This window comes from Curtobacterium poinsettiae (assembly GCF_047226435.1).
Classification (GTDB): Bacteria; Actinomycetota; Actinomycetes; order Actinomycetales; family Microbacteriaceae; genus Curtobacterium; species Curtobacterium poinsettiae.
The window spans coordinates 1363517-1418304 of the sequence record NZ_CP178434.1 but is presented as its reverse complement, the minus strand read 5'-3'; the positions used below and the strand labels follow the sequence as shown (position 1 = coordinate 1418304).

Genomic DNA, 54788 nt, shown 5'->3' with positions numbered 1-54788 from the left:
CTAGAGTGTCGGCATGGAGAAGGCCCGGGTCGACAGCTGGATCTGGGCCGTCCGGATCACGAAGACCCGGTCGGCCGCGACCGCCGCGTGCAAGGCCGGTCACGTCCGGGTGAACGGGGAACGCGCGAAGCCCGCGCAGCCGATCGGTCCCGGCGACGAGGTGCGGGTGCGGCAGAACGGCTTCGACCGGATCGTCATGGTGACGGGCATCATCCTGAAGCGCACGAGCGCCCCCGAGGCCGCGAAGCACTTCGAGGACAAGACCCCGCCGCGGCTGTCGAAGGAAGAGGCCGGGTTCGTCCCGATGCGGGAGCGCGGTGCCGGACGGCCGAGCAAGCGGGAGCGCCGCGACCTCGAGAAGCTCCGCGGCTACTGACGCTTCCCGGACCCGGACCCGGGCACGTAGACATCGACCACGATCTCGAACGTGTCGGACTCGACCTCGATCCGTTCTCCGGTCCACGGAGCCTCGAGGTGCCCGTCGTCGTCCGGGTCCGATCCGCCCAGCGCACGACCGGACGGGACGCGGTGGACGGGGATGCGGGTGCCGTCCTCGGCGATGACGAACAGGTCGGCCACCCGACCACGGAACTGCGTGATGCCGAACGGGTCGTCGTGGTGCCGGGACTCGGCGAACCGCGGCGTCCTGCCGTACGCGGAGAAGGCCGCCGTGGTCTCCCGTTCGTACGCGGGCCCGCAGCAGTCGTGCTCCCACCCGCCGACCACGACGACGACCTCTTCGCGCATGCCGTGATCGTACGACGCGTCGGACGGTGACGGTCGGAACCCGGGGTCGGGGCCAGCGGTCGGGGGTCAGACGAAGCGGACGGTCTGCTGCAGACGGTCGCGGATCTCGAACACGTCGACCGAACCGACCGGCGACCAGACGCCGTTCAGCACCTGGGGCAGCGCGCTCCGGCGGACGACGAGCGCCGTGGGCTTCTTCGGGGAGCCGACGAGCTGCACGTCCTCGGTGACGGCGGTGTCCGGCACGACGAGCAGCCGGCCGGAGAACCGCACCCGGGTCTGCTTCTGCACGGCACGGGCGGCGCGGACGAGTTCCTTGACGGGTCGCTCCCCCGGTGCGAGCGTCTCGCCGACGATCTCGCCGTGCTCGACGTGGACCGGCGCACCCCAGTCGATGGACTCGACGGCCCAGAGTCCGCTCGGGGTCAGGACGGCGTGGTCGAGCTTGCCCTCGGCCCCGGCGTCGAGGTCGTGCCACACCGTGACGCCGATCCCCATGTCGGAGACGATCAGGGCGGTCGCCTCTTCGGCCAGGGCCTCGGCGAGCAGCCGCCGGATGTGGCGGGGCGCGGAGCGGATGAGGGTGGGGTCGTACGGGTCCTCGATGGGGTCGCCGAGACCGACCCACTCGCGCTCGGCCTGCAGGAAGACCTCGCGTGACCGACCGCCGGGGTGTCCGTGGGACCGGGCCCGGGGGCGTGTGTCGCGACGCGCTGCCGGGGGCGCGTAGGCGTCGCGACCGGTGTCACCCCTGCCGGCGGTCGCCCCGGACGGACCGGACGCGCCGTACGCGCGGGACCCGATGTCGTACGCGCGCCGGGCCGCCGGCGTGCCGATGCGCTCCCATGCGAGCTGGACCTGGCGGAAGCGCTGGGCGTCGCCGCCGAGGTCGGGGTGCGTCTCGCGGGCCGCCCGCCGGTAGGCGCGGCGGAGCGCTTCGTCGTCAGCCGTCGCGGGGACGCCGAGGACTTCGTAGGGGGTGGCGTCGGCCGGGCTGTCCGTCATGGCCCTGCGACATTACCGGAGGCAGTGTCGGAGTCCGCCGCATGGTTGCTGGGTACGGTCTGGGCCCGTGCCGCTGGTCCTGCACCAACGCGCCAGCGGCGGATCGGCCGTGCCGGTGGTCACGCGACGGCGGCGGTGATGGCTGCTGCGTGCTGCTCCAGGTAGGCGACGTCGGCGCGGTACAGGTCGGCGTGGCCGTGCTGCAGGTCGCTGACGAACTTCGGGTTGCCGGCCGCGGCTTCGTGCTCGATCGTCGTGACGAGGGCGACCAGGGACGCGATCATCGTCTCGGCGAGGACCCCGCGGGAGCGGTCGTCGAGGGCGTAGGCGCGGCAGAACTCCGCGGCCCGAGCGAGCCGCTCGTCGAGGTCGGGGGTGGTCGAGCCCTCGACCGCACCGGTGGTGAACGGTGCGAACCGGTAGACGGCACTCGCGACGTCCCAGACGCGGGGGCCGGGGTGCGCGGTGTCGAAGTCGATCAGGCCGACGGCGGCGATGCCGTCGTAGACGCAGTTGTACGGGGCGAAGTCGCCGTGCACGATCGTCTCGACCGGGGCCCGGTCGGCTTGGGACCAGAGGTCGTCCTCGGCGCTGCGCGGGAAGCTGGCGGCGGCGTCGTGGAACTGGCGGAGCAGGCGGGCGCTGGTCACGAGGGCGGCCTCGCTGGCGATGTCTTCCGTCCAGGGGTACTCCCCCGCGACGCCGGGGACGAACGAGACCGTCTCGAGGGTGTCACCGAGGGCGATCGGTTCCGGCGCGGCGACGAACCCCTGCTCGTGCAGGTGGGCGAGCAGCCGGTGCACCGTGGGTGTCCACAGCCCTGCGGGGCGGTGGACTCGGTCGTCGGCCCTGGTGATGCGCTCCAAGGGGAACCTCCTGCTGTTGCGTCTCCGTTGACGGAGGGCCAGCGTACCGGCAAGCGAGCGACGGGCGCTCCGTCGACATCCGGAACACGGCGCGTCGGTCCCCGCGGCCGAGCTGGCCTCAGAGCTGGTCGCGCAACCAGGACGGCCCGTGGACGGTCGCGCCGAGGGCCTCGACGCGGTCACGGAGCTCGCGGTCGGCCGTCACGACGACGACCGGCCCGTCACCGGCCCGGACCGCTGCCCGGGCGGACTCGACGATTGCGTCGTCGCCGGAGGCAGGGGCACGGACGACGTCGACAGCACCGGTGGCGGCGCCGGTGCTGGTGGCCGTGCCAAGGCCGGTGCCAGTGCCGGTGCCAGTGCCAGTGCCGTTGTCTGGGTCCGCGGGCTCCGCGGAGCCAGCGGCACGGGCCTCGCCCTCGAGCACCACGGTCCACCGGGGCCACCACCGTGCGAACGGCAGGTCGAGCAAGGTCGCGGACACCCCGCCCGCGGCGAGCGCCGACACCTGTGCCAGCAGCCGTGACGCGGCACCGGCTCGGTCCTTCCACCACCCGTCGGGCACGCTGCCGACGACGTTCGCCGCGTCGACGACGACGTGCGGGGTGGTCGCGACCGTGGCGCGGAGCGCCGGCCACGACCTGCCGAACCCGGGGTGCAGGGGCAGGTCGTCGACCTGGTCGATCGGGATCCACGACAGCGCGAGGCTCTCGCGGTCGGCGATGACGGGTTCGAAGGGTCGGGAGGCGCGCCCCACGACGGTCGTGTAGGTCCAGAACCCCAGGTCGAGCAGCGCCGTGTGGCGCAGGGCGATCGCGTCGTCGGGGACGCCGGCTTCTTCGGCGGACTCGCGGAGGGCGGCGGTCACGGCTGCTTCGCCCTGGTGCCGTGCGCCGCCGGGGATGCCCCAGGTGCCGCCGTGGTGGCTCCACTCGACGCGGTGCTGCAGGAGCACGCGGCCGGCGCCGTCGTCGACGAGCAGGCCGGCGGCGCCGAAGCGTCCCCACGCCTTGGTGCCGTCGGGGCCGACCGCCCAGGCGTCACCGGGGTCGCGGGGGCCGGGTGGGGGCCCGGGAGGCGTTGCGTCTGGCACGGGTCCAACCCTGGCACACGGTGCCCGGAGCGGGCCTCGAAGTGGTCACCGGGCGTCGTGTACGGTGTCGCTCGAGACACGGGGTGCCGCATCCAGCGGCTGAGATCACACCCGTCGAACCTGCTCGAGCTCGTACTCGCGAAGGGATCGTCCATGGAAACCGCTGCGCCCTCCCCTGCCTGGGCCCACCGAACCGCCGAACTGCTCGAGGCCGTGCGTGCCCGGGCCCCGCTGGTGCAGTGCATCACGAACACCGTCGTGCAGAACGTCACGGCGAACGTGCTGCTCGCACTCGGGGCCTCGCCCGCGATGGTCGACGTGGCGACCGAGGCGGGGCCGTTCGCCCGGGTCGCGGACGCCCTGCTGGTGAACACCGGCACTCCGCACGCCGAACCGCGGGTCGCCGCGCTCGAGGCCGTGCACGCCGCCCGGGACGCGGGCACTCCGTGGGTCCTCGACCCGGTGGCGGTCGGCTCGCTGCCGGTGCGCACCGCCCTGGCGCGGGACCTGCTCGCGTTGCACCCGACGGTGCTGCGGGGCAACGCCTCCGAGGTGCTCGCCCTGCTCGGCGACTCGGCCGGTGGCCGCGGGGTCGACAGCACCGTGGGCACGGAGGACGCCCGGGTCGCGTCCGTCACTGCTTCGGACGGGAGGCTCGTGGCCGCGGTGGCCGTGTCGGGGGCGGTCGACCTGCTGGTCGCGCCGGGCATCGGTGTGGTCCGGGTGGCGAACGGGACCGACCTGCTCACGCGGATCACCGGTGGCGGGTGTGCGCTCGGCGCGGTCGTCGCCGCGTTCACGTCGGTCGCGCCGGAGGACGCGGGTGCCGCTGCCGTCGCTGCCACCGCCGTGCACACGATCGCCGCGGAGCTCGCGGCACGGGACGCCGGTGGGCCGGGGACCTTCCAGCCGCTGTTCCTCGACCGGTTGGCGTCGCTGACCCCGGAGGATGTCGTCCGCGAGGCCCGGATCACGGTCGAGACGGCTCCTGCGGTCGACACCCGGGCGGTGTCGGCATGAGCGGGCTGCAGTCCGCCGGGTTCGGCGTCTACCTGGTGACCGACGGCGCCCTGGCCGACCGGCACGGCATCGGGGTGCTCGGGGTCGTCCGCGCCGCCGTGCACGCCGGGGTCCGGATCGTGCAGGTGCGGGACAAGGACGCCTCGGCGCGTGACCTGTTGGCGCTCACCGCCGCGGTCGCAGACGCCGTCGGGGACCGTGCGACCGTGGTCGTCGACGACCGGCTCGACGTGGCCCTCGCCGCTCGGCACGCCGGACACCGGGTCGCGGGCGTGCACCTCGGCCAGTCCGACGTCCCCGTGGCCGTCGCCCGCGCCCTGCTCGGAGCGGACGCCCACGTGGGCCTCACGGCGAACACGCTCGCGCACCTGGCCGTCGTCGAGCGGCTCCCCCGCGGCACCGTCGACCTGCTCGGTGTCGGGGTCGTGCACCCCACGGCGACGAAGGCCGACCACCCGCCGGCCCTCGGCCACGACGGGTTCGCCCGGCTGGCCGCCGCGACCGACGTGCCGTGCGTGGCGATCGGTGGGGTGACCCTCGACGACGTCGTGCCGCTCCGGGCAGCCGGTGCCGCGGGCGTCGCGATCGTGTCGGGCATCTGCGCCGCGGCCGACCCGGGGTCCGCGGCGGCGGCGTACGTGGCCGCCTGGGGCCCTGGAACCGGCCACGGGGCGGAGGCGGGGCGGCTCGCAGAAGGTGTACCGGTCCTCCCAGTCTTCACGCGGCGCGGGGCGGACGCATGAGCGTCCCGCGGGTGCTGAGCATCGCCGGGACCGACCCGACGGGCGGGGCCGGGATGCAGGCGGACCTCAAGGCGATCGCCGCACATGACGGGTACGGCATGGGCGTCGTGACGGCGCTCGTCGCGCAGAACACGCACGGGGTGCGGTCGGTGCACGTGCCGGACGTCGGGTTCCTGCGGGAGCAGCTCGACGCGGTGTCGGACGACGTGGTGGTCGACGCGGTGAAGATCGGGATGCTCGGCACCGTCGACGTCGTGCGGGTCGTGACGGACTGGCTGCGGGAGCACCGGCCGCCGGTGGTCGTCGTCGACCCGGTGATGGTGGCGACGAGCGGGGACCGGCTGCTCGACGAGGACGCGGCCGCAGCCGTGGGGGCGCTGTTCGCGCTCGCCGACCTGGTGACCCCGAACCGGGCCGAGCTGGCGGTGCTGGCGGAGCTGGCCGGGTCCGGTGCGGCTGGTCCTGGTGCGGCTTCGTCGGCGGCTTCGTCGGCGTCGTCGCTGGATGCCGCGCGTGCCGTGGCGGCGCGGTGGGACGTCCTCGTGCTGGCGAAGGGGGGCCACGACGAGGGACCGACGTCGGACGACGTGCTCGTGGCGCCGGACGGCACCGTGCGGGTGTTCACGGGTCCCCGGGTCGCGACGACGAACACGCACGGCACCGGGTGCTCGCTGTCCAGTGCGATCGCGACGCTCGCCGCGCGGCACGGCGACTGGGAACTCGCGCTCGGGGTGGCGAAGGAGTGGCTGACGGCGGCGCTCCGCGGAGCCGACGCCCTGTCGGTGGGCAGCGGCAACGGTCCGATCGACCACGGCGCGCTGACTCGAGCCGCCCTGCCGGCGCTGTCGTACACGGACGTGTGGTGGGCGGACGCGGCGACGGTGCTGCAGGAGACGATCGACTGCGCGTTCCTGGTGGGGCTCCGGGACGGGACGCTCGAGCCGGAGGTGTTCGCCAGGTACCTGGCGCAGGACGTCCACTACCTGCGGGCGTACGAACGGCACCTGGCGGCGCTCGGGGTCGGTGCTACTGCTGCCGGTGCTGCTGCGTTCTGGGCAGCGGCTGCGCAGGGGTGTGCCGACGAGGCGCGCGACCTGCACCACCGTCGGCTGGCCGGCTCGCACGCCGACGATCCCGTGCACCCCACGTGCGCCGGGTACCTCGCGCACCTGCAGGAGGCCGCCGACGCCGGCTCTCAGGCGGTGCTGGCCGCCGCGGTGCTGCCGTGCTTCCGGGTCTACGCCTGGGTCGGCTCGCAGCTCGGCGTCGCGCAGGACGGGCACGCCTTCGCCGACTGGATCACGGCGTACGGGGACCCGGGGTTCGCGGCGTCGAGCGCCGAGGCGACCCGGCTCGTCGAGGAACTCGCCCGTGCGGCGACGCCCGACGAGCGGGGGCGGATGGCGCGGGCGTTCCGGCGGTCGACAGCATGGGAGCTCGCCTTCTTCCGGATGCCGACGGCCGCACACGACGCCTGGGTCTCGCGCTGACGGACGGTCCTCGGGCGACTTCCCCGAGGACACGCCTCGGGGCCGGGTCTCGGGTGGGACTAGCGGGCGACCGGGGGCAGCCGCACCAGCTCGACGGACAGCACGGCACCGCTGACCGTGCCGCGCATCCACGTGTGGTCGGGCTGGCGACGGCGGTCGGTCGGCGAGCCCGGGTTCAGCAGGCGCATCCCCGACGGCGCCACGGTGTCCCACGGGATGTGCGAATGGCCGAAGACGAGCACGTCGGTGTCGGGGTACTCGGCGTCCATCCGGCGTTCCCGGCCGGTCGACGCGCCGGTCTCGTGCACCAGGGCGAACCGCAGGTCCTCGACCCCGAAGCGGGCGACGAGCGGCAGGCGGTCGTCGAACTCCGGGCCGTCGTTGTTGCCCCGCACACCCTCGAACCGTCGGGACCGCGCCTGCACGGCGTCGAGGGTGGCGAGGTCGATCCAGTCCCCCGCGTGCACCACCAGGTCGGCGGCGTCGATGTCGTCCCACAGCCCGGACGGCAGGTCCTTCGCGCGCTTCGGCAGGTGGGTGTCGGACAGCAGGACGAACGACGTCGTCACGGCTCGGTGGGTGCTGGCATCGGGAGCCCGGCCTCGTCCGCGGCACCGAGGCGCTCCAGCAGCCCGGCGAGGAGCGCGATGTCGTCGTCCGACCAGTCGGCGAGCCGTTCGTCGAGCGCGTCGCGGTGCAGCTGCACGGACCGCTCGAGCGCCGCGCGGCCGGCGTCGGTCACCTCGAGGGGCTTCGCGTTGCCGCTGCCACCGTCGGTCGTCCGCACCAGCCCGGTCGCCAGGAGCCCGGACAGCTGCCGCGAGATCGTCGAACGGTTCAGCCGCAGGTACCGGGCGATGTCGATGGCCATGCAACCCGGGTGCTGCACCACGAAGTCGACGAGGGACTGGTCGACGACGCTCAGCACCTGGTCCGAGCCCCGGGCACGGATGCTCGCCCGACGGGTGATGCGGGCCAGCTCGGTGTACGCCCTGCTGATGTCGCTGTTCCGGACCTTGGAGCTCGGGTGGTCCATGGTGGCTCCAGCCTGTCGGTGCCGGCGCCGGCCGGCGGTCTTCTCGTCCGGTCACCATACCGGCGGGTCGGCCTGGAGTGCGGTCAGTGACCGGCGGCCGCGGCCTGCAGCGCCGGGATGTCCAGCTTGACCATCTGCATCATGGCCTCGAAGACCCGAGCGTTGGCATCGGGGTCACCCGATCCGCTCATCAGCTCCCCCAGCATCGACGGGGTCACCTGCCACGCCAGACCCCAGCGGTCGGTGAGCCATCCGCACGCCATCGGGCTCCCGCCGTCGGCGAGCAGGGCGTCCCACAGGCGGTCGAGCTCGTCCTGGGTGTCCACGTCGACCTGGAACGAGACCGCGTCGGTGTGCGGGTGGCCGGGACCGCCGTTCATCGCGCGGTACGGGGTGCCGAGCAGGGTGAACTCGACGACGAGGGCGCGGCCGTCCGGCATCCGGCTGACGCTGTCGACGCGGCTGTCGGGGAACAGTCCGACGTAGTACTCGGCGGCTTGTTCGGCCTGGTCGTCGTACCACAGGAACGGTGTGATGGCGGGCACGGGGAGCCCCTTCGTTCGGTGCTCAGTCCGCGGCGCTGCGACTGAGCAGGTCGGCCTTCTCAGGGTGGTCGTCGAACCACTTGCCGACGAACCAGCACATCGGGACGATGCGCTTCGTGGTCGTCGACTCGACGTCGGCGACCGCGTACTCGACGAGCTGCGCCGCGTAGCCGTGGCCGCGGTGCTTCGGGACCGTGTACGTGTGCGGGAACGCCACGGCGTCACCGTTCACCCGGTAGTCGAGCACGCTCACGAGCTCGCCGCCGACGTACATCGCGTAGCGGTCCTGATCGGTCTCGTCGCGGAACTCGTGGTCCATGCCCGCCATCATGCTCCGAGCGGGCGCGTCGTGCCGTCAGGGGAATGGGCGGCGTCCGGCAGACGTTGCCCGGACACATGACAACCATCGGAATCATCGGCGCCGGCAACATCGGATCCCAGCTCGCACGACTCGCGGTACGGAACGGCCACCAGGTCGTCATCGCGAACTCCCGCGGCCCGGAGACCCTGACCGACCTGGTCACGGAACTCGGCGACTCGGCACGCGCGGCGACCCGCGACGAAGCAGCTGCAGCGGGCGAGATCGTCGTCGTGACGGTCCCCCTCGCCGCGATCGAGACGATCCCCGTCGAACCCCTGGACGGCAAGGTCGTCATCGACACGAACAACTACTACTGGGAGCGCGACGGCCACATCCCCGCACTCGACGACCAGTCCACCACCACCGCGGAGATGCTGCAGGACCACCTGCCCGGTGCCCTGGTCGTCAAGGCGTTCAACCACATCGCCGCCGACGACCTGACCGGCCACGCGACGCCCGCCGGCACCCCGGACCGCCGTGCCCTCGTCATCGCCGGCGACGACGACACCGCCAAGCAGACCGTCACCGAACTCATCGACGCGTTCGGCTTCGACGTCGTCGACGCCGGGCCCCTCGCCGAGGGCTGGCGCATCCAGCGGGACACCCCCGGCTACGGCCCGCGGCTGACCGTCGCCGAGATGCGCGACGCCCTGGCCGCCGCCACCCGCTAGTCCCGCTGTTCCACGGCTCGGCGCAGCAGCATCACCACCGCCGCCGCGCAGCCGCCGTTTCGCGCTGAGCGACACCCCACGGGCCCCACCGCCCGTGAGCGGTCGCTCAGCGCGAAACACCCAGCGCTAGGTACCCAGCGCGAAACACCCAGCGCGACCCGACCGCGCCCGCTCAGGCCCGGTCGAAGATCGTCGTCATGTCGGCGATGTCGTCCTCGGTCGGCGTCCAGGTGGTCCCCGCCTCGACGTTCTGCGTGATCTGCTCCGGCTTCGTCGCCCCCGCGATGACGCTCGACAGCCCCGGCTGCGCCAGGAGCCACGCGAACGTCGCCTGCAGCATCGTGACGCCACGGTCGTCGCAGAACCGCTGGTAGTCGTCGAGGACCTCCCACGGTGCGGCCTCGAGCAGCTGCGGCTTCGAGGTCGTCAGCCGCCCGTCGGCCGGGCCGCCCGCCTTCGTGTACTTGCCGGTGAGCAGCCCGTTGTACAGCGGGAAGAACGGCAGGAACCCGAGCGCGTACGCCCGCACGGCCGGCAGGACCTCGGCCTCGGCGGCCCGGGCGAGCGGGCTGTACTCGTTCTGCGCGGACACGAACGCCGTGGTACCGGCGATCGACGCCGTGAGCTCCGCCTCGGCGATCTGCCACCCCGCGAAGTTCGAGTGGCCGACGTACCGGATCTTGCCCTCGCGGACCAGGTCGTCGAGGACCGACAGGGTCTCCTCGATCGGCGTCACGTCGTCGGGCCGGTGCATCTGGTACAGGTCGATCCAGTCCGTCCCGAGGCGCCGGAGCGACGACTCGACGGCGAGCCGCACGTACCGGCGGGATCCGCGGACGCCCCAGTCCGGACCGTTCGCGCCCTGCATGTCCATGCCGAACTTCGTGGCGAGGACGATCTCGTCGCGCCGACCGCGGATCGAGCGTCCGAGCATCTCCTCGGACATGCCCGGCACGCCGCCGTAGATGTCGGCGGTGTCGAAGAGCGTCACCCCGGCGTCGAGGGCCGCGGACACGACGGCGTCGGTGCCTTCCTGCGACTCGGACGCGGTGCCCCGCCGCCCGAAGTTGTTGCAGCCGAGGCCGACGGTGGAGACGACGAGCCCGGAGGGGCCCAGTGGACGGTGTTCGATTCCGGTCATGCCCCGAACGTACCGGCGACCCCGAACCGGGGCTGCGACCCCCGCAGCGGTTGCCGCTACGACTGAGCACGGATCAGTCGACGGAGAGGAGCGCCGCAGTGGCAGCGCATCGCATGCCCGAATCGGACCGTCCCGGTCGGCCCGTCCCGGCCTGGGTGACCGCGCCGCCCGTCGACGAGGTCGCCCCCGAGCGGGTCGCCGCCGCCGGTCACGTGAACGCCTCCGGCCGGGAGGCCCGCCCCACCCCCGCCTCGTCGCGCGCCGCCCACGCGGCGCCGGTCCGACCGACCACGGTCACCGGGTCGGCCCGATCGGCTCCCGGACGCCCCGACGCTTCGCCCACCAGCAGGCCGCCGCACGGTCGGCCGACCCCGCCCCCGCACAGGTGCTCGGCCCCGCTCCCGCCCGGTCGTTCGACACCGTGCTGCACGCCGCGGCGTCCCCCGCCGACGCGACCACGGTCGTGACCGCGCCGACCCCGGTGCCGCGGTGTGGTGGCGGGGGCGATGCGTGCCTCCCGACCGAGCTGCTGGAACAGCCCGTGCCCGGAGCCGCCGCACCGGAGCCGCGCCGTGCACTCGGCGCGACCGCCGGGGCGGGGCTCGGTGCCGTCGCCGGCATCGCGACGATCGGTCTGGCCGCCTGGTGGTTCACCGCGCCGTCGACCGTGCACGGCGTCGGCGTAGTGCTCGGACTGCTCGCGCTGGTGGTCTCAATCGTGGCGCTGCGCGACCGGACAGCCACGTGGCAGCGGCCGGTCGCGCTGCTCGGCGCCGTGCTCGGTGGTGTCGGCACCGTCGTGCTGCTGTGGGCGGTCGCCGCGGCGCTGCTGCCGCTCGCGGGGGTGACACTGTCGGACGTCACCGGAACCGGCGTGACCCCGACGCTCGCCCCGTAGCGCCGCGACCGCTCAGACGCCGGCGTCTCGGTGCGACGCCCCGGGGACGTCGAGACGCCCCCGAAAGCCGCGGCGTATCGATGACTCTGCGGCGTCGATGGAACACGCCGGCGTCTCGCAGCACGCACCGGGGGCGACACACCGGCGTCTGAGCGCTGGCGGACGCAGGTCGCAACCGCTCAGACGGCGCGGACGACCCCGCGCGACAGGATCGCGTTCGTCAGGGCGTCGATCGGCTCCCGCTGCACCGTCGGGTTCGCGATGAGGACGTAGTCGACCGCGGGCAGGTCGGGCAGCCCGAGCCGCTGCGACACCTTCACCAGGTCCGCCGGGATGAGCGAGTGCGGGAACACCGCGACGCCGATGCCCGCGCGCACCGCGGCCAGCACCCCGTTCACGTCGCGGGTGTTGCAGGTGATCCGCCAGGTGCGGCCGGCGGCCTCGAGCGCGTCGATCGCCATCTGCCGGCTGATGCTCGGCGCCTGGTACGCGATGAGCGGCACGGGTTCGCCGGGTTCCAGGGCGATGCCGTCCTGCGCCATCCACACCATCTGGTCGGTGGCGACCCGGGTACCCTCGGCCGACTCCCCCGCCGTCTGCTTGATGAACACCAGGTCGAGCTGACCGGCGTGCACCCGCCGGAGCAGCGGCGACGACTGGTTCACCGTGAGCTCGAGGTTGACCTGCGGGTGCAGCCGCCGGAAGTCCCGCAGGATCCGGGGCAGCTGGGTGATGGCGAGGTCGTCCGCAGCGCCGAACCGGAGTCGTCCGCGGGTTGCCGCGCCGGAGAAGTAGGCGTCGGCGGTGGCGTGTGCGGCGAGGATCGTCCGCGCGAACCCCGCCATCGCGTCCCCGTTGTCGGTGAGCGCGACGCCACGGGTGTCCCGGGCGACCAGGGTGCGTGCCACCGCGGTCTCCAGACGCCGGACGTGCTGCGACACCGTCGGCTGGCTGATGCCGAGCCGGGTGCCGGCCTGCGTGAAGCTGCCGGTCTCCGCCACGGCAAGGAACGTCTGCAACAGGACCGGATCGAGCACAGGGCACCTCGTTCGTTCGCGCGGGCGTTCGAGCTGTCGTTCGAGCAGCCACCCATGCGGGCGTTCGCGCGGTCATTCGACATCGCAATGGACTGATAGCCACCATAGGGGTATCGAATGGCTCGGCACCACGTAGTTTCGTTGGGGTACCAGATCCACACCGACGTCCGGAGAACCCCGCACCGTGAGCGCGTCACCGACGACCCTCCCCCCGCCCACCGAACCGCTCCCGATCCAGGCCACGCGACCGCCGTGGCGCCACACGCTCATCGCCCTGTCCGTGCCGAACTTCCGGCTGTTCACGGCGACGAACCTGGTCGCGATGACCGCCGGCTGGATGCAGCGCATCGCCCAGGACTGGCTCGTGCTGCAGCTGACCGGCTCGGTCGCGCAGGTCGGCATCACGGTCGCCTGCCAGTTCGCGCCGATGCTGCTGTTCGGCCTGCTCGGCGGCGTGCTGGTCGACCGGTTCTCGAAGCGCGCGCTCATGATGATCACGCAGGGCGTCTTCGCCGTGCTGTCCGCTCTGCTCGCCGTGCTGACGCTCGCCGGCGTCGTCGAGGCGTGGCACATCTGGGTGATCGCGTTCCTGGTGGGCATGGTCACCGTGATCGACAACCCGGCCCGGCAGGTGTTCGTCACCGAGATCGTCGGGCACAAGCACCTGCGGAACGCCATCAGCGTGAACTCGTCGGTGTTCCAGCTCGGCGGCATGATCGGTCCGGCCCTGTCGGGGGCTCTGCTCGTCGCGGTCGGTGCCGGCTGGTCGTTCGGCGTGAACGCGATCGCCTGTGTCGCCGTCGTCGTGACGCTCGGGTTCCTGAAGGTCTCCGAACTGCACCGCACGCCCCCGGCACCGCGGGGCAAGGGGCAGCTCGTGGAGGGCCTCCGCTACGCCGTCAACAAGCCGACGATCATCGTGCCGGTGATCCTCGTGGCGTTCTTCTCGGTGTTCGCGTTGACGATGCCGGTGCTGCTGTCCGCCTTCGCGTCACAGGTGTACGACGTCGGCGCCGGTGGCTACGGGGTGTTCAACTCCGCCGTCGCGATCGGCGCCCTGGTCGGCGCGCTGCTGTCCACCCGGCGGGCGGTCGTGCGGCTCCGCACCATCGTCGGCGGGGTGTTCTGGACGGGCGTGCTGCTCGTCGTGTCGGGGTCGATCCCCGCGATCGCGCCGTTCACCGTCGCGCTCGTGGCCGTGGGGATGTCGCAGCTGCTGTTCCAGACCGCGTCGAACTCGCTCGTGCAGCTGTCGTCGAACGTGGCGATCCGCGGCCGGGTGATGTCGCTCTACGTCCTGGTGCTGCTCGGTGGACAGGCGATCGGCGGCCCGCTGATGGGCCAGGTCGTCGACCGCTTCGGTGCGCACGTGGGGATGATGGTCGCCGGTGGCGTGCCGGCTGCGGCCGCCGCGGTGATCGCGCTCGTGCTCGCCCGCCGAGGGGGCCTGCACCTGGCGGTGCGGATGCGACACCACCTGCCGGTGCCGGCGATCGTCGCGCACTGACGCGGGACTTCGCGGTGACCACCCGCCGGCCGGGAGGCCCGTGGCGGCCCCGCCCCGCGCCTCCCGTCCGCCCCTTGGTCGCGCCAGGCCGTACGCAAAACACCGGTGTCCACGCTCGACGCCGCGGAATCCCGCGGTGTGTTGCGCGAACACCGGTGTCCCGCGAGGGGCAGTGCCTCAGTAGGCGACGCCGAAGCGCGTCTGGTGGTGCGCCGGGGTGACGATCTCGTCGACGAACGCGATCGCGTAGTCGGCGCCGGAGATGTCCGAGTTGCCCGCGGCGTCGGCGAGCAGGACCTCGTCCGAGGCGCGGTAGGTGCCGCGGCGCTCGCCCGGGTTGTAGCTGCCGAAGGCCGCGGCGGGGCTCACGTAGAACCAGTCGACCTGGGTGTCCGAAGCGCGGAGGGCGTCGAGGATCTGCGCGTGGCTCTTCGCCTCGCCCTTGAAGGCGTCCGGGAAGCCGTCGGTGTCGAAGAGGCGGGGGCCGTCCTCGGACACGCGCATCGAGCCGGCACCGCCGACGATGCCGAGCCGCGCGCCAGCCGCGGCGGCGGCGTCGACGAAGTGCTGGAACTTGTCCTTCAGCTCGCTGCCGTCGGCCTGCACGGCGTGGAGCGAGACGACGACGACGTCGGCACCCTTGGTGACCTCGGACACGAAGTCGGCGTCGAACGCGTCGCCCTGCGCCAGGGTGAGGCCCTCGGCCGGCTCGAGCTTGCTCGTGTCGCGGGCGACCGCGGTGACGGTGAGGCCGCGGGAGAGGGCCTCGTGGGTGATGGCGGAGCCGGCGTAGCCGGTGCCTCCGAAGACGACGATGTTGGTCATGGTGTTCCCTTCGTGGACGTGCTGGGCGTCGGTGACGTTGACAGTCACCGTACAAGAGTTACTCTCTTTGAGTAAGTAGGCACCTGGCGGTGCGTTTCGGAGGACACCATGTCAGCACTCGAGTACAGCCCCTACGCGGCGGACTGCCCCAGTCGGCAGCTGCTCGACCGCATCGGCGACCGCTGGAGCGTGCTGACGATCGGCGTCCTCGCCGACGGTCCCGCACGGTACTCGGCGGTGGCGGCCCGGGTGCAGGGGGTCTCGCAGAAGATGCTCACCCAGACCCTGCGGGCACTCGAACGCGACGGCATGGTCACGCGCACGGTGTTCCCCGAGATCCCGCCGCACGTGGAGTACGAGCTGACCGAACTCGGACGGTCCCTGCGCACGGTCCTCGTGCCGCTGGAGGACTGGGCGACCTCGCACATGCCCGACGTCGCGGTGGCGCGCGAGGGGTACGACGCGCGCTGAGCTCCGGCGCGCAGCGCTCCGGCGCACTCGGAATCCCCGACGGTGACGAGTGGTTGCCTGGGGACATGCGATCGATCGTCTACACGAAGCCCGGTGCCAGCAGCGTCCTCGAACTCGTCGAGCGGGAGATCCCGGAACCCGGCGCGGGAGAGGTCCGCGTCCGCGTCGTCGTCTCCGGCGTCAACCCGACCGACTGGAAGGCCCGCGCCGGCGGCACCTACGGCGACGGCCTGCCCTTCGCCGAGATCACGCCGAACCAGGACGGCGCCGGTGTGGTCGACGCCGTGGGCCCCGGTGTCGAGGGACTGGCCGTCGGTGACCGCGTCTGGCTGTTCATGGCGGCGGCGTCACGGCCGACCGGCACCGCGCAGGAGTACACCGTCGTCCCCGAGTCCCGCGTGGTCCCACTGCCCGACGGCATCTCGTTCGACGTCGGCGCCGCGCTCGGGGTCCCCGCGATGACGGCGCACCGAGCCCTCACCACCCACGAGGACGGCCCCGCCCGACTCGGCCCCGGTGCCCTGGACGGCTTCACCGTGCTCGTCGCCGGCGGTGCCGGCGCCGTGGGGCACGCCGCGATCCAGCTCGCCCGCTGGGCCGGAGCGACCGTCATCACGACGATCAGCTCGGACGCGAAGGCAGCGCTGGCGACGGCGGCCGGCGCGCACCACATCGTCAACTACCGCGAGGAGGACGCCGCCGAGCGCATCCGGTCGATCGCGCCCGACGGCGTCGACATCGTCGTCGAGGTCTCGATCCCGCAGAACGCCACACTCGTCGCCGACGTGCTGGCGAACCACGGCGTCGTGTCGATCTACGCGAACAACGGCGGGGACGAGGCGAGCCTGCCGATCCGGCCGAACATGACCGTGAACGCCCGCTACCAGTTCCTGCTGCTCTACACGATCGGTGACGAGGCGCTGTCCGCTGCGGCCGAGGACGTCACCGAGGCGCTGCACGACGGCGTACTGCCGGTCGGCGAGGACGCCGGACTGCCGCTCACCCGGTTCGCGCTCGAGGAGACCGCCCGGGCGCACGACGCGGTCGAGCAGGACACGGTCGGCAAGGTGCTCATCGACGTGACCGAGGCGCCGTAGCCGCGACACCGGATCCCACTCCGGGTCCGGCTCCGGCTCGGCGGACGACGAACGGCTCCCACGCATGCGTGGGAGCCGTTCGTGGTGGACGGTGCGGGAGGGGTCAGCGCCCCAGACGCGCAGCGATGGCAGCGGTGACCCGGATCCGGGCTGCTGCGCGCTCGCGCTCGATGTTGGCGGCGATGACGTCGAGGTCTTCGTAGTCGGCGTCGGTGGTGGTGTCGTTCCAGTTCGGTGAGGAGATCCGGGCACGCCCGAACGACGGCGGAGCAGGGTTCACGGTCGTCATGGGGGCATCGTACGTCGAGCGTCCGACAGAGCGTGTGAGCATCACGGGCCTTTCCTTGGATTGCGGTCGCGCTCGGGGAACGAGTAGGTCAGCGAGAACGCGACGGCCATGAACGACGCCATCATCGCGATGTTCTTGGCGTCGAGTTCGGTGAAGGCGTCGGGCACCGGGGAGTCGACGGTGAGCATGCCGAACGAGTACTGGTCGGACCGGATCACCACCGACACGTACGAGGAGTACCGCGGTTCGAAGCCCGGCACGTCCTGGTCGACGTCGACGTCGGCGGAGCGGTCGCCGACGATCCGGGGTGATCCCCCGACCAACACCCACTCGAGGTTGCGGTCGCCGTAGGGCGTGCCCGCGCGGAAGACACCGGCGGTGTCGCCGGCGCCGGCGTGACCGATCGGCTCGAGCGCCCGCAGATCGGTGGACAGCTGGTAGACGTTGGCGCGGACGTCGGGCACCTTCGGCAGCAGGTAGAACGCCAGGGCCACGGCGACGCGGTCGGCGACGACGGAGAGTTCGCCGTGGCGCTCGGACCGGCGCAGTTCGGTGAACCGGACGAGCCGGGTGGCGATCTGACCGAACGCGTACCGGACGGCCGTCGACTGCTCGAGCTCCGCCGCGGTGGCGTTGTCCTCGGCCACCGAGCGCGCGGCGTCGCTGCGCCGGGTCCGGACCACCTGCACCGTCACCGCGGCGACGAGCACGACGAGCCCGAACGCGACGAGCGAGAGTCGGACCGCCGGGGCGACGAACAGGTTGGGCAGCTGGAACGCGGCGGTGGGCGCAGCAGCCACCACGATCGGCCACACGACCGTGCCGACCCGTCCTGAACGCTGATGCCCCATGACCACGACGCTAGGTCACGCCACCGACTCGGTCGGAGTTGTCCACAGGTCGGTTCTCCACAGGATCCGACGGCCTCCACCAGCCCGTCGCACGCAGCTGGTAAGCAGGACCCATGACCGACGTCAGCACGCCCGTTCCCGGATCCAGAGCCCTCGTCCTCGGTGGCGGAGGTGTCGCCGGCATCGCCTGGGAAGTCGGCGTCCTCGTCGCCCTGCAGGAAGCCGGCGTCGACCTCGACGCCGCCGACCTGGTCGTCGGCACGAGCGCCGGCAGCGTCGTCGGCGCCTTCGTCCGGAACGGTGCCGTCCAGCAGGCCCACGACCAGCAGCACAGCCCGGCCCCGACGACCTACGAAGAGCCGGCACCGATCGACGTCGAAGCCGTGCAGCAGCACATCGGCGCAGCACTACAGGGCGCGACCGACGAACAGGACGCCCGCGCTCGACTCGGCCAGGCCGCCCAGCAGGTCGTCGGCGGGCAGAGCGACGACGAGCGCATCGTGACCTTCGGCGAGACGCTCCCGTCCACCGAGTGGCCGGAGAAGCCCCTCGCCGTCACCGCGGTCGACGCCACCGACGGCACCTTCCGCCTGCTGACCGCAGCGGACGGCGTCCCGCTCCCCCGCGCGGTCGCCGCCAGCTGCTCGGTGCCCTTCGTGTGGACCCCCGTCAGCATCGACGGCCGCCCCTACGTCGACGGCGGTGTCCGCTCCGGCACCAACGCCGATGCCGCCGCCGGGTACGAGCGGGTCCTCGTCATCGCCTGCGGACCCGAAGGGCCGTCTCCGTGCGGACCCTGGCTCGACGTCGCGGTCGAGGCCCTGCGCGCCGGTGGCTCGTCGGTCGAGGTCGTCGTGGCCGACAGCGCGTCCCAGCAGGCCTTCGGCACGAACTCGCTCTCGCTCGCCACCCAGGCGCCGTCGGCCGAGGCCGGCCACGCCCAGGGCACCGCGGTCGCCGAGCAGATCGCCGCCTTCTGGGCCGAGGACCTGGCGAGCGTGCACGCATGAGCGCCCCGTTCTCCGACCTCGACCAGTACATCGCGCTCCCCCGCGTCGACGGCATCGACGTCAGTCCGGACGGCACTCGCGTCGCCCTGACGGTCAGTGCACTCGATCCGGACGGCACCGGTTCCCGCCGGTCCATCTGGCAGGTGCCCACGTCGTCGACCGACGACAGCCGGTCCGCTGCGCGCCCGGTCCGCCTCACCCGTTCCGCCAAGGGCGAGGGCGGCATCGCCTTCACCCGCACCGGCGACCTGCTCTTCGTCTCCGCCCGGCCAGACGCGGACGCCAGCGACCTCGAGGCGGCACAGCTCTGGGTGCTGCCCGCCGCGGGTGGCGAGGCCCGCCCGCTCACCCGTCTCGCCGGGGGTGTCGGTGGCGTCCTGGCCACCGCGTCGTCGTCGGACGTCGTCGCGCTGACCGCCGACCTGCTGCCGGGGGCCGGTTCCGACCCGTCGACGGTGCTCGAGGCCGACGCCGGGCTCCGGAATACCCGCAAGGACAAGCACGTCCGCGCGATCCTGCACGAGACCTACCCGGTGCGGTACTGGGACCACGACCTTGGTCCGGCCCAGACCCATGTCCTGACGCTCGACACGGCCGGCGGCGCGGACGAAGTCGCTCAGCCCGTGGACCGCACGCCGTCCCCCGGCCGCTCCCTCGACCACGTCAGCGGAGCGCTCACCCCCGACGGATCGGTCCTGCTTGCAGCCGTGGGTGTCCGGGAGGCCCGTGGACACCGCTCGACGCTCGTCACCATCGACCTGTCCAGCGGCCACCGCACGGTGCTGTTCGACGACGTCGACGTCGACCACGAGATGCCGGCGCTCAGCCACGACGGTCGGGCGATCGCCTGGGTCCGCACCGTCCGCTCCACCCCCGCCGGTGCGAACCAGCAGGAGGTCTGGACGGCCGGCATCGACGGCTCCGACGCCCGCCGCATCGCGACCGACTGGGACCGTTGGCCAAGCGAGCTCGTGTTCGAGCACGGCGACGGGGCGCTCCTGGCGGTCGCCGACCAGGACGGCCGCGCGCCGGTCTTCCGCATCCCGCTCGACGGCGGCGCCGTCGAGCAGCTGACGCACGACGACTGGGCGTACTCGAGCCTGCGCGTGGCGGAGGCGACGGGCGTGGTCGTGGCACTCCGGGCCTCCTGGGCGGCGCCGCTGCACCCCGTGCGGATCGCGACGGACGGTACGGTGACCGCGCTGGCGACGCCGGCGCCCCTGCCGGACGTGCCCGCCCACCTGGAAGAGGTCGAGACGACCGCTGCCGACGGTGCCCGTGTGCGCGGCTGGCTGGTCGTACCCGAAGGCGACGGGCCGCACCCGCTCGTCCTGTGGATCCACGGTGGGCCGCTCAACTCCTGGAACCAGTGGTCGTGGCGGTGGAACCCGATGCTGCTCGCGGCACGCGGGTACGCCGTGCTGCTGCCGGACCCCGCGCTGTCCACCGGTTACGGGCTCGACTTCGTGAACCGCGGCTGGAACGCCTGGGGGCAGGCGCCGTACACCGACCTGATGGCGATCACCGACGTGGTCGAGGCCCGAGCCGACATCGACGCCTCCCGCACCGCGGCGATGGGCGGGTCGTTCGGCGGGTACATGGCGAACTGGGTCGCCGGGCACACCGACCGGTTCCGGGCGATCGTCACCCACGCCAGCCTGTGGGCGCTCGACCAGTTCAACGGCACGACGGACTCGTCGCAGTACTGGTCGTCGATCTTCGACGCCGACGGGATCGCGGCGAACGACCCGCACCGGTTCGTGGGCGACATCACGTCACCGATGCTCGTCATCCACGGCGACAAGGACTACCGGGTGCCGATCGGCGAGGGGCTGCGGCTGTGGTCCGAGCTCGCGGAGCACCACGCGGCGCCGGACGGCTCGATGCCGCACCGGTTCCTGTACTTCCCGGACGAGAACCACTGGGTGCTCTCCCCGCAGCACGCCGTGGTCTGGTACGAGACGGTGTTCGCGTTCCTCGGGCAGCACGTGCTCGACCAGGAGTGGGAGCGACCCGAGCTGCTCGGCTGAGCGACACGTCCGGACCGAAGGAGCAGCCGCCGACGATCCCTGCCCGCGCCGCGACCACGGCTCAGAGGGCTTCGAGCACGTCGAGCGCCCGCTCGACCCCGTGCTCTGCCCGCATCCGTCGACCCACGTCGGCGGCACGGTCGCGGCGGGTCAGGGCATCGCGCATCGCGGGTTCGAGCGTGCCCGCCGACACGCGACGCAGCGGAACCGGAGCGGCGGCCACGCCCTGTTGGTGCAGCTGAGCGGCCCAGAACGGCTGGTCCGCGGTGACGGGCACGACGACCGCGGGCACGCCGGCGCGGGCAACGGCGTGCGCGGTACCGGCCCCGCCGTGGTGCAGGGCGAGCGTCGCGCCCGGCAGCACCGCGTCGAACGGCGTCGACCCCACCGCCAGCACGTCGGGGCCACGGAGCTCAGCCGGCAGCGCGAGGCCGCCCGCCCCGGTGACGAGCAGCACCCGGAGGCCGTGGGAACGGGCAGCCGTGACGATCGCAGACCCTCGAGCCGCTGCGTCCCGCGCCGTCCCCGTCGCCATGGACCCGAGCGAGGCGACGATGAAGCGACCGGCCCGCAGGAAGTCGCCGACCTCGGGGTCGAGTGACGCCGACGGTGTCGCCTCGTACCAGGCCCCCGTCTGGTGCACCCGCTCGGGCCAGTCGTCGGGCCGCGGGAGCAACGCGGGACTCACAGCCATGAGCGTCGCACGCGACGGCGACCGCCGCGCGGGACGACGGCCGCCCGGCAACTCGGCGGCGGCGCGCACCACGTCGGCGTCGAAGAGACGGGCGACGGCGCGGGGGACGGCGTAGGTGGACCGGTTGCGCGGGCCGAGGTCTCGGGTCGCCGTCGGGCCTCCGGCGGCGGGGAAGCGCTCGCTCGGGGTCGCCACGGGTGCGAACTCCACCAGCACGCGGGGGACGCCGAGCGCGTCCGCCACCATCGGAGCGCTCAGGATCAGCGGGTGGTGCACCACCACGCCGGGGCCGAAGTCGACGCTCTCCCGCACCGCGGCCGCGAGCATCCGGCGCATCGCAGGACGCACCTCGGTGCGCAGGTGGTGCGCGAGCACTCGAGGGGTGCGCCGGACAGGGAACAGCACCCGGTGCGCGTCCAGGCCGAGGCGCACGGTGTCGACACCGTCAGGCGCGACCGCGTCGTCCGGCAGCGCCAGCCGCACCTGGTGTCCGCGGGACAGGGCACGTCGTGCCAGTGCGGCGAAGGGCTCGACGTCGCCGCGGGTGCCGGCGGTGAGCAGCATCATGCGCATCCGACCAGTGTGGCGGGGAAGCCGGCGCCCGGCGTCACCGTCGGCCGGGTACGCTCGGGCCCGTGATTGACGGACTCGAGCGGATCCCGCGAACCGCGCTGTCCGGGATCGGACCGGCCGTGCGCCGGCTCCTGCTCATCTCGCGACCGGTGCTGTGGATCAACACCATCGGCTCCGGGCTCGTTGCCGTGTGGCTCACCGGCGCGCTGTTCGACGTGCGGGCGTTGCCGCTCATCCTGTGGCTCACCCTGCCGTTCAACCTGCTCATCTACGGCGTCAACGACATCTACGACCAGGACACCGACGCGGCCAACCCCCGCAAGGGGTCGATTGAGGGTGCCAGGATCCGACAGTCCGAGGTGCGACTGATCGCCTGGGCCGTCGCGGTCGTGAACGTCCCGTTCCTCGTCTACTTCTCCATCGCACTGCCGCCGCTCGCGAACGCGGTGATCCTGCTCTACGCGGGTGTCTTCGTCTTCTACTCCGCACCGCCGCTGCGGTTCAAGGCGCGGCCGTTCCTCGACTCGCTGAGCAACGCCGCGTACGCGCTGCCGCTGGTCATCGTCCCCGCGGCGCTCTCGGTAACCCCGGTGTGGCCGGCTGCCCTCGGCCTGATGGCGTGGAGCGTGGCCAAGCACGCCTTCGACGCGGTGCAGGACATCGAGGAGGACCGCCGTGCGGGCATCACCACCACCGCGGTCCGGCTCGGCGCGCGCGGGACGGCATGGTGGAGCGGGTCCTGGTGGATCGCCTCGACGGCACTCTTCGCCGTGGTGAGCGTGCCCGTGGCCGCAGTCAACCTGCTCATCGCCGGCATCCTGGTGGTGTCCCTGCTTCGTGATCCGACGCCGGAGACCGGTCACCGCCTGTACCGTCTGTCGGTCGCCTTCCCGTACATCGCGGGGTCGTTCGTCGGGGTGCTCCTCATGGTGTCGATCGTGTTGGGAGGCCGCTCGTGAGCCGCATCGTCGTGGTCGGGGGCGGGATCGGCGGCCTGACCGCCGCCGCGCTGCTCGCACGTGCTGGCCATCGGGTCACCCTGCTCGAATCCTCCGCAGAGCTCGGCGGCAAGAGCCGGCGCATCCACCTGGGTGCGGACCGGATCGACACCGGCCCGTCGTTGATGACGTTCCCCGCCGTGTGGGACGAGTTGCTGCGGCGACTCGGCGACGGCGCGGACGCGGGCGCACCCGAGCGCACTCGCGATGCCGGTCACCTCGACCTGGTGCGGATGCCCGAGGTCGGTCGCTACTACCACGACGGCGAGGAGACCTCGCTGCCGGTGGCGCCCGACCACCCGTGGTACCCCGCCTGGCGCCGGTTCTCGGACCTGCACGCCCCCCTCGCCGACGACGTGACCGAGCTGCTGCTCGCCGACCCCCTCGACCGCGCGGCCCTCCCGGCGCTCCGTCGGCTCCTGGCCGTCTACGGTTCGCGACTCACGACGCGCGCCTACCTGGACGGCTTGCCGTGGCTGCCGGACGGGCTGCGCGAGATCATCGCGATCCACACCCTCAACGCGGGCGTCTCGCCGGCACGCACCCCGGCCCTCTACGCGAGCATGCCGGCGATCATGGCGGAGACCGGTGCCTGGGTGCCGCGCGGCGGGATCTACGAGATCGTGCTCGCGCTGGCCCGGCTGGCCGAGGCCGCCGGAGCCGAGGTGCGCACCGGCGAGGCCGTCACCCGCATCGAGCGCGGGTGGGTCACCACCGAGGTCGGGCGGTACCCGGCCGACCTCGTCGTCAGCGCCGTGGACGCCGACCGGCTCACCACACTGACGGGCCCGTCGCGGATCCCACCGCTCCCCCGTCTGCGTCCGCGCACCCTCTCCTGCTCGGCCGTCGCGGTGTACGGCGTCCTCCGCCAGGAGTTGCCGGCGGACCTCGCGGCGCACAGCGTGGTGCTCCCGACGAAGCCGGCGGCACTGCACCGCAGCCTGGAGGCCGGCGACGAGCCGGCGGACACCATGGTGTTCGTCAACCAGTACCGCGCGGGCGAGGTGTACCCGAACGGGCGCAGCACCGCAGGGATCCTGCTCACCGCGCCCGCCGACGGCGGTCACTACACGGCGGAGCACCCCTTCGTGCGGCGCGAGGTCGACCGTGTCTCCCGCGCGATGGGACTCGACGGGCCCCTCACCGACCTGCTCGACGAGCAGGTCGTGCTCGATCCGCAGTACTACGGCGAGGGCGGCGAACCACACGGGGCGCTCTACGGAGCGGCACGTCCGCCGTGGCTGAGCGGGCCGTTCCACCGTCCCTCGTACAACGACCCCTGGCGGCCCTGGCTGTGGCGGGTCGGTGCGTCGGTCCACCCCGGCGGCGGCGTCCCGGCGGTGGTGGGTGGCGCGATGATCGCGGTGAACCGGCTGCTCAAGTCGACACCGGCCTGACACGAACGAGCGAACCAGCGAACCAGCGAACCGGCGAACCGGCGAACCAGCGAACCGGCGAACCGCTCCACACCAGCCGGGCAGTTACACGAACGCGGCCTGCCCGGTGATCGCCCGGCCGACGATCAGGGTGTTGACCTCGCGCGTGCCCTCGTACGAGTAGATCGCCTCGGCATCGGAGAAGAACCGAGCGACGCCCTTGTCGAGCACGATGCCGTTGCCGCCCTGCACCTCGCGGCACCAGGCGACGGTCTCGCGCATCTTCGAAGTGGCGAACGCCTTGGCCATCGCGGAGTGCTCGTCGCCACCGACCCCGGCGTCCTGCATGGCCGAGGCCTGCGTGCAGAGTGCGATCGAGGCCGTGATGTTCGACAGCGACTTGACGAGCAGGTCCTGCACGAGCTGGTGCGCGGCGATCGGCTTGCCGAACTGGACCCGCTCGCGGGCGTAGGCCAGGGCGGCCTCGTACGCGCCGATCGCGATGCCGACCGCCTGCCAGGCGACCTCGGTGCGGGTCAGTCGGAGCACCTCGGCGGTCGAGCGGAACGACGTGGCGTTCTGCAGCCGACGCGACTCGGGGACACGGACGTCCCGCATGACGATGTCGGCGTTCTGCACGCCGCGCAGCGCGATCTTGTCCTCGATCTTCGTCGCGGTGAAGCCCGCGGTGTCGGTGGCGACGAGGAAGCCCTTGACCTGGCCGTCGGCGACGTCCTTCGCCCAGATCACGACGACGTCGGCGAAGGTGGCGTTGCCGATCCAGCGCTTCTCGCCGTCGAGCACCCACTCGTCGCCCTCGCGCCGCGCGGTGGTGCGCAGGCCCTTGGCGGAGTCGCTGCCGGAGTACGGCTCGGTGAGTCCGAAGGCCCCGATGACCTCGCCGGCGGCCATCCGTGGCAGCCACTCCCGCTGCTGCTCGTCGCTGCCGGCGACCGCGATGGAGTTCATCGCCAGGCCGGACTGCACACCGATGAAGGTGGCGACGCTGGCGTCGACCCGGCCGAGCTCGAGCGCTGTCCACCCGCGGTAGACGGCCGAGTTCTCGAACCGGCGCACCATCGGCACGCCCGGCCCGTACATGCCGAGCTCGGCGAGCGGCGCGATGACCTGCATCGGGAACTCGGCACGCGCCCAGTACTCGTCGGCGATCGGCCGGACCTCTTGCTCGAGGTACTGCCGGAGCTGCCCGAGCGACGCACGCTCCTGCTCGGTGAGCTGCTGCTGGAAGCCGTAGAAGTCCGATTCGAGCAGGGCCGTGGCGGGCATGGTCGTTGACATGGGAACCACGATGCATCATTCTCGAAAACGTTGCAAGAGAGGATCGCGTGTACACATCAGACTCTGCGCTGCGCGCCTTCCGGGAGGCCCGTCACACCTTCATCGCCGGGTCGCGGATCGACATGGGGGCGTTGGCTGCCGCACTCGGCGTCGATCGCACGTCACTGTTCCGCTGGGTCGGCAACCGTGACCGGTTGCTGTCCGAGATCTTGTGGTCCCTCGCCGTCCCGACGCTCGACGGGGCAACCCACGCCGCCGACGAGATCGGAGCGACCGGGGCAGCCCGGCTCGTCGTCGTGCTCGACCGGTTCACCGCGGACCTGATCGACGCCCCGTACTTCCGTGCGTTCCTGACCCGCGAACCGGCTCGGGCGATGCGTCTGCTGACCACCTCGGAGAGCGACGTGCAGAGCCGGTTCGTCGCCCGGGTCACCGCACTCATCGAGCAGCAGGAGTCGTCCGGTACGTTCGATCCGGCACCGTTGTCGGCTGAGGAGCTCGCACGGCTGCTCGTCCGGATCTCCGAGTCGTTCACCTACGCCGAGTTCATCTCCGGTGAGACCCCTGATCCCGACCGGGCACGTGCGGCGTTCGAGTACGTCCTGCGGCCCGACGCGGTGCACGCCACACCCGCACCACCGATCGGAGACCGATGACCATCGACGAGTACCCGTTCCGCCGCTCCTACCCCACCAGGTGGAACGACAACGACATGTTCGGGCACGTCAACAACACGATCTACTACTCGGCGATGGACAACGCGTCGACGTACTGGTTCCGCGAGTTCGCCGGGCTCGACCCGTTCTCGTCGGAGTGGATCGCCGTGCTGGTGTCGTCGAGCTGCCGGTTCGTCGAGTCCGCCGTCTGGCCGGACGTCATCGAGGTCGGGATGCGCTCGAAGCACCTCGGCACCACGAGCCTGTCGTGGGAGTTCGGCCTGTTCCGGCAGTCCGACGGGGCGCTGCTCGCCACGGGTGAGTTCGTGCACGTCATCATCGACCGTGAAGGTGCCCGTCGTCCGATCCCGCTGCCCGCCGAACTCCGCGAGCTCGTCACGGGTTCGATGGTCGCGCAGCAGCCCGCCGTCGCCGACTGAGGACCTCAGCCCTTCAGCGCAGCCAGCTCGAGGTTGATGTCGTCGGGGTCCTGCACGGACAGGATCACCATGCCGGCGTCGCCGAGGTCGGTGACCTCGCCGTGCTCGACCCCTGCGGCGTCGAGGCGTGCAGCCGCCTGGTGCAGCTCGTCGACCGACCCCACGACGAAGCTCACGTGGTCGAGGCCGACGGTGTCAGGGTCGAACGTCTGCCCCGCCGGGGCGACCGGACGGAGCCCGAACACCTGGTCGCCGAGCCGGAACACGGAGCCGCCGTAGAAGCGCTCACGGTCCTCGCGCACGCCGGGCTCGTCGACCTGGTCGCTGAAGTCGATCGCCGGGTCGGTGCCGAGCAGCTGCTGGTAGAACGCCTTGCTGCGGTGGATGTCGGTCACGGTGACACGGACGTGGGCCAGGGCGGTCGGGCGTGCGAACGGCTCGGTCATGGTGGAGCTCCTCAGGGTTGCGCGCCGTGGTTGCGACGCGCACCCGAGGCAACCCTCGGTGCCTCCGAAGCACCCGAGGCCGTGCGGCGACCGGACAGCCGCGCGCACGACGTTCCGCACGCCGCACAACCACAGCGCCCCCGAACCACGCGATCGCGCGGTTCGGGGGCACTTCGGTCGTGCAAGCGGCGCTGGACCCGAACGCCAGCGCCGCGGTCCGGGGTCAGATCAGGTCGTCGGTCAGGTGGTTCGGCGTGCCGAAGCGGTGCGCCGTGATCGACACCGCCTGCTCGCGGACGAACGGCAGGATCTCGAGCCGCCCGGCCTCGGTCACCGGGCCGCCGTACACCGCGACGTCCGGACGACCACCGACGGCGGAGTACAGCGCCGAGGTGTCCCCACCGATGAGCCGCACGCGGGTCGAGGGACCAGAAGCGACCGAGCTCGCGAAGGCCCCGTCGGACACCGTCTGCGACAGCGAGCGCACGATCGGCAGCGACCGGATCGCCGAGGCGACGGACGACGGCAGCGTCGCGGCCGTGGAGACCTCGATCGTCGTGCCAGCCCGGAGTGCGGCTGCGACGACGCGGACGAGCTCGATCACCGAGGCGTCAGCGTCCGCGTCGGCGACCGCGGCCAGCCGCACCTGCACCGACGGGAACGGCAGGTACCGGGCGATGTTCCGCTCGGCGGAGAGCGCCGAGACGTCGGTCGCGGTGCCGAACAGCGTCGACCAGGCCTGCTCGTCGGACGCCAGCGCACGGTCGAGCATCGGCGAAGCGACCTCGGCAGCCCGGGCGAACGCCGAGACCGGACCCGACACGGCGACACCGGACGCAGCAACCGCCGGCGCCGGCGTCCACGACCCGAGCCCGAGCAGGTAGTTCAGCCCACCCGCCTTCGTGCCGGCGCCGACCGCCGACTTCTTCCACCCGCCGAACGGCTGACGCCGGACGATGGCGCCCGTGATGCCGCGGTTGACGTAGAGGTTGCCCGCCTGGATCCGCGACAGCCACGTGCCGATCTCGGCCGGGTCGAGCGAGTGCAGTCCCGAGGTCAGGCCGTAGTCGACCTCGTTCACGATGTCGATCGCCTCGTCGAGGGAGTCGGCGGTCATCATGCCGAGGATCGGGCCGAAGTACTCGGTGCGGTGGAACTCCGAGCCACGGCGGACGCCCTGTCGGACGCCCGGGCTCCAGAGCTTGCCGGTCTCGTCGAGCTGCTTCGGCTCGACGGCCCAGGACTCCCCCGCCCCGAGCGTCGTCAGGCCGTCGAGCAGCTTGCCCGATGCCGGCTCGATGACCGGGCCCATCTGGGTCGCCGCGTCGGTCGGGTAGCCGACGGTGAGCGACGACACCGCGTCGAGCAGCTGGTTCCGGAAGCGCTTGGACTTGGCGACCGAGCCGACCATGACCACGAGCGACGCTGCCGAGCACTTCTGACCGGCGTGCCCGAACGCGGACGCGACGACGTCCTTCACGGCGAGGTCGAGGTCGGACGACGGCGTGACGATCACGGCGTTCTTGCCCGAGGTCTCGGCGAGCAGCGGCAGGTCCGGCCGGAACGAGCGGAAGAGCTCGGCCGTCTCGTACGCACCGGTGAGGATGACCTGGTCGACCATCGGCGACGCGATGAGCTGCTGCCCGAGGTCGTCCTCGGACACCTGCAGGAACGCGAGCACGTCGGCCGGTGCCCCGTGGGCGTCGAGCGCGGTCTCGATGATCGAGGCGAGCACGGCGCCGGAGCGTTCGGCGGGCGGCGCGGGCTTCAGGACGACGGCCGACCCGGCGGCCAGTGCGGCGAGGGTGGACCCGGCGGGGATCGCGACGGGGAAGTTCCACGGCGGCGCGACGAGGGTCAGCGCTGCGGGCGTGAAGGTCGCACCGTCGACGTCGTCGAGCGAGGACGCCAGGGTGCCGTAGAAGTGCGCGAAGTCGATCGCCTCGGACACCTCGGGGTCGGCCTGGTCGATGGTCTTGCCGGTCTCCGACGCCATGACCTCGATGAGGGCGGCACGGTTCGCCTCGAGTGCGTCGCCGACGGCGTGCAGCACCGCGCCACGCGCACCACCGGACCAGGTCCCCCAGACCGCACCGGCGGCCTTGGCGCGACCGAGCGCGGAGTCGAGCGCCGTGGCGGAGCCGACCCGGGCCTCCTGGACGGCACGGACGCCGAGCGTCGACGAGGCGACCCGTGCGGTGATGGCGTCGCCCCAGGCACGGACGGCGCCGACGGAGGGGTCGCTGTCCGGGGTGTTCTCGAAGTGGCCGGGGCCGGGGCGGCCGACGGCGGCGTACCGGTCGGCGACCCGGTGTGATGCCGGCGCTTCGAGCCCCTCGGGCGTCGCGAGCGGCACCAGGGAGGCGCGGAAGCGCTCCTCTTCGCGGGCGAACAGCGGCGGCGACGACACGAGCGAGAAGACGGCGGACATGAAGTTGTCCTGCGACGCGCCTTCTTCGAGACGACGGATCAGGTAGGCGATCGCCACGTCGAACTCGCCCGGGTGGACGACCGGCGTGTAGAGCAGGAGCGAACCGACCGTGTTCTTCACGGCCGACGCCTGCCCCTGCGCCATGCCGAGCAGCATCTCGAACTCGATGCCGTCCCGCACGCCACGCTCACCGGCGAGCAGCCAGGCGTGCGCGACGTCGAACAGGTTGTGCCCGGCGACACCGACGCGGACGTTGTCGACGCGCGATGGGGTGAGCGCCCAGTCGAGCACCCGCTTGTAGTTGGTATCCGAGTCCTGCTTCGTGTGCCAGGTGGCGAGCGGCCAACCGTGCACCGAGGCCTCGACCTGCTCCATCGGCAGGTTCGCGCCCTTCACCAGCCGGACCTTGATGCCGGCACCGCCGCGGGCACGGCGGGCGGCGGACCACTCCTGCAGCTCCTGCATCGCGGCGAGCGCGTCGGGCAAGTACGCCTGCAGCACGATGCCGGCTTCGAGGCCCAGGAACTCGGGCTCGTCGAGGAGCTTCGTGAAGACCGCGATGGTGAGGTCGAGGTCCTTGTACTCCTCCATGTCGAGGTTGATGAACTTGGCGGGGCTGGCGGCTGCGGCGCGCTGGAAGAGCGGTCGGAGCTGCTCGACGATGTCGTCGACGGCGTGGTCGAACGCCCACGGGGAGTGCGGGTGCACGGTGGACGACACCTTGATCGAGACGTAGTCGACGTCGTCGCGGGCCAGGAGCTTGTGGGTGCCCTCGAGCCGGCGGGCGGCTTCGCGTTCGCCGAGCACGGCCTCGCCGAGCAGGTTGACGTTGAGGCGGACGCCGTCGCGCTTGATGCCGGCGATGGCCGGGCCGAGCTTGGAGTCGGTGGCGTCGACGATCAGGTGGCCGACCATGTTCCGGAGGACGCGGCGGGCGATGGGGACGACGACGTTCGGCAGGACCGGGGCCATGCCGCCGCCGAGCCGGACGAGTCCGCGGAGCGCGGCGGGCAGGAACCCGGGGGCGTCCGGGGCGATCTGGCGGAGCTTGCGGGCGGCGACGGCGAGGTCTTCCGGTCGCACGACGCCGTCGACGAACCCGACGGCGAAGTCGAGGCCGGCGGGGTCGGCGAGCACGCCGGCGAGCTGCTTCGCGGAGCCGTCGACGGGGTACGACTCGGCCTCGGCGAGCCACTGTCGGACGAGCGCGACGGACTGGTCCGCCAGGGCGTCGTGGTCGATGGCGGAGTCCTCGTGCAGCGTCGTCATGGGTTCAGTGTGGAGGTCCGGGATGCGGTAGCGGAAGTGAGCGTTCCTGATGCATACCGTTCAGTTGCGCTACCGTTCCGGTCGCGGTCCGGCTAGCGTCGGACCATGCTCGACGTCCGCCGTCTCGTGCTCCTCCGTGAGCTGTCCATCCGTGGCACGATCGCGGCCGTCGCCGAGGCGGTGAACTTCACCCCGTCGGCGGTCTCGCAGCAGCTCAGCGCCCTGGAGCGGGAGGCCGGTGTGCAGCTGTTCCGCAAGGCCGGCCGACGGCTGCAGCTCACCCCGCAGGCCGAGGTGCTGGTCACCGCGGCGGGCCAGGTGCTCGACGTCCTCGAGCACGCGCAGTCCCAGGTGGAGGAGACCCTGTCGTCCGTGCAGGGCCGGGTGCGGGTTGCCGTGTTCCAGTCCGCGGCCCTGGCCCTGATGCCGAGCGCCCTGCACGAGATGGCGACGGAGCACCCCGACGTCCGGGTCGAGATGGTGCAGCGGGAGCCGGAGACCGCACTGAACGAGACGTGGGCTCGTGACTTCGACATGGTGATCGCCGAGCAGTACCCGGCACATGCCGCACCGCACCTGCCCGGGCTCGACCGATCGGACCTGACGACCGACGCGGTGCGGCTCGCCCTGCCCCCGCTCGACACCGCGCTGCGCCCGGTGTCGTCGCTCGAGGACGCGCGCACCATGCCCTGGGTGATGGAGCCCCGCGGCACCGCGTCGCGGCACTTCGCCGAGCAGGTCTGTCGGCGCTGGGGTTTCGAGCCAGACGTCCGGTACGAGACCGCCGACCTGCAGACGCAGATCCGCCTGGTCGAGTCCGGCAACGCGGTGAGCCTGATGCCGGACCTGATGTGGACCGGCCGGACGACGACCTGTCGACTGCTCGAGCTGCCGGAGGGTCCGCGACGGACGATCTTCACGGTGGTCCGCGCCGCTGGCGCGTCGTCGCCAGCGGTGCGTGCTCTCCGCGCCGCGCTCGGACGTGCCGCGTCCGTCGTCGGAGCGTGACACGGCGGTCTGGAGGCGCGGCTCGGGTCGGCACGACGGCTGCGGAGCTCCGTTGCCGTCGTGATCATTCTGTGATCGAGCGATCGTCAGGACTGGCCAGCGGGCGACATTCCCTGAGTAGAGGACGCTGATCCGGCGTCCCGTCCAGGCATCCGAGGGGGATCCCGTGAACCAGTCCTGCAAGTACACCTTCCGCCGCAGCGCGGCGATTGGAGCGGCGATCGCGATCGTCACCGCTTCGTCGGCGTTCGGCATCGGGGCGAGCGCCGCCTCCGCAGCGACCGACGAGACCGCTGCGCCGAGCACCACCGCGACGTCGGCTCCGCAGGGCACGACCGCCGCGGGCACCGCGCCGACGCCCCCCGCCGCCGCAGAACAGGCTGCCCCCGAGTCATCGACACCCGTGACCTGGGCGGAGCCGTCGAGCAAGGACGCGCCGATCGTCCTCACCGTGACCGCCGGCCAGCCGTTCTCGCACACCTTCACCGCCCAGGGCGGCGACGGCCCGTTGGAGTACCTGTTCAACCCGTTGAACTTCGACCCGACCAACGACGTCAACGGCTGGTCCTGGAACGAGCAGACCGGTGTCCTGAGCGCCACCCCGAAGAGCACGTTCGACGGACCCGCACTGTTCCAGGTCACCGCGACCGACCTGCACCAGACCGCCGTGCAGTACGTCCAGGTCGACATCGAGCCCGGCGCCCCGGTGGGTGTCACGTTCGGCGTCGACAGCTCGGACTCCGACGTCAGCTGGCAGGTCGACGCCGACGGGACGATCCGGGAGTACGCGCCGGGTGGCACCGGTGACACCGTGGTGTCGGAGGTCCCCGCCACGGTCGGCTCCTCGATGACCCTCGCGGGGCTGGCCGTCGACGCGCTGGGCAACCGCACCACCCCGGGCGACGAGTACCCGCGCTCGACCGTCACGAGCACCACCGCGTCCGACGGCGTGGTCTGGGACCCGAACTGGTCGGCGAACACGGTGACGTTCTCGGAGCCGGGCACCCGCACACTGACGGTGTCCGAGGGCGGCGTCTCGACCTCGTTCACGGTCCGCGTCTCCGAGGCCCCCGCTGCCGTCACCGGCATCACCATCGGGGTGCTCCCCGCGGACGGGACCTCCGGCGACCGGTGGGGCGTCGATGGCGACGTGATCACCTACTACCCGGCGGACGGCGACCCGCAGCAGGTCGACGCGATCCCGGCCCGACAGGGTGACCGGGTGCAGATCCGCGCCCTGGCCGTGGACGCCGACGGGCAGCCGGTCGGCGACCACACCGACCTCACCTTCACGAGCGACGTGGCCAGTGACCGCACCGAGTACGACCCCGAGGCTGTGGCCACGTGGGTGACCTTCGAGCACGCGTCGCCGCACACGATCACCGTCGCGTCCGGAGACGTGACGAGCACCATCCGCTTCGAGGTGCAGCCGACGGCGACGACCACGGTCACGACCACCCACACGCCGACCGCGTCGGGCACCCTCGCGTACACCGGTGCCGACGAGTCCGGCCCGCTCGCGTGGGCCCTCGGTCTCCTGGCATCGGGCGCCGGCCTGCTCGTCTGGCGCCTGCGTCGCCGACTCGGCTGAGGCACGTCACGGCAACCGCCTGACGGACCGGAGGTGCGCGGCGGGACCGCCCCGCACCTCCGGCCCGTCGTCGCGCGTTTCTGTGAAAAACCCCAGATGAGAGCCGGTAGTACCGAGACGAAACCGTGATCTCCGGCAGGGGTCGGAACGGGTCTGTGAACCGTAACGTCAGCACAGAGGAGCGCGCGGGCACCGCGTGCTCACCACCAGACTCCCGAGGGGGAACCATGCACCAGTCCACCAAGCCGCCCGTCCGCCGCGCGGCGACGATCGGCATCGTCGTCGCGGCGACCGCCATCGGCTCGGTCATCGGCGTCAGCGCGCCCGCGACGGCGGCGACGCCGACGCGGACGACGACACCGACGAGCACCACGGCGACCGCGACACCGGGTGCCAGCCTGACGCACGCCGCCAGCCCCGCCGCGAAGGCCACGGACAGCGCCACCCCGGCGGCAGCACCGGGTGACGGCAGCGACCTCGCGTTCACCGAGCCGTCGACCCAGGCCGCCCCGATCGCCCTCACCGCGACGGTCGGCACGCCGTTCAGTCACACGTTCACCACCACGGGCGGCAACGGCACCGTCGGGTACGCCATCCAGGACGCCCCGTCGGCGGACTACACGGTGAACGTCGAGACCGGCGTGCTGAGCGGCACGCCGACGACCGCCGGCACGTTCGACTTCGAGGTCGTGGCGCTCAGCGGCTCGACACAGGTGACCGAGTACGTCCGCCTGACCGTCTCGCCGTCGCCGGTCGTCTTCACCGAGCCCTCGACGAAGGCGAAGCCGCTCGCCCTCACCGCCACCGCCGGCGCGACGTTCACGCACACGTTCCGCACCACGGGCGGCACGGGTTCGCTGGCGTACGCGATCCAGGACGCACCCTCGTCCGACCTGACCGTCAACGTCGAGACCGGGGTGCTCACCAGCACCGTGACCACCGCTGGCACGTACGACTTCGAGGTCGTCGCCCTCCGCGGCACCGCGACCGCCACGGAGTACGTGCGCCTGACCGTCCTGCCGGCCGCACCCGTCGGGGTCCGGGCGATCGTCGACACCGGCACACCCGGCGCAACGGTCTGGTCGGTCGCACCCGGTGGCGTCATCAGCGCGTTCTCCGGCGGGGGCGACCCCCTCGGCACCGTCACTTCGATCCCCGTCCAGCAGGGCGGCTCGCTGGTGGTGTCCGGCCTCGCCGTCGACCGGTTCGGCAACCCGACCGCGCCGGCTTCCGTGAGCACCGGGTTCGGCGCGACGGTGACGAGCTCGGTCGCGTCGGACAAGATCGCCGCCGATCCCCGGGGCGACGCCTCGAAGGTGACGTTCCCGCACGCCTCGGACCACCGTCTCACCATCACCCAGGGCGGCGCCTCGACCACGTTCGTCGTCGCCGTCCGTCCCGTCGCCACGGCCGCGGTCGCGACCACCACGAGCGGCACCCCCGGCACCCTCGCCTACACCGGCGCCGACGAGACCACGCCGTTGGCGTGGGCGCTCGGCCTGCTCGCCGCCGGCGGCGGCCTGCTGGTCCACCGTCTGCGGCGCCGTCGCGCCTGAGACGCGACCGACGAACGGACGGGAGGCCCGGTGCCAGCTGGCACCGGGCCTCCCGTCCGTCCTTCCGCACCTCCGCAGCCGCGCCGCGGCTGCGGAAGTCAGGCGGTTTCCCGCACACACCCCCAACCCGGGTCACATTCCGGTGAATCGTCACAGCCCCAGGACCTGATCCCGCTACGATCCGAGAACGCCGACATTCTCGGCAAATTCACATGATCCGGGCCAGTGGCCTGGACCGATTCCCTGGGGGAACCCGTGCACCGCAGCACCTCCACAGTCCGTCGCGCCTGCGCCGTCGGCACCACCGTCGCCCTGGTCGGCCTGACCACCGGCCTCGGCATCATGACCGCGACGGCCGCCAACGCCGAGACGCTCGACACCACGCAGCCGATCTCGGCCGTCGAGACCCCGGCCCCGGCCGAGGGCAGCGAGACGTCCACGCCGACGGATCCGCCCGCCGACACCACGCCCGAGACCCCGGCTCCCGCCGAGGAGACCCCGGCTGCACCGGCCCCGGAGGCCACCGACGAGCCCGTCGCTCCGGAGACCACCGCGCCGACGGCCACCGAGGCGCCGACGCCGACCGAGACCCCGAAGCCGGACGTCACCGCCGAGGCCGCCGACGCCACCGTCGCCATCGAGGGCGCGGCGAAGGTCGGCACCCGACTCGTCGCCGTCGTCACCGGCTTCGACGACGAGGCAGGCTACAAGTACTCGTGGACCGACCAGGACGGCAACGTCCTGTCGAAGGCCGCGAGCTACGTCGTCGACCCCACCGACGTCCGCAAGACCATCACGGTCGCCGTGACGGGCACGCTGCCCGGCGCGACCGAGACGTCGACCGTCACCTCGGCCGCGACCGCGGCCGTGACGCAGACCCCGGCGTTCCTCGGCGCGGACGGCCAGCCCACCAAGGCCGGCGCGACGCAGGACAACCCGCTCGCGCTGAGCACCGTCGCCGGTGACGCCTTCTCGCACACCTTCCGTGCGCAGGGCTTCCCGGAGCCGAAGTACAGCCTCACCTGGTTCTCCGAAGAGGACGCCGACTACGCCGAGGAGTTCCCCGAGGACGAGTCGTCCCCCGAGGAACAGCTCCCCTTCGACCTGACCTTCGACGCCTCGACCGGTGAACTCAGCGGGACCGCCACCTTCGCGATGGACTACGACTTCGCCGTCACCGCGACCAGCGGCACCGAGTCCGTCACGCAGTACGTGTCGATGACCGTCGAGGCCGCAGCCCCGATCGGCGTCATGGTCTACACGACCGACCGCGCTGGCCTCTTCGATGACAGCGACCAGGAACGGACGAGCTGGATCATCGAGCCCGACGGCAGCGTCTTCACGCTCGGTGAGGACGACTTCCAGATCGGCGGCCGTCCGACCATCGAGCAGGGTGGCACGCTCGTGGTCCAGGGCGGTCTCGTGGACCGCTTCGGCAACCCCGAGGGCGGCTTCGACAGCGAGACGCGCGAGCTGCCGACGGTGACGTCGGACATCGCCAGCGACGTCATCGCGCCCGACCCCGAGCTCGGTGACTTCGGCATCGTCGGCGTCACGTTCCCGCACGCGTCGATCCACAACCTGACCGTCGCCGCCGGCGACTTCAGCACGTCGTTCGCCGTCGACGTCCGGCCGACCGTCGCCGCCGGCATCGCCGACCCGACCCCCGTCGCACCCGCAGCGGCCCCGGTCGCACCGGTCAACACCGGCGGCCAGCTCGCCTACACCGGCTCGGACACCACCGACGCACTGCCGTGGGCCCTCGGCCTGCTGGTCGCCGGTGCCGGCCTGATCGGCGCCCGCTTCGCGCGCCGTCGTCGCGCCCAGCGCTGACACCCGGAGACGTCTCCCGTCCGTCGCGTGCCCGCGCGGCGGACGGGAGGCCCGCCACGGCCCCGCCTGCTCCCCACCGGAGCAGCGGGGCCGTTCCCGCATCAGCACCCGGGTGGGTCCGCGCCGGTAGCGTTGGCGACATGCCCACGCTGCTGCACATCGACTCCTCGGCCGACCTCTCCCACTCCCGCTCGCGCGCGCTGACCGCAGCCTTCGCCGATGCCTGGCGCGCCCGCGGTCCGGAGTACACGGTCGTCCGGCGCGACCTGCACGTCGACCAGCTCCCCCACCTGGAGAGCTCCGCGCTGCACTGGGCCGCCGCCGACCGCACCGCCGACGAGACCGTCGCGCCCGAAGCCGACGCACTGCGGCAGGAGGTCATCGACGAGCTCCTGGCCGCCGACGTCGTCGTGGTCGGTGCGCCGCTGTACAACTACACGGTGCCCTCGACCCTGAAGGCCTGGATCGACCGCATCCACGTGCCCGGCATCCTGACCGGCGGCGTGCAGCCCCTGGCCGGGCGACCCGTCGTGACCGTGGTGAGCCGTGGCGCGACCTACGACGCCGGCACCCCGACCGAGGGCTGGGACCACGGCTCCCCCGTCCTGCACATCGTGCTCGGCACCGCGCTCGGCATGAAGCTGTACCCGATCACCGTCAGCGCCACCCTGGCCGACCGGCTGCCGGACCTCGCCGCCCTGGCCGAGCACGCCGCCGCCGAGTTCGCCGACGCGAAGACGACGATCGAACGCCTCGCGACGACGCTCGGCTGACCCCGACGCTCGGCTGCCCCCGACGCTCGGCTGACCCGGACGCTCAGGCGGGCCGCACCTCGTCGGCCCGCCCGAGCAGGTCTGCGTGGAAGGCCGTCTGCGTCAGTGCGCTCGCGAGCAGGAACCCGGTCATCGACTCGATCCCGCCGCTGAACGGCACCCGGGCGGCGACCTCGAACAGGGTCGGTCGGTCCAGTGCGTCGAGGGCCGCGGCGACGTGGCGGGAGCGTTCCTCCCGGTGCCGGGCCAGGGTCCGCGCACGGGTGACGACGTCGCGGAACCGGTACTCGTGCCCCGGGCAGACCTCGAGCTCGGCGTACGGGTCGAGCCGGGCCAAGGACGCCAGGTAGTCCCCGAGCGGGTTGGTGCTGGTCCGTCCACCGAGCCCGATGCCGGAGTTGATCCGCGGCAGCACGTGGTCGCCGGAGAACAGCAGCCCGTCGGCCTCGTCGAGGAAGCACACGTGCCCGGTCGTGTGGCCCGGGGTCCAGAGCGTCCGGATCGTCCGACCGGGGACCGGCAGCAGGTCGCCGTCCTCGAGCAGCACGTCGGCGTACGGCGCCTCGATCCGGCCCATCCCGATCCGGCGGCCGCTGCCCCACGCCTCGACGACCCCGGCCCGCAGGTGTTCGGGCAGCCCCCACGTCGCGATGTCCGCGTCGTTCCGCTCGGCGTCGGCGCGCTCCCGTTCGAGCGCTCCGACCTCGAGGCCGTGCATCGCCACGCGGGCACCCGTCGCCCGGCGGATGGCAGCCGCGGCGCCCAGGTGATCGGCGTGCAGGTGCGTCACGGCGACGAGCGACACGTCGTCCAGGGAGCGGCCGATCCCGGCGAGCCCGTCCCGCAGCTCGGCGAGTCCGCCGTCGGCCGACCACCCGGGGTCGATCACCGCGAGCGAGCCGTCCGACCCCTCGACGACGTACACGAGGGTCGCGTCGGGCACCCCGAACCGGAACGGCACCGCGAGGGTCCAGATGCCCGGCCGGACCTGCTCGACGGGCGGCAGGACTCCGTCGCGGAGCGCGGCGGCCTGCACGGGGCTGATCGGTTCCGGGGCAGGCGCTGCCGGCGGGGGCACGGTCGTCACGCTCGCCACCATACCGACGCGTGTCTGGCCGGCGACGGCCCTGCTCCCGACGCATGGTGAGCAGAAAGGGTCGGGTGCGGGCAGTGGACCCGACCATTCCTGCTCACCGAACGCACGCGCCGGGCGGAGCACGGGCCTCCAGGCAGACGGCGCAGGCTGCGCAGCACCGCGCCGACAGCGCCGACGACGCGCGCGAGTAGACAGGACGCATGGAGATCGCACCGATGCTCGCCAAGGCCGTCGCCACCGTGCCCGACCCGGACAGCACGAAGGGCGGGCTGCGGTACGAGCCGAAGTGGGACGGCTTCCGCGGCATCGTGACCATCGACGGCGACGACGTCGAGATCGGCAGCCGCGGCGCCAAGCCGCTCACCCGGTACTTCCCCGAACTCGTCGAGGCGTTCCGCGCGCAGTTCGGCGGACGCGACCACCCGGTCGTCCTCGACGGCGAGGTGATCCTGCGGTCCGGCGAGCCCGGTGCCGAGCGGCTCGACTGGGAGGCCCTGTCGCAGCGCATCCACCCGGCGGCCTCACGGATCGCCAAGCTCAGCGTCGAGACCCCGGCACAGTTCGTGGCGTTCGACCTGCTGGCGGTCGACGGGCAGGAACTGCTCGACCTGCCGTTCGACGGGCGCCGCGAGCGCCTGGAACAGCTCGGCGACGCGATGACCGCCCCGCTCTTCGTCACCCGCACCACGCTCGACGTCGAGCAGGCCCGCGAATGGCTCACCACCTTCGAGGGCGCCGGGCTCGACGGCGTCGTCGCGAAGCCCCGCGCGCGGCCGTACGAACCGAACAAGCGCACCATGCTCAAGATCAAGCACCACCGCACCGCCGACGTCGTCGCCATCGGCTACCGCGTGCACAAGAGCGGCTCCGGTGTCGGGTCGCTGCTGGTCGGCCTGTACGACGCAGACGGCGAGCTCCGTCAGGTGGGCGGCGTCTCCGCCTTCACGGACAAGCGACGGGCCGCGTTGGTCGAAGAACTCGAGCCCGTCGTGCTCCGCGATGCGGACGGGAGGCCCGTGACCGGTGACGGGGAACGGTCGCGGTTCTCGTCGGGTCGCGACACGTCGTTCGTCCGGCTGGCGCCGGAACTGGTGCTCGAGGTCCGGTACGACCAGATGGAGGGCGACCGGTTCCGGCACACCGTGCAGTTCGAGCGGTGGCGGCCCGACCGTGACGCGACGTCGTGCGGGTTCGAGCAGCTCGAGGTGCCGAGTGCGTACGACCTGCACGACGTGCTGTCCTGAGGCGTTCGCCACCGCCCCTGTGCGCTCCTCCGGGTCGTGGAACGCACTGCGGTGTCCGTTTGTCGCTGTTCGGTCACGTTTCCGGATGAGTAGTTAGTCGAACTAGCGAAGTCGTGTGAGGATGTTCCCAGCAGCACGAGGCGTCCATTCCGGAGCCCCGGATGCCTGGATCGAATGGGGATCGACATGAGCACCAGCACGCTTGTCCGCCACCCTCAGCGGAGCCCCTTCACCGAAGTCCGAGAAGCACGGCGTCAGCGCGTCCTGCAGCTCAGCGCGGTCATCAGCGCCATCGCCGGCGTCACCGCCACGGCGCTCGCACTCGTCACGATCGGACTCGGCGCGTGATCGTCGACGGCATCACCGACGCGCACCGCGGCACCTGGTCGCGACTGACCCGCCTGCACACCGCGAGCGTCGGGCTGCCGACGCACACCACGCGCGTCGAGGACCCGGACCGCCAGCGGGACGTCTCCTCCGCAGCCTGAGGGCCGGCCGCTCGGCCGCTCGGCCTCAGCTGGGCTTCTTCGCCCGCGAGGGCTGCACGCGCGGCGGCTCCCCCGGCATCTTCGGGAAGTCCGGCGGGAACGGCAGCTCCCCCTCGCCGTTCGCCAGGTCACGCTCCCACCACTCCAGCAGCGGTTCGATGCTGCCCGGCTGCTGCCCCATCGACTCCCACGGGTCGCCGGTGGTCTGCAGCCGCTCCGGAACCGTCCGGATCGTGAAGCTCGTCGGGTCAGCGGTCGGCAGTTCGCCCCAGGTGATCGGCGTCGACACCGAGGCGTGCGCCAAGGCCCGGGGGCTGTAGGCACCGGCCATCGTGCGGTCGCGGTTCGCCTGGTTGAAGTCGACGAAGATCCGCTGTCCCCGTTCCTCCTTCCACCACGCGGTCGTCACCTGGTCGGGCATCCGGCGTTCGAGTTCACGCGCTGCGGCGATCACCGCGTGCCGCACGTCGAGGAACTCGTGCTCGGGGTGGATCGGCGCGAACACGTGCAGGCCACGGTTGCCGCTGGTCTTGATCCACGTGGTCAACCCGACCTCGTCGAGGACCTTCCGGAGCTCCTCGGCCACGGGCACCGTGTCACCGAAGCCGGTGCCGGGCTGCGGGTCGAGGTCGATGCGGAGCTGGTCCGGGTGGTCGCTGTCCTCGGCGCGTGAGGCCCACGGGTGGAACACCACCGTGTTCATCTGGGCGGCCCACACCGCCACGGCCGGCTCATCGATCACGAGCTGCGGGTGCGACCGGGCACTCGGGTAGGTCACCGTCACCGACCGGACGTAGTCGGGGGCTCCCTTCGGCGGGTTCTTCGAGAAGAACTGCTCGCCGTCGACACCACCGGGGAACCGCTGCAGCGAGATCGGCCGGTCGCCGTTCGCCCGGACGAAGGCATCGCCCACCGTCACGAGGTACTCCGCCAGGTCGAGCTTCGTGATCCCCGCCTCGGGCCAGAGCACCCGCGAGGGGCTGCTGATCCGGACCTCGCGGTCGCCGTCAGGCCCGGGCACACGCACCGTCGTCGCTTCGCTCGCCATGCAGCGGACCGTACACGCGTGCCCGCCGCGCGCCCGCAGCCCGCACGCCCGTGCTCTCCCGCAAGACACCGGTGTTCCCTGGTCGAACACGCGCACGCCGGTGTTCGGGGCGCGGACACCGGTGTCTTGCGGGCACGGCAGGATGGGGCGGGTGAACGCGTACCTCGGCATCGACCTCGCGTGGGGACTCGGCTCGGATCGGAAGGCCGCGAACGAGACCGGGCTGGTCGCGATGGACTCCGACGGCACGATCACCGACGCCGGGTGGGCCCGCGGGGTCGACGCCGTCACGGACTGGATCACCGAGCACCTCGGGCCACGATCCCTGATCGCCGTGGACGCCTCGCTCGTCGTGACGAACCCGACGGGCATCCGCGAGTCCGAACGACAGGTCGGGCAGCGCTACGGCCGGTGGAAGGTCGCGGCCAACCCGACGAACCAGGCATCTGCGGCGAGCGCCGGCTCAGCGCTGCTCGACCGGCTGACCGCACTCGGCGTCGGGTACGTCTCCGACACGGACGCCATGCGGGCACGGACCGGTCCGGCGATGTTCGAGTGCTACCCGTACACGACGCTGGTGGGGGTGGAGGAGCTCGGGTACGACGTCGAACGCCCCCGCTACAAGCGACTCGACCTGCGGATCCCCGCCGCCGAGGCCCGTGCCCGTCGCGCCGAGGCCTTCGACGAACTGGTCCGGCGGCTGCGCGAGACCCCGCTCGACCCACCGCTGCTGCTCGACTCGCACCCGCTGACGCAGCGGCTCGCCGATCCGTCGGTGCTGCACGGTCCGACGCACAAGCACCGCGAGGACCTGCTCGACGGGGCGCTGTGCGCGTGGACGGCGTCGTTCTGGGAGCGACACGGCGACGAGCGCGTGCAGATCCTGGGAGGTGATCCTCCCCACCGACACGGCCCGGACGCCGCTGGCGCGTCGCCCGGGAACCGGCGGCGTGGGCCCACCCTCCCCACCGACACGCCAGACGAGGCGGGCCGCCGGCCCGTCGTGGTGGCGCCCGCACGCCCGTCGCAGCGGGGGCCGCGCGGCTAGGGTTGAGCGGTGAGCTCGACGACCGAACCCCTGCACATCGGGCTGGTGTCGCTGCACACCTCCCCCGGAGACGAACCCGGTTCGGGCGAGGTCGGCGGCATGAACGTCGTCGTCCGGCACCAGGCCGAGGCGCTGGCCGACCTGGGCCACCACGTGGACATCATCACGCGCCGGTCCGCCCCGACGCAGCCGGACTCGGTCTCGCTGGTGCCGGGCGTGTGTCTGCGGTTCCTGTCCGCGGGACCGGCCCAGCCGGTGCCGAAGGGCGAGCACGACGCGTTCATCGAGCCGTTCCGCCACGAGCTCGAGCAGCTCGGGCAGTTCGACGTCCTGCACTCGCACCACTGGTTCTCCGGAGCGGCCGCTCTGCCCGTCGCCCGTGAGCGCGGCATCCCCCACGTGCAGTCCTTCCACTCCATCGCTGCCGACCCGGCGACGCCGCTGTCCGAGGGCGAGCGCCCCGAGTCCGCCGGTCGCATCGCGGGCGAAGAACTGCTGGCCCGCGAGTCCGACGCCGTCGTCGTGGTGTCCGAGGCCGAAGCGTCGACTGTGCGCTCGCGGCTCGGTGGCGACGACGCCCGCATCTGGATCGTGCCGCCGGGGGTCGACGGTTCCGTCTTCCGTCCCGCTGCGGTCGGTGCGCGCCGCGCCGCCTCGCCCTACGTGGTCGCGGCGGCGCGCGTGCAGCCGCTCAAGGGCCTGGACCTGGCGATCGAGGCGATCGCCGACATCAGCCTGGAGGCCCGCCCCACCCTGGTCATCGCGGGCGACGTCTCGAGTGAGGCGGGCGACTACGTGGACGAACTGCGTCGGCTCGCCGACGCGCGTGGCATCGCCGACCACCTCACCTTCATCGGGCCGCAGTCGCGTGCCGACCTGGCGTTCCTGTTCCGTGGCGCGGCAGCCGTGCTCGTGCCGTCCCACTCCGAGACGTACGGGCTCGTCGCGCTCGAGGGGTCCGCTTCCGGGGTGCCGGTCGTGGCCGCCGCCGCCGGGGGGCTTCGTGAGGCCGTGGTCGACGGGGAGACGGGTGTCGTGCTCGAGTCCCGCGACCCGCAGGACTGGGCGAACGAGATCGAGCGGATCCTGACGGATGCGCCCTACGCCGCCGGGCTCGCTGCTGCGGGCCGGGAGCACGCGGAGCGGCTCAGCTGGGAGCGGTCGGCAGCGGGGCTCGAGGACGTCTACCGCCGGGTGCTCGGACGCTCGTGAGCAGGTCGGGGGCCCCGGACACGGGCGATCGGTTCGCGGCGTTCTGGGCCGCGATCGACGCCGTGCCCGTGGAGTCCGACGCCGAGGCGCTCTACGACGTCGGATCGGCCGAGGGGCGGCTGCGTCGGGCGAACCTGACGCGGTACCTGGAGCAGTCCGGGCCGGGTGCCGACACGCTGCTCGTGGCCGAGGCCCCGGGGTGGCGCGGCATGACGAACACGGGCGTGCCGTTCACGAGCATGCGTGAACTCGGGTCCGAGTACCTCGTGCCGCCGGACCCGACCGCCCCGTGGGAAGCGTCGTCCCGCGTCGTGCACGCCGCACTCGAGGGGTGGCACGGCGCGCTCCCCGTCGCGTGGGCGATCTTCCCGCACCATCCGTTCGTGGCACCGGACCGGCTGACCAACCGCACGCCCCGGCCCGCCGAGGTCCGTTCGGGAGCCCCCGTGGCCCTGGCACTGCTGCAGGCACTCGGCGGCGCGGACCGGGTCCGGGTGGTCGCCGTCGGTCGGAAGGCGCAGGGAGCGCTCGCGCTGGCCGGCATCGAGGCGGTCGCCGTACGGCACCCGGCCCAGGGTGGCGCGAAGCAGTTCACCGAGCAGGTGCGGGCGCTCGACCGCTAGTCGTCGGCCCGTCCCGGTGAGGTGACGGTCGGGTGCCGGTTGCGTTCCGCTCAGGCGGAGCGGACCTCGACACCCTTCGTCGCCAGCCGCTCGGCGACGTGGGCGGGCAACGGTGCGGCGGCGTACACGGTGCGGAGCTCCGGCAGGTCGAGCAGGTCGTCCCAGTTCTGCGGGTCGAAGCGGTCGTCCGAGCCGTCCCAGCCGGGGTGGACGTCCTGCAGGACCTCGAGGTCGGAGTCCACCGTGATCTCCGTGACGAGCGACAGGTGTGACGGCAGCAGGTCGAGGTCGTCGTAGTACTCGCGCGCCCGGTCGTCCTGCCCGTCGACGTCGAGGTCCTCGTCGGTCTCGTCCTCGGCGTCCGGGTCGTAGGGGTCGAGGACGTCGAGGTCGTAGCAGAGGACATCGAGCACCAGGAGCTTCGCGTTGAAGTCCGCGAACTCGATGGGCTCCTCGGTGGTGTTCGACTGCTGGTCCATGGCCCGGAGCGTATCCGTCGCCGCGGGACCGTGTTGCGATCGCGAGAAACCTTCCTGTGGGACTGGACAGCAAGGTGTTCCGCGCGCAAGGGTGACGCATGGCCACCACCAAGACGGACCGCCCACAGCAGGAGCAGCACGAGCTCCGCCGGGTCATCGGTCCCAAGCTCCTGCTGCTGTTCATCGTCGGGGACATCCTCGGTACGGGTGTCTACGCGCTCACCGGTCAGGTCGCGGCCGAGGTCGGTGGGGCAGCGTGGCTCCCGTTCCTCATCGCGTTCGCGGTCGCTCTGCTGACGGCGTTCTCGTACCTCGAGCTCGTGACGAAGTACCCGCAGACCGCCGGCGCCGCGCTCTACGTGCACAAGGCGTTCGGCATCCACTTCGTCACGTTCATCGTGACGTTCATCGTGATGTGTTCCGGGATCACGTCGGCGTCGACGGCGTCGCGGGCGTTCGCGGCGAACCTCGGCGCGGGGTTCGGCATCGAACTGCCGAACGGCGTGGTGATGCTCATCGCGATGGGCTTCATGCTCGCGGTGATGTTCATCAACTTCCGCGGGGTGAGCGAGAGCGTCAAGACGAACGTCGTGCTGACGCTGGTCGAGCTGTCCGGTCTCGTCATGGTGATCCTGATCGGGTTCTGGGCGATCGCGGGCGGCAACGCGGACTTCTCGCGGGTCGTGATGTTCGAGACGCCGGAGGACAAGTCCCTGCTGCTGTCGATCAGCACCGCGACGTCGTTGGCGTTCTTCGCGATGGTCGGGTTCGAGGACTCGGTCAACATGGCCGAGGAGACGAAGGACCCCTCGCGCATCTTCCCGAAGATCATGCTCACCGGCCTCGGCATCACCGCCGTGATCTACGTGCTCGTGTCGATCTGCGCCGTCGCCGTGGTGCCGATCGGTGAGCTCGCCGGCAACGAGACGCCGCTGGTGACCGTGGTGCAGACCGCGGCGCCGGACTTCCCCATCGCCGACCTGCTGCCGTTCATCTCGATGTTCGCCGTCGCCAACACGGCCCTGATCAACATGATGATGGCGTCGCGTCTGCTCTACGGCATGAGCAAGCAGGGCGTGCTGCCGGGCTTCCTGTCCCGCATCTCCCCCGCCCGTCGCACCCCGTCGACCGCGATCGTCTTCACCACGCTCATCTCGCTCCTGCTGATCGGGTGGGTATCGCTCGACCCCGACTCCCCCATCGTCGTCGTCCTCGGCGGCACCACCTCGCTGTTGCTGCTGACGGTGTTCGCCGTCGTCAACGTGACCGTGCTCGTGCTGCGCCGCGACAAGGTCGACCACAAGCACTTCCGTGCCGGTGTGGTCATCCCGATCATCGGCATCGTCACGTGCCTGTGGCTCGTCATGCCGTTCTCGTCCGGTCGTGACCCGCAGCAGTACCAGATCGCCGGCGCCCTGCTGGCCCTGGGCGTGCTGCTCTGGGTCCTGACGTGGTTCACCCACGGACGGAAGCAGGCCGAGAAGGCCCCGACCGGACTCGTCACGGAACCGACGAAGGTGCAGCGCCCGCCGCACGACCAGCGCGACGCCTGATGGACGCGACGAGCGTCATCTGGACCGTCGTCATCGCCGTGATCGCCGCGCTGTCGCTGTCCGCCGGAGGCTGGCGCCTGCGTCGGGCTCGGGGTCGGGGTCGAGGGGACGGCCGACGCGACCGCTGACCGCCGCGCACGGATGACCGTGACGGTTCTGGTTCACGAAGCCCTACGCTTCGCGAACCAGAACCGTCACTCGTTGTTGGGGATGCACCTTCCCCGCGGCGAGCAACCGGCGGCGGACCGCGGACTCCGAACTCCGAACCGCGAACCCCAACCCCAACCCCGAACGTGCGACCACGGCGGGCCGCCGCAGGCTTCCCAGGAGGCGCCCGTACGCTCGTGCTGCTCTTCCTGCTCCGTCCGCCCAGCACTCGCCCAGCCCGTCGAGAGGTCCCGTCATGCGCCGTGTCGGCATCACCCTGGCCTCGGTGTTCGGCGCCGGGATCGTGGCGGTCGGCATCGGCGTGGTCGTCCTGGTGGTGATCGCGGTCAACTCGCTCGCCGGGGTCGCCAAGTCGAGCGCCGCGACTCCGGAGCCCGCGTGCCCGGCCGTCGCCTCGAAGACGATCGGCGGCATGGTCGTGCCGGCGGGACCCGTCGCCGGCTTCTGCCAGGACCGCCTGGTGAACGCCGCGCACGTGATCGAAGCCGCTCAGGCACTCGGGATCGGTCCGCACACGCAGGCCGTCGGTGTGATGACCGCGATCGGTGAGTCGAGCCTGGTCAACCTGGACCACGGCGACGCCGCCGGCCCGGACAGCCGCGGGCTGTTCCAGCAGCGCGACAACGGCGCCTGGGGCACGTACGAGCAGCGGATGGACCCGTACACGGCCGCGACGATGTTCTACACGAAGCTCGTGAAGGTACCGGGCTGGAAGACGATGACGCCGACGCAGATGGCACACGCGGTGCAGATCAACTCGGACCCGGACCACTACGCGAAGTCGTGGCCCGAGGCGAAGGTGATCGTCGAGGAGCTCACCGGCCAGACCGTGCCGGACACCGCTCCCCAGGGCTGACCCGTCACGAGGCCACCGCCTGCGTTTCCTCGTCGAACTCGACGATGGCCGTTCCGCCGGAGTGCAGGACGACCTGCGCGCGGAGCCGGACGGACTGCTCGTCGAGGGCGCACGCGCAGGCGTCGACCCACTCCCAGTCCACCGGGTAGAGGCGATCGGCGCCGGGGCGTTCCCACGCGAGCACGACGTCGGCGGCACCGAGCTGCGCGACGATGTCGGCGATCAGGGCGGCGAAGTCGTCGACGTGTTCGTCCGGCGAGTACGGCAGGTCGGCGATCGGCAGCAGGAACGGGATCGACATCCCGCGGTCGTCGAGGAACAGCACCCAGCACTGCCGACGCAGCGGGCGTTCGACGACGGCTTCGACGAGTGCGACGACGTCGTCGTCGGTGCGGACGGGTTCACGGGTCAGGCGGTCGAGCATCTCGGTGTCAGGCATGGCCCCAGCGTGGCGGCCCAGCATCCACCCCCGAGGCAACGACCAGCTTCTGTGGAGAGACGCTCGACGAGCCCGGCCTGTGGAGGAAGAACCGCTCAGATGCCGTGCGTGACCGAGCTGTCGACGAGCAACAGCGAGGCGAAGAACACCGCGACGATCGCTGCCATACCGACGAGCACCACCGGCCAGGTCAACCGTCGGCGCACGAGCCGCAGCACGCACACCACGATCGTCGCGACGAGCACCACCGCCACGATGATCGGCCCCATGACGACCACGGAGTCACCCAGCGCCTCGTTGCAGGTGTTGCCCGGTGCCGCACACGACACGAACGCCAGCGACATGAGCTTGATCCCCCACCCCGCTGCCAACGCACCCACCGTGAGCACCACGAGCAGGGCGGTGGAGGCGACCACGTCCGCGACGCGAGCGCGTCCTGCCAGGGGGTGCCGGGCCTCCCGACCGAAGCGCGCCGGGCTGGACCCGAGCGGATCGGGACCCGACGCAGGACCCGACCCGGGGCCCACGCCGGGGGCCGGCCCGGTCTGCCGCGCGGGCGCGCCCATCAGGAGCGCCGGCCGCGCGTCGACCAGAGGGCGAGCGCGATGAGGACGGGCTGGCCGAACAGGCGACCGAAGCGCTTCTCGTCGCTGTCCAGGCCGAAGGCGTCGCGACGGTTGACCCACTGCGACAGGTTGCCGGGGAAGATCACCGTGAAGAACAGGGCAGCGACCGAGCCGACGAAGCGACGCGCCGACTTCGGCGCGAGCACCAGGGCCGAGCCGAGCGTGATCTCCGCGACCCCGGACGCGAGCACCGTCGTGTCGTCGTCGAGCGGCACGAAGTCGGGCACCTGCGCCGTGAACTCCTTGCGCGCGAAGGTGAGGTGGCTCGTGCCCGCGACGACGAGGGCCAGGCCGAGCAGGACGCGGAAGAAGGAACGCATGCCTCCATGGTGCCCGTTCCCACGGCCGGATGCCCGCGCTGCGCGACCCGGACGTACCCGAAGCGAGGTTCACTCGCTACCATGCCGTCCATGGGAGCAGTCGCTCGGGACCACGAACCGCCGGCAGCTCCGGCGACCTTCGCGGTGCTGCTCGGACCGGTCGCGTTCTACCTGGGCATCATCGTGCCCGCGCAGTCCACCATCCGCCACGTCCTGCTCGCTGCCGTGTTCGGGCTGGTCTGCGTGCTGAGCGGCTGGCGGGCGATCCGGATCGCCGGCCGTCGCCGAGCCGTGCAGGTGTGGTCGTGGATCGGCATCGTCATCGGCACCGCCGGACTCGTCATGCTCGTCTGGCAGGTGCTCGTGATCGTGAGCGGCGGCACGTTCCCGCCGCCGTTCTGGTCGCCGTACGCCAACCGCTGACGCGGTCCGACCGGGAGCCCCGGGTCGGCTCCGCCCCGCCGCCCACGAAACGGGTCGGTCCGGTTCAGGGCCGCCCCACCTGACGACGCCGGGTCACCAGCCGAGCGTACCGGGCGCGCCCTTGAACGGGCCGACGATGTCCGCCGTGATCCAGCCGCCGTAGAAGTCGCCGTCCTGCGCCTGGACCTGTTCGCCGCCGACCTCGCACGAGTCCATCGCCGACGGGTAGATCGCGACGCGTTCCCGCAGCGACTCGTAGCCGGGAACCGGGGTCGGGTAGTTCCACGCGGCACGGCTCGCGACCGTGCCATCGCCGCCGACGACGTCGAAGTAGCGCGCCAGGCCCTTGAACTCGCACATGCTCGATCCCGACGCCTTGACGAGCGCGCCCTCGGCCAGGTCGGCCATCGGCAGGTAGTAGACCGGCGGGTGCGAGGTCTCGAGCACGCGGACGGCGTCGGTCGTGTCCGCGACGACCGTGCCGCCCAGACGGACGACGACGCGGGCGGTGACCCGCTCGACGGCGGGTGGGCGGGGGTAGTCCCAGACGGATTCCTGGCCGGGGCCGGGCTCGGTCCTCTTCGGGTGACGCATGCTCCAGGTGTACGCCCGGAGCCTGCGGTGCAGCCGCGTGCGTGCGCGGAATCGTCTCCGGGTGCACCATGGGCGGGTGACGACGACGACACGCACCCTGTTCCGACGGAAGCCCATCGAGACGATCGATGACGAGGCCGGGGGCGAGGGCGGCCTGAAACGGCACCTCGGCCTGTGGCAGCTCACCGCGATCGGCATCGGTGGCATCATCGGCGCCGGCATCTTCACCCTCGCCGGCACCGTCGCGAACGGCGTCGCCGGACCCGCGGTGCTGATCAGCTTCCTGGTCGCCGGGGTCGCGAGCGCCGCCGCCGCCCTGTCCTACGCCGAGTTCGCCGGGCTCATCCCGAAGGCCGGCAGTGCGTACACGTACGGCTACGCGGTGCTCGGCGAGATCGTCGGGTGGTTCATCGGCTGGGACCTGCTGCTCGAGTACACCGCGATCGTGGCGGTGGTCGCGATCGGGATCTCCGGCTACGTCGGGTTCCTGGTCGGCCAGTTCGGCATCGACCTGCCCGCGTGGATGCTCGGCGCCCCCGGCACCGGTGACGGCCACGTCATCGACGTCTTCGCGATCGCGCTGTGCCTGCTCACCGCGTTCGTGCTCACCCGCGGCATCCGCAGCGCCGCCCGGTTCGAGTTCGTCGCCGTCGGCATCAAGGTGGCGCTCGTCGTGCTCATCGTCGTGCTCGGGGTGTTCCACATCAACAGCGCGAACTACTCCCCGTACTTCCCGTTCGGGTTCGGCGGCGTGATGACCGGCGCCGCGACCGTGTTCTTCGCCGTGTTCGGCTACGACGCCATGTCCACGGCGGCCGAGGAGTCCACCGACGCCCGCAAGCACATGCCGAAGGCGATCCTGCTGTCCCTCGGCATCTCGATGGTGCTGTACGTCCTGGCGACGCTCGTGCTCACCGGGATGCAGAAGTACACCGACATCGACCCGGCGTCGGGCTTCTCGTCGGCGTTCGCGTCGGTCGGGCTCGGCGGTGTCGCAAACGTCATCGCGATCGGTGCCATCGTCGGCATCGTCACGGTGCTGGTGACGTTCATGCTCGGTGCCTCGCGCGTCTGGTTCTCGATGAGCCGCGACGGTCTGATGCCGAAGTGGTTCGCGAAGACCGACCCGAAGCGGCACGTGCCGACACGGGTGACCTGGATCCTCGGCATCGCGTCGGCGATCCTGGCCGGGGTGCTGCCGATCGGTGTCGTCGCGGAGCTCACGAACATCGGCATCCTGCTCGCGTTCGTCGTGGTCTGCTCGGCCGTGGTGGTGCTGCGCTACCGGCAGCCCGACCTGGACCGCCAGTTCCGGCTGCCGTTCATGCCCGTCATCCCGATCATCGGCGTCATCGCGTCGCTGTGGCTCGTCACGTTCCTGCAGTGGGAGACGTGGGTGCGGTTCGCGATCTGGTTCGCGATCGGGCTCGGTGTGTACTTCGGGTACTCGCGGAAGCACAGCAAGCTCGCCGAGCCGGCGAAGCGCTGACCCGGAGTGCCTACGACGGCTACCGCGACGGAGACCGTCGGCGTCTCAGCACGGCCCAGACGACGGCGACCACCACGCCCGCTGCGAACCACAGCCACGAGTTCGGCTGCCCGGCGAGCGCACCGGCCGCGCTGCCGATCAGCCCCAGCACGAGGGCGGTCAGCGGGAGCCACTGCTTGGTCGTTCGTGTGGGTCGGGATGCCATGGGCGAGACCTTCGTGACAGGGGTGCGGACAGCGCCGAGCCGCAACTGCACATCGACGGATCCGGCTCGGAGTGGAGCCAGTGTACGGCTGGGTCGTCGACGACCATCGGTGCAGCTCAGCGCCGCAACGTCTCCCGCGGATACTCCCCGAACCGGGCCGCGTACACCGACGCGAACCGCCCCATGTGCGCGAAGCCCCAGCGCCGGGCGACGTCCGCCACCGATGTCGCATGCGGCTCGAGGACCCGCAGTTCCTCGTGCACGCGCCCGAGCCGCACCTCGCGCAGGTACGTCATCGGCGAGCGCTCGAACGCTCGCTGGAACGACTCCTGGATCCCGCGGATGCTGAGTCCCGCGGCCTGTGCGACGTCGGCGACGGTCAGCGGCTCGTGGGCGTGTGCCTGGATGAACTCGACCGCGGCACGGAGTCGTCCGTCGCTGCGGGTGCCGTAACCGGAGGGGAACCGCTCGGCCTGCAGCGGGTACATCCGGAACAGTGCGCGGGCGACGTCGCGCTGCGCTTCGTGCCAGGCGAGCGACTCCTCGCCCTCCTCGCGCAACGCGTGGAGGGCACCCGACACGGCGGTGCGCCAGAGTGCGACGGCGGACGGGTCCGGGGCGGCGGTCGTGTCGAACGCCACGGTGCCGTCGACCAGGTGGTTCTCGGCAGCGACGTCGAGCACCAGGTCCCGGCGCAGGTGCACCAGGCGCTGGTCCCAGTCCTTGTACTCCATCTCGAACCGGCGCTCGACGGGGAACATCGTCGGGACGCCGGGCTGCATGCGGACCTCGTCGTGGCCGACGTCGACGCGGGCTTCGCCGCGTTCGAGCCACTGCACGACGACCTCGCCCTCGGTGGCGACGTCGCCCCGCAGGTACCCGTGCATCTGGGAACGGCGGATGCTGAGCCGTTCGTCACCGACGCCGACGTACTTGAACCAGTAGTCCTGGTCGAGGGCCCGGGAGTACCAGGCCTTTCCCGCGTACATGCCAGCGAGCGAGCTGATGGCGGAGTCGGTGTCCTGCCCGGCCACGGCGACGAGTGAACGCGGCGGCGTGGGACGCGCAGCGGGGTCGGAGCCCGGAGCGGGCGACTTCGACTCGGTCGTGTCGGTCATGGGGCCACCTCTCTCTCCTGGAAGCAGAGCGGTGTGATCACGTGCGGTGGTGCCGACCTGCCCCCTCACGCTAAGGAGCGGCGGGTGGTCCTACAACCAGGTTGCGTTCCGTGGCCTAACGGCCGGTCCAGCGCACCCAACCGTGCACCTGGGCGGCGGCGCTCTCGAACGACGAGTGCCCACCGGTCAACGAGTGGTCCGGTGAATCGACCGTGTACGTGTCGGTCCGGGTGATGTCGCACACGACTTCCGAGCCGAGCCACCCGTTCCAGTGGTCGGCTGAGTCGCGTACCCACCGCAGTCGGTCCGGCATGCGTTTCCAATCGGTTCCGTGGACCGCAGTCGTCGCGCTCCGGTGTCGACGGTAGCCCTGCCCGATGTGGGGCGCCCAGGGTGGCGGCGCGGATCGTCGGTGGCGACTGGCACGATGGACACGTGCCAGCAGCCCCGATGATCGACGCCGTCGACGTCATCCGATTCGTCGGGCCGCAGACCTTCGGCCGTGCACGCGACGTCGTCCGCGCCGGACTGGTCGACGACGCCACCTGGCACGACGACGACGGCACGGTCACCGCGGTCGTGTCCGGCACCGCCGATGACCCGTACGAACTGCGCGTCGACACCACCCCGGCTCGCGGCGACTTCGTCCGCCCGGTCCGCAGCAGCTGCAGCTGCCCGCTCGGCGGCGACTGCAAGCACGTCGCGGCTGCACTCCTCACCATCAACGCCCGCGCCCTCGCCGCGAACGCCGGCCCGCGTCCGGACGCGCCGGCTCCGCCGCCCTCTGACTGGAGGCACGACCTCGCCCGCCTCGCCGGTGACGACGAGCAGGCGCCCACCCCGCAGGGCACGCGAATGGGGCTGCAGTTCGAGTTGCGTGACGCGGTCCCCGCCAAGCTCGCCTCGCGAGCCCGTGCCGCCGGCCGTGCGCTGCCGACGGCGTCCCGCAGCGTGCGGCTCGGCGTCCGCCCGGTGACCCGCAGCGACGCCGGCAACTGGGTGCGTGGGCAGCTGACCTGGGGCACGCTCCCCTACTCGCAGAACCGGCTCGGCGTCGGTGCCGAGCAGCACGCCTGGTTCCTGCAGCTCGCCGCCCTGCACCGTGCCGGGCAGCTCGCCGGGTTGCCGGGTGAGAGCGACTGGCTGCACCTCGACGACTTCCGGAGTCCCCTGCTCTGGCCGCTCCTGCAACAGGCCGCGTCGCTCGACATCGCGTTCGTCACCGGCAAGCGCGAGGGCGGCGCGGTGCTCGGCACGCAGGCCCAGGTGCTGCTCGACGTCGGCCGGCACGACGACGCCGTGGTGATCGGCGCGAGTGCGGTGCTCGACGGCCGACCCGTGGTGCCCGGTGCGGCGCGGATGATCGGTGACCACGGCGTCTACGTGTTCCGCGAGAGCCCCGAGTTCACGGTCGCCGTCGCCCCGACCCCCGCGCCGGTGCCCGAGGACCAGCGCCGCATGCTCGTCGAGGGCACCCGCATCACCGTGCCGACGGCCGAGGTCGACGAGTTCCTGGCGGACTGGTCGCCCCGGTTGCGCGGTGCCCTCGGGCTGGTCAGCTCCGACGGCTCGGTGGAGCTGCCCGAGCGCACCCCGCCCGAACTCGTGCTCACCGCGACCTTCGAGCCGGCCCGGGCGCCGCGCACCGACGACCGCGTGCACCTGCACTGGCGCTGGCACGTCGACGGCCGGAAGGACCCGGTGTCCCTGCACGGTCCGCTCCCCGACCTGTCCGGGCTCCGTGCCGCCGACGATCCGGCCGGCACCGACGAAACTCCCGTCTCGGACCCGGCCGCGGCGGTGGAGCCGGCCACGGCGACGACGGCAGCCGACGACGCGACGCGGGCCGGGCCTCCCGTCCGCACTGCCGGACCCGGTGGCGGACTGGACTGGTTCCAGGACGGCACCATCGACGGCGCCGACGTCGCGGTGTTCGCGAACGAGTTCCTGCCGGAGCTGCCGTCGCTCGGCGTCCGCACCGTCGTGCAGGGCGAGCGGCTCGACTACGAGCGGCTGAGCGGGCGACCGCACATCCGCGTCACGACGATGCCGTCGGACAAGCACGACTGGTTCGACCTCGGCA

58 protein-coding genes and 1 riboswitch (1 of these 59 cut by a window edge) are annotated in these 54788 nt (G+C 72.1%); of the genes, 32 read left to right on the top strand and 26 right to left on the bottom strand.

Annotated elements, in window-relative coordinates:
• Positions 1-13: 13 nt before the first annotated feature.
• A complete protein-coding gene (locus ACL00U_RS06735) occupies positions 14-376 on the top strand; it encodes an RNA-binding S4 domain-containing protein (RefSeq protein ID WP_017886594.1) in 363 nt (120 codons plus the stop codon).
• Here ACL00U_RS06735 and ACL00U_RS06730 read toward each other — a convergent pair.
• The 4 genes from ACL00U_RS06730 to ACL00U_RS06715 all read right to left on the bottom strand — a co-directional run bounded on the left by ACL00U_RS06730 (position 370) and on the right by ACL00U_RS06715 (position 3711).
• On the bottom strand, positions 370-747 hold the full coding sequence (locus tag ACL00U_RS06730; protein WP_017886593.1) for a hypothetical protein: 378 nt from the start codon (positions 745-747) through the stop codon (positions 370-372). The genes ACL00U_RS06735 and ACL00U_RS06730 overlap by 7 nt on opposite strands.
• A gap of 66 nt (positions 748-813) precedes the next feature.
• Positions 814-1752, bottom strand: coding sequence for a J domain-containing protein (locus ACL00U_RS06725; protein ID WP_017886592.1), 939 nt, complete (start codon positions 1750-1752; stop codon positions 814-816).
• A 119-nt stretch (positions 1753-1871) separates the two neighbouring features.
• Entirely contained in the window at positions 1872-2618 is a 747-nt protein-coding gene (locus tag ACL00U_RS06720; protein WP_042537359.1) for a phosphotransferase enzyme family protein, read from the bottom strand.
• A 118-nt stretch (positions 2619-2736) separates the two neighbouring features.
• Positions 2737-3711, bottom strand: a complete 975-nt coding sequence (locus tag ACL00U_RS06715; RefSeq protein ID WP_412873979.1) for an NUDIX domain-containing protein — start codon at positions 3709-3711, stop codon at positions 2737-2739.
• Between the two features lie 69 nt (positions 3712-3780).
• Positions 3781-3876, top strand: a riboswitch (TPP riboswitch).
• Here ACL00U_RS06715 and thiM point away from each other — a divergent pair.
• The 3 genes from thiM to thiD all read left to right on the top strand — a co-directional run bounded on the left by thiM (position 3865) and on the right by thiD (position 6964).
• On the top strand, positions 3865-4731 hold the full coding sequence (gene thiM / locus ACL00U_RS06710; protein WP_071251597.1) for a hydroxyethylthiazole kinase: 867 nt from the start codon (positions 3865-3867) through the stop codon (positions 4729-4731). (Overlaps the previous riboswitch by 12 nt.)
• Complete coding sequence (gene thiE / locus ACL00U_RS06705) at positions 4728-5474, top strand: thiamine phosphate synthase (RefSeq protein ID WP_071251596.1); 747 nt, start codon at positions 4728-4730, stop codon at positions 5472-5474. The genes thiM and thiE overlap by 4 nt, the downstream gene beginning before the upstream one ends.
• Complete coding sequence (gene thiD / locus ACL00U_RS06700; RefSeq protein WP_412873978.1) at positions 5471-6964, top strand: bifunctional hydroxymethylpyrimidine kinase/phosphomethylpyrimidine kinase; 1494 nt, start codon at positions 5471-5473, stop codon at positions 6962-6964. Before thiE ends, thiD begins: the two co-directional genes overlap by 4 nt.
• 59 nt (positions 6965-7023) lie before the next feature.
• On the opposite strand, the gene ACL00U_RS06695 is transcribed toward thiD, so the two are convergent.
• From ACL00U_RS06695 to ACL00U_RS06680, 4 genes are all read right to left on the bottom strand, one after another.
• A complete protein-coding gene (locus tag ACL00U_RS06695) occupies positions 7024-7533 on the bottom strand; it encodes a metallophosphoesterase family protein (RefSeq protein WP_071251594.1) in 510 nt (169 codons plus the stop codon).
• Positions 7530-8000, bottom strand: coding sequence for a MarR family winged helix-turn-helix transcriptional regulator (locus ACL00U_RS06690; RefSeq protein WP_017886585.1), 471 nt, complete (start codon positions 7998-8000; stop codon positions 7530-7532). The genes ACL00U_RS06695 and ACL00U_RS06690 overlap by 4 nt, the downstream gene beginning before the upstream one ends.
• A gap of 83 nt (positions 8001-8083) precedes the next feature.
• Positions 8084-8545 carry a VOC family protein gene (locus ACL00U_RS06685; protein ID WP_042537368.1) on the bottom strand — a complete coding sequence of 154 codons (462 nt, stop codon included), beginning with the start codon at positions 8543-8545 and terminating at the stop codon, positions 8084-8086.
• Between the two features lie 22 nt (positions 8546-8567).
• Entirely contained in the window at positions 8568-8864 is a 297-nt protein-coding gene (locus ACL00U_RS06680; RefSeq protein ID WP_071251593.1) for a GNAT family N-acetyltransferase, read from the bottom strand.
• Between the two features lie 77 nt (positions 8865-8941).
• Between ACL00U_RS06680 and ACL00U_RS06675 the strand changes: the two genes are divergently transcribed.
• On the top strand, positions 8942-9577 hold the full coding sequence (locus ACL00U_RS06675; protein WP_017886582.1) for an NADPH-dependent F420 reductase: 636 nt from the start codon (positions 8942-8944) through the stop codon (positions 9575-9577).
• 172 nt (positions 9578-9749) lie between these two features.
• On the opposite strand, the gene ACL00U_RS06670 is transcribed toward ACL00U_RS06675, so the two are convergent.
• Positions 9750-10718 carry an aldo/keto reductase gene (locus ACL00U_RS06670; RefSeq protein ID WP_140447930.1) on the bottom strand — a complete coding sequence of 323 codons (969 nt, stop codon included), beginning with the start codon at positions 10716-10718 and terminating at the stop codon, positions 9750-9752.
• 385 nt (positions 10719-11103) lie between these two features.
• On the opposite strand from ACL00U_RS06670, the gene ACL00U_RS06665 reads away from it, so the two are divergent.
• On the top strand, positions 11104-11616 hold the full coding sequence (locus ACL00U_RS06665; RefSeq protein WP_042537373.1) for a hypothetical protein: 513 nt from the start codon (positions 11104-11106) through the stop codon (positions 11614-11616).
• Between the two features lie 179 nt (positions 11617-11795).
• Here the strand turns inward: ACL00U_RS06665 and ACL00U_RS06660 are convergent, their stop codons facing one another.
• Positions 11796-12653, bottom strand: coding sequence for a LysR substrate-binding domain-containing protein (locus ACL00U_RS06660; protein WP_017886578.1), 858 nt, complete (start codon positions 12651-12653; stop codon positions 11796-11798).
• Positions 12654-12837: 184 nt separating this feature from the next.
• Here ACL00U_RS06660 and ACL00U_RS06655 point away from each other — a divergent pair, with 184 nt between their 5' ends.
• Complete coding sequence (locus ACL00U_RS06655) at positions 12838-14160, top strand: MFS transporter (RefSeq protein WP_017886577.1); 1323 nt, start codon at positions 12838-12840, stop codon at positions 14158-14160.
• A gap of 177 nt (positions 14161-14337) precedes the next feature.
• On the opposite strand, the gene ACL00U_RS06650 is transcribed toward ACL00U_RS06655, so the two are convergent.
• Positions 14338-14985 carry an NAD(P)-dependent oxidoreductase gene (locus ACL00U_RS06650; protein ID WP_263137324.1) on the bottom strand — a complete coding sequence of 216 codons (648 nt, stop codon included), beginning with the start codon at positions 14983-14985 and terminating at the stop codon, positions 14338-14340.
• Between the two features lie 108 nt (positions 14986-15093).
• Between ACL00U_RS06650 and ACL00U_RS06645 the strand changes: the two genes are divergently transcribed.
• On the top strand, positions 15094-15456 hold the full coding sequence (locus ACL00U_RS06645; RefSeq protein WP_071251590.1) for a winged helix-turn-helix transcriptional regulator: 363 nt from the start codon (positions 15094-15096) through the stop codon (positions 15454-15456).
• A 65-nt stretch (positions 15457-15521) separates the two neighbouring features.
• Positions 15522-16553, top strand: coding sequence for an NADPH:quinone reductase (locus ACL00U_RS06640; RefSeq protein ID WP_412873977.1), 1032 nt, complete (start codon positions 15522-15524; stop codon positions 16551-16553).
• Positions 16554-16656: 103 nt separating this feature from the next.
• On the opposite strand, the gene ACL00U_RS06635 is transcribed toward ACL00U_RS06640, so the two are convergent.
• Positions 16657-16842 (bottom strand): hypothetical protein, encoded by a 186-nt coding sequence (locus ACL00U_RS06635; protein ID WP_017886573.1) that lies wholly within the window; start codon positions 16840-16842, stop codon positions 16657-16659.
• Positions 16843-16883: 41 nt separating this feature from the next.
• The gene (locus ACL00U_RS06630; RefSeq protein ID WP_140447925.1) at positions 16884-17693 is read right to left on the bottom strand and encodes a GAF domain-containing protein; all 810 of its coding nucleotides are present in this window, start codon (positions 17691-17693) and stop codon (positions 16884-16886) included.
• 113 nt (positions 17694-17806) lie between these two features.
• Here ACL00U_RS06630 and ACL00U_RS06625 point away from each other — a divergent pair, with 113 nt between their 5' ends.
• Together ACL00U_RS06625 and ACL00U_RS06620 are read left to right on the top strand one after the other, a co-directional pair.
• Positions 17807-18703, top strand: coding sequence for a patatin-like phospholipase family protein (locus ACL00U_RS06625; RefSeq protein ID WP_071251586.1), 897 nt, complete (start codon positions 17807-17809; stop codon positions 18701-18703).
• Positions 18700-20733 (top strand): alpha/beta fold hydrolase, encoded by a 2034-nt coding sequence (locus ACL00U_RS06620; protein WP_412873976.1) that lies wholly within the window; start codon positions 18700-18702, stop codon positions 20731-20733. Before ACL00U_RS06625 ends, ACL00U_RS06620 begins: the two co-directional genes overlap by 4 nt.
• A 61-nt stretch (positions 20734-20794) precedes the next feature.
• Here ACL00U_RS06620 and ACL00U_RS06615 read toward each other — a convergent pair whose 3' ends face one another.
• Entirely contained in the window at positions 20795-22000 is a 1206-nt protein-coding gene (locus ACL00U_RS06615) for a glycosyltransferase (protein WP_412873975.1), read from the bottom strand.
• Positions 22001-22062: 62 nt separating this feature from the next.
• On the opposite strand from ACL00U_RS06615, the gene ACL00U_RS06610 reads away from it, so the two are divergent.
• On the top strand, positions 22063-22959 hold the full coding sequence (locus tag ACL00U_RS06610) for a UbiA family prenyltransferase (RefSeq protein ID WP_307358991.1): 897 nt from the start codon (positions 22063-22065) through the stop codon (positions 22957-22959).
• Positions 22956-24395, top strand: a complete 1440-nt coding sequence (locus tag ACL00U_RS06605) for a phytoene desaturase family protein (RefSeq protein WP_071251583.1) — start codon at positions 22956-22958, stop codon at positions 24393-24395. The genes ACL00U_RS06610 and ACL00U_RS06605 overlap by 4 nt, the downstream gene beginning before the upstream one ends.
• An 84-nt stretch (positions 24396-24479) precedes the next feature.
• Here ACL00U_RS06605 and ACL00U_RS06600 read toward each other — a convergent pair whose 3' ends face one another.
• Positions 24480-25673 carry an acyl-CoA dehydrogenase family protein gene (locus ACL00U_RS06600; RefSeq protein WP_396125792.1) on the bottom strand — a complete coding sequence of 398 codons (1194 nt, stop codon included), beginning with the start codon at positions 25671-25673 and terminating at the stop codon, positions 24480-24482.
• Between the two features lie 47 nt (positions 25674-25720).
• Here ACL00U_RS06600 and ACL00U_RS06595 point away from each other — a divergent pair, with 47 nt between their 5' ends.
• Positions 25721-26329: a QsdR family transcriptional regulator gene (locus ACL00U_RS06595; RefSeq protein ID WP_017886565.1), complete on the top strand. Its 609-nt coding sequence runs from the start codon at positions 25721-25723 to the stop codon at positions 26327-26329.
• Positions 26326-26769, top strand: coding sequence for an acyl-CoA thioesterase (locus ACL00U_RS06590; RefSeq protein ID WP_017886564.1), 444 nt, complete (start codon positions 26326-26328; stop codon positions 26767-26769). The genes ACL00U_RS06595 and ACL00U_RS06590 overlap by 4 nt, the downstream gene beginning before the upstream one ends.
• Positions 26770-26774: 5 nt before the next feature.
• On the opposite strand, the gene ACL00U_RS06585 is transcribed toward ACL00U_RS06590, so the two are convergent.
• Together ACL00U_RS06585 and ACL00U_RS06580 are read right to left on the bottom strand one after the other, a co-directional pair.
• Entirely contained in the window at positions 26775-27215 is a 441-nt protein-coding gene (locus ACL00U_RS06585) for a VOC family protein (RefSeq protein WP_017886563.1), read from the bottom strand.
• A gap of 223 nt (positions 27216-27438) precedes the next feature.
• Positions 27439-30915 carry a bifunctional proline dehydrogenase/L-glutamate gamma-semialdehyde dehydrogenase gene (locus ACL00U_RS06580; RefSeq protein ID WP_262160006.1) on the bottom strand — a complete coding sequence of 1159 codons (3477 nt, stop codon included), beginning with the start codon at positions 30913-30915 and terminating at the stop codon, positions 27439-27441.
• A gap of 105 nt (positions 30916-31020) precedes the next feature.
• On the opposite strand from ACL00U_RS06580, the gene ACL00U_RS06575 reads away from it, so the two are divergent.
• From ACL00U_RS06575 to ACL00U_RS06555, 5 genes are all read left to right on the top strand, one after another.
• Positions 31021-31923 carry a LysR substrate-binding domain-containing protein gene (locus ACL00U_RS06575; protein ID WP_071251580.1) on the top strand — a complete coding sequence of 301 codons (903 nt, stop codon included), beginning with the start codon at positions 31021-31023 and terminating at the stop codon, positions 31921-31923.
• 166 nt (positions 31924-32089) lie between these two features.
• On the top strand, positions 32090-33514 hold the full coding sequence (locus ACL00U_RS06570; RefSeq protein ID WP_071251579.1) for a hypothetical protein: 1425 nt from the start codon (positions 32090-32092) through the stop codon (positions 33512-33514).
• Positions 33515-33741: 227 nt separating this feature from the next.
• Positions 33742-35070: a hypothetical protein gene (locus ACL00U_RS06565; RefSeq protein ID WP_159556531.1), complete on the top strand. Its 1329-nt coding sequence runs from the start codon at positions 33742-33744 to the stop codon at positions 35068-35070.
• 255 nt (positions 35071-35325) lie between these two features.
• Positions 35326-36903: a hypothetical protein gene (locus ACL00U_RS06560; protein ID WP_017886559.1), complete on the top strand. Its 1578-nt coding sequence runs from the start codon at positions 35326-35328 to the stop codon at positions 36901-36903.
• 140 nt (positions 36904-37043) lie between these two features.
• Positions 37044-37676 (top strand): FMN-dependent NADH-azoreductase, encoded by a 633-nt coding sequence (locus ACL00U_RS06555; RefSeq protein ID WP_017886558.1) that lies wholly within the window; start codon positions 37044-37046, stop codon positions 37674-37676.
• A 43-nt stretch (positions 37677-37719) separates the two neighbouring features.
• Here ACL00U_RS06555 and ACL00U_RS06550 read toward each other — a convergent pair whose 3' ends face one another.
• The gene (locus tag ACL00U_RS06550) at positions 37720-38763 is read right to left on the bottom strand and encodes an MBL fold metallo-hydrolase (protein ID WP_412873974.1); all 1044 of its coding nucleotides are present in this window, start codon (positions 38761-38763) and stop codon (positions 37720-37722) included.
• Positions 38764-38972: 209 nt separating this feature from the next.
• On the opposite strand from ACL00U_RS06550, the gene ACL00U_RS06545 reads away from it, so the two are divergent.
• The 3 genes from ACL00U_RS06545 to ACL00U_RS06535 all read left to right on the top strand — a co-directional run bounded on the left by ACL00U_RS06545 (position 38973) and on the right by ACL00U_RS06535 (position 40504).
• Entirely contained in the window at positions 38973-40016 is a 1044-nt protein-coding gene (locus ACL00U_RS06545; protein WP_259552309.1) for an ATP-dependent DNA ligase, read from the top strand.
• Between the two features lie 186 nt (positions 40017-40202).
• On the top strand, positions 40203-40364 hold the full coding sequence (locus ACL00U_RS06540) for a hypothetical protein (protein WP_156155271.1): 162 nt from the start codon (positions 40203-40205) through the stop codon (positions 40362-40364).
• Positions 40361-40504, top strand: a complete 144-nt coding sequence (locus tag ACL00U_RS06535; RefSeq protein WP_017886554.1) for a hypothetical protein — start codon at positions 40361-40363, stop codon at positions 40502-40504. The genes ACL00U_RS06540 and ACL00U_RS06535 overlap by 4 nt, the downstream gene beginning before the upstream one ends.
• 25 nt (positions 40505-40529) lie before the next feature.
• Here the strand turns inward: ACL00U_RS06535 and ligD are convergent, their stop codons facing one another.
• Positions 40530-41552, bottom strand: a complete 1023-nt coding sequence (gene ligD / locus ACL00U_RS06530) for a non-homologous end-joining DNA ligase (RefSeq protein WP_140447917.1) — start codon at positions 41550-41552, stop codon at positions 40530-40532.
• Positions 41553-41703: 151 nt separating this feature from the next.
• Here ligD and ACL00U_RS06525 point away from each other — a divergent pair, with 151 nt between their 5' ends.
• From ACL00U_RS06525 to ACL00U_RS06515, 3 genes are read left to right on the top strand one after another with little or no spacing between them, the layout of a single operon-like run.
• Complete coding sequence (locus ACL00U_RS06525) at positions 41704-42600, top strand: DUF429 domain-containing protein (RefSeq protein ID WP_412873973.1); 897 nt, start codon at positions 41704-41706, stop codon at positions 42598-42600.
• Between the two features lie 9 nt (positions 42601-42609).
• Positions 42610-43812 (top strand): glycosyltransferase, encoded by a 1203-nt coding sequence (locus ACL00U_RS06520; RefSeq protein ID WP_412873972.1) that lies wholly within the window; start codon positions 42610-42612, stop codon positions 43810-43812.
• Complete coding sequence (locus ACL00U_RS06515) at positions 43809-44435, top strand: uracil-DNA glycosylase (protein WP_214533416.1); 627 nt, start codon at positions 43809-43811, stop codon at positions 44433-44435. Before ACL00U_RS06520 ends, ACL00U_RS06515 begins: the two co-directional genes overlap by 4 nt.
• A 50-nt stretch (positions 44436-44485) precedes the next feature.
• Here the strand turns inward: ACL00U_RS06515 and ACL00U_RS06510 are convergent, their stop codons facing one another.
• Complete coding sequence (locus ACL00U_RS06510; protein WP_052481637.1) at positions 44486-44914, bottom strand: DUF6892 domain-containing protein; 429 nt, start codon at positions 44912-44914, stop codon at positions 44486-44488.
• A 98-nt stretch (positions 44915-45012) separates the two neighbouring features.
• Between ACL00U_RS06510 and ACL00U_RS06505 the strand changes: the two genes are divergently transcribed.
• From ACL00U_RS06505 to ACL00U_RS06495, 3 genes are all read left to right on the top strand, one after another.
• A complete protein-coding gene (locus tag ACL00U_RS06505) occupies positions 45013-46467 on the top strand; it encodes an APC family permease (protein WP_017886548.1) in 1455 nt (484 codons plus the stop codon).
• Positions 46467-46595, top strand: coding sequence for a hypothetical protein (locus ACL00U_RS06500; protein ID WP_259575432.1), 129 nt, complete (start codon positions 46467-46469; stop codon positions 46593-46595). The genes ACL00U_RS06505 and ACL00U_RS06500 overlap by 1 nt, the downstream gene beginning before the upstream one ends.
• A gap of 275 nt (positions 46596-46870) precedes the next feature.
• Positions 46871-47491, top strand: a complete 621-nt coding sequence (locus ACL00U_RS06495) for a hypothetical protein (protein ID WP_017886546.1) — start codon at positions 46871-46873, stop codon at positions 47489-47491.
• 4 nt (positions 47492-47495) lie between these two features.
• On the opposite strand, the gene ACL00U_RS06490 is transcribed toward ACL00U_RS06495, so the two are convergent.
• From ACL00U_RS06490 to ACL00U_RS06480, 3 genes are all read right to left on the bottom strand, one after another.
• Positions 47496-47930 carry a hypothetical protein gene (locus tag ACL00U_RS06490; RefSeq protein ID WP_412873971.1) on the bottom strand — a complete coding sequence of 145 codons (435 nt, stop codon included), beginning with the start codon at positions 47928-47930 and terminating at the stop codon, positions 47496-47498.
• Positions 47931-48025: 95 nt separating this feature from the next.
• Positions 48026-48523 carry a DUF6264 family protein gene (locus ACL00U_RS06485; RefSeq protein WP_412874065.1) on the bottom strand — a complete coding sequence of 166 codons (498 nt, stop codon included), beginning with the start codon at positions 48521-48523 and terminating at the stop codon, positions 48026-48028.
• Positions 48496-48876 carry a DoxX family protein gene (locus ACL00U_RS06480; RefSeq protein WP_056068184.1) on the bottom strand — a complete coding sequence of 127 codons (381 nt, stop codon included), beginning with the start codon at positions 48874-48876 and terminating at the stop codon, positions 48496-48498. Before ACL00U_RS06480 ends, ACL00U_RS06485 begins: the two co-directional genes overlap by 28 nt.
• Before the next feature lie 90 nt (positions 48877-48966).
• On the opposite strand from ACL00U_RS06480, the gene ACL00U_RS06475 reads away from it, so the two are divergent.
• Entirely contained in the window at positions 48967-49299 is a 333-nt protein-coding gene (locus tag ACL00U_RS06475; RefSeq protein WP_017886542.1) for a hypothetical protein, read from the top strand.
• A 93-nt stretch (positions 49300-49392) separates the two neighbouring features.
• Here the strand turns inward: ACL00U_RS06475 and ACL00U_RS06470 are convergent, their stop codons facing one another.
• Positions 49393-49893: a DUF427 domain-containing protein gene (locus ACL00U_RS06470; RefSeq protein WP_071251571.1), complete on the bottom strand. Its 501-nt coding sequence runs from the start codon at positions 49891-49893 to the stop codon at positions 49393-49395.
• 76 nt (positions 49894-49969) lie between these two features.
• Between ACL00U_RS06470 and ACL00U_RS06465 the strand changes: the two genes are divergently transcribed.
• Positions 49970-51382: an amino acid permease gene (locus ACL00U_RS06465; RefSeq protein ID WP_017886540.1), complete on the top strand. Its 1413-nt coding sequence runs from the start codon at positions 49970-49972 to the stop codon at positions 51380-51382.
• A gap of 321 nt (positions 51383-51703) precedes the next feature.
• Here the strand turns inward: ACL00U_RS06465 and ACL00U_RS06460 are convergent, their stop codons facing one another.
• Together ACL00U_RS06460 and ACL00U_RS06455 are read right to left on the bottom strand one after the other, a co-directional pair.
• Positions 51704-52705 (bottom strand): AraC family transcriptional regulator, encoded by a 1002-nt coding sequence (locus ACL00U_RS06460; RefSeq protein ID WP_071251569.1) that lies wholly within the window; start codon positions 52703-52705, stop codon positions 51704-51706.
• Between the two features lie 115 nt (positions 52706-52820).
• Positions 52821-53018, bottom strand: coding sequence for a hypothetical protein (locus ACL00U_RS06455; RefSeq protein WP_017886538.1), 198 nt, complete (start codon positions 53016-53018; stop codon positions 52821-52823).
• A gap of 122 nt (positions 53019-53140) precedes the next feature.
• Here ACL00U_RS06455 and ACL00U_RS06450 point away from each other — a divergent pair, with 122 nt between their 5' ends.
• Positions 53141-54788, top strand: partial view of an SNF2-related protein gene (locus ACL00U_RS06450; RefSeq protein ID WP_412873970.1) — the beginning only. Its footprint extends 1784 nt past the window's final position; 1648 of the gene's 3432 nt are visible here — the first part of the coding sequence; it begins with the start codon at positions 53141-53143; its stop codon lies beyond the right edge, outside the window.

What these genes read in the sequence shown, in the direction of transcription:
- ACL00U_RS06735 (WP_017886594.1), top strand. Translation starts at nt 14, where the DNA reads ATGGAGAAGGCCCGGGTCGACAGCTGGATCTGGGCCGTCCGGATCACG.
- ACL00U_RS06730 (WP_017886593.1), bottom strand. Translation starts at nt 747, where the DNA reads ATGCGCGAAGAGGTCGTCGTCGTGGTCGGCGGGTGGGAGCACGACTGC.
- ACL00U_RS06725 (WP_017886592.1), bottom strand. Translation starts at nt 1,752, where the DNA reads ATGACGGACAGCCCGGCCGACGCCACCCCCTACGAAGTCCTCGGCGTC.
- thiM (WP_071251597.1), top strand. Translation starts at nt 3,865, where the DNA reads ATGGAAACCGCTGCGCCCTCCCCTGCCTGGGCCCACCGAACCGCCGAA.
- thiE (WP_071251596.1), top strand. Translation starts at nt 4,728, where the DNA reads ATGAGCGGGCTGCAGTCCGCCGGGTTCGGCGTCTACCTGGTGACCGAC.
- thiD (WP_412873978.1), top strand. Translation starts at nt 5,471, where the DNA reads ATGAGCGTCCCGCGGGTGCTGAGCATCGCCGGGACCGACCCGACGGGC.
- ACL00U_RS06690 (WP_017886585.1), bottom strand. Translation starts at nt 8,000, where the DNA reads ATGGACCACCCGAGCTCCAAGGTCCGGAACAGCGACATCAGCAGGGCG.
- ACL00U_RS06680 (WP_071251593.1), bottom strand. Translation starts at nt 8,864, where the DNA reads ATGGACCACGAGTTCCGCGACGAGACCGATCAGGACCGCTACGCGATG.
- ACL00U_RS06675 (WP_017886582.1), top strand. Translation starts at nt 8,942, where the DNA reads ATGACAACCATCGGAATCATCGGCGCCGGCAACATCGGATCCCAGCTC.
- ACL00U_RS06670 (WP_140447930.1), bottom strand. Translation starts at nt 10,718, where the DNA reads ATGACCGGAATCGAACACCGTCCACTGGGCCCCTCCGGGCTCGTCGTC.
- ACL00U_RS06650 (WP_263137324.1), bottom strand. Translation starts at nt 14,985, where the DNA reads ATGACCAACATCGTCGTCTTCGGAGGCACCGGCTACGCCGGCTCCGCC.
- ACL00U_RS06645 (WP_071251590.1), top strand. Translation starts at nt 15,094, where the DNA reads ATGTCAGCACTCGAGTACAGCCCCTACGCGGCGGACTGCCCCAGTCGG.
- ACL00U_RS06640 (WP_412873977.1), top strand. Translation starts at nt 15,522, where the DNA reads ATGCGATCGATCGTCTACACGAAGCCCGGTGCCAGCAGCGTCCTCGAA.
- ACL00U_RS06635 (WP_017886573.1), bottom strand. Translation starts at nt 16,842, where the DNA reads ATGACGACCGTGAACCCTGCTCCGCCGTCGTTCGGGCGTGCCCGGATC.
- ACL00U_RS06630 (WP_140447925.1), bottom strand. Translation starts at nt 17,693, where the DNA reads ATGGGGCATCAGCGTTCAGGACGGGTCGGCACGGTCGTGTGGCCGATC.
- ACL00U_RS06625 (WP_071251586.1), top strand. Translation starts at nt 17,807, where the DNA reads ATGACCGACGTCAGCACGCCCGTTCCCGGATCCAGAGCCCTCGTCCTC.
- ACL00U_RS06620 (WP_412873976.1), top strand. Translation starts at nt 18,700, where the DNA reads ATGAGCGCCCCGTTCTCCGACCTCGACCAGTACATCGCGCTCCCCCGC.
- ACL00U_RS06615 (WP_412873975.1), bottom strand. Translation starts at nt 22,000, where the DNA reads ATGCGCATGATGCTGCTCACCGCCGGCACCCGCGGCGACGTCGAGCCC.
- ACL00U_RS06600 (WP_396125792.1), bottom strand. Translation starts at nt 25,673, where the DNA reads ATGTCAACGACCATGCCCGCCACGGCCCTGCTCGAATCGGACTTCTAC.
- ACL00U_RS06590 (WP_017886564.1), top strand. Translation starts at nt 26,326, where the DNA reads ATGACCATCGACGAGTACCCGTTCCGCCGCTCCTACCCCACCAGGTGG.
- ACL00U_RS06585 (WP_017886563.1), bottom strand. Translation starts at nt 27,215, where the DNA reads ATGACCGAGCCGTTCGCACGCCCGACCGCCCTGGCCCACGTCCGTGTC.
- ACL00U_RS06580 (WP_262160006.1), bottom strand. Translation starts at nt 30,915, where the DNA reads ATGACGACGCTGCACGAGGACTCCGCCATCGACCACGACGCCCTGGCG.
- ACL00U_RS06575 (WP_071251580.1), top strand. Translation starts at nt 31,021, where the DNA reads ATGCTCGACGTCCGCCGTCTCGTGCTCCTCCGTGAGCTGTCCATCCGT.
- ACL00U_RS06565 (WP_159556531.1), top strand. Translation starts at nt 33,742, where the DNA reads ATGCACCAGTCCACCAAGCCGCCCGTCCGCCGCGCGGCGACGATCGGC.
- ACL00U_RS06555 (WP_017886558.1), top strand. Translation starts at nt 37,044, where the DNA reads ATGCCCACGCTGCTGCACATCGACTCCTCGGCCGACCTCTCCCACTCC.
- ACL00U_RS06545 (WP_259552309.1), top strand. Translation starts at nt 38,973, where the DNA reads ATGGAGATCGCACCGATGCTCGCCAAGGCCGTCGCCACCGTGCCCGAC.
- ACL00U_RS06540 (WP_156155271.1), top strand. Translation starts at nt 40,203, where the DNA reads ATGAGCACCAGCACGCTTGTCCGCCACCCTCAGCGGAGCCCCTTCACC.
- ligD (WP_140447917.1), bottom strand. Translation starts at nt 41,552, where the DNA reads ATGGCGAGCGAAGCGACGACGGTGCGTGTGCCCGGGCCTGACGGCGAC.
- ACL00U_RS06510 (WP_052481637.1), bottom strand. Translation starts at nt 44,914, where the DNA reads ATGGACCAGCAGTCGAACACCACCGAGGAGCCCATCGAGTTCGCGGAC.
- ACL00U_RS06505 (WP_017886548.1), top strand. Translation starts at nt 45,013, where the DNA reads ATGGCCACCACCAAGACGGACCGCCCACAGCAGGAGCAGCACGAGCTC.
- ACL00U_RS06500 (WP_259575432.1), top strand. Translation starts at nt 46,467, where the DNA reads ATGGACGCGACGAGCGTCATCTGGACCGTCGTCATCGCCGTGATCGCC.
- ACL00U_RS06495 (WP_017886546.1), top strand. Translation starts at nt 46,871, where the DNA reads ATGCGCCGTGTCGGCATCACCCTGGCCTCGGTGTTCGGCGCCGGGATC.
- ACL00U_RS06490 (WP_412873971.1), bottom strand. Translation starts at nt 47,930, where the DNA reads ATGCCTGACACCGAGATGCTCGACCGCCTGACCCGTGAACCCGTCCGC.
- ACL00U_RS06480 (WP_056068184.1), bottom strand. Translation starts at nt 48,876, where the DNA reads ATGCGTTCCTTCTTCCGCGTCCTGCTCGGCCTGGCCCTCGTCGTCGCG.
- ACL00U_RS06475 (WP_017886542.1), top strand. Translation starts at nt 48,967, where the DNA reads ATGGGAGCAGTCGCTCGGGACCACGAACCGCCGGCAGCTCCGGCGACC.
- ACL00U_RS06470 (WP_071251571.1), bottom strand. Translation starts at nt 49,893, where the DNA reads ATGCGTCACCCGAAGAGGACCGAGCCCGGCCCCGGCCAGGAATCCGTC.
- ACL00U_RS06460 (WP_071251569.1), bottom strand. Translation starts at nt 52,705, where the DNA reads ATGACCGACACGACCGAGTCGAAGTCGCCCGCTCCGGGCTCCGACCCC.
- ACL00U_RS06455 (WP_017886538.1), bottom strand. Translation starts at nt 53,018, where the DNA reads ATGCCGGACCGACTGCGGTGGGTACGCGACTCAGCCGACCACTGGAAC.